Origin of the sequence: Nocardia anocheti (genome assembly GCF_029675105.1) — a bacterium.
Taxonomy (GTDB): Bacteria; Actinomycetota; Actinomycetes; order Mycobacteriales; family Mycobacteriaceae; genus Nocardia.
In genome coordinates this window covers 113,731-169,081 of sequence record NZ_JAQQFV010000003.1, presented here as the reverse complement: position 1 = coordinate 169,081, position 55,351 = coordinate 113,731, and the positions used below count along the sequence as shown (strand labels likewise).

Genomic DNA, 55,351 nt, shown 5'->3' with positions numbered 1-55,351 from the left:
ACTGGTGCGCGCGCTCGGTGACGAGGCGGCCTCGGTGCGGCGGGCCGCCACCGAGAGTCTGCGCGAGCTGGTCGAGGTGCTGCCGGGCGCCGGTGCGCTGGCGGATCATCTCGGCTCGCCCGATCCGCTGGTCCGGGCGACCGTCGTCGACCTGCTGCGGGCACTGCGTGCCGGTTCGGCCACCGACTACCGTGCGGCGCTGGGCGATGCCGACCATCGGGTGCGGATCGAGGCGGTCCGCGCGCTGGTCTCCCTCGACGACGCCGACGCGGTGGCCTCGATCGCCGCGGACGTGAACCGGGAGGTGCGGATCGCCGTCGCCCAGGGTCTCGCGTCCATCGGCACGGGCGGGATCGAGGTGGTCCGGGTTCTCATCGCCGACCCCGATCCGCTGGTGCGCGCCGCCGCGCTGACCGCGTTCGCGGCACTGCGCCCCAGCGCCGAGGACGTCGTGGAACTCGCTGTGGGACTGCGGCATTCCGCCTGGCAGGTGCGAGTCGGCGCGGCGCGCGGACTGGCGGGCGCGGTACCGGAGGCGGCCGTGACGCCGCTGACCGAGGCACTCGCGGACCGCCACCTCGATGTCCGCAAGGCCGCCGTACTCGCCCTGGCGACCTGGCCGGGTGACGGTGCCGCCGTGGACGCGCTGGAGACCGCCGTGGCCGATCCCGACGCCGATGTGCGCGCCTACGCCCGCCGGGCCGTCGTGGCGGCCGGGCGCACCCCGGTCGACCCGGCCAGGGCTGGCGCGCTGACCGAAGTCCCCGCGTGAGCAACGCCGGTCGGGGATCGTGCCGGGGCACCGCGCGATCCCCGTTCCGGCGCGCGGTGCCGACCGGCGCGGGCCAGCTCCCGACCTCCGACGGGCCACGGCCCGAGGCGGTCACCGACCGACTGTTCGCCTCGTTTGCGCAGGTCAGCACGCCGAGGTGTCTTCGTCACAGTGTCGGTGATCCGCGGCGTCGCTAGGGTGGGGCCATGAGCGCACGAACCGGCAGTGTGGTGACCGTCGCCGAGGATCTGGACGCGGTGACGACCATCGGACCCGAGGACGATCCCCGCGCGGCGGGCACGTCGCCCGAGGCGGTGGCGCGGCTGTGGGCGTCGGTGCGCGACTGGTACGCGCTGGGGACCACGCCCGCGATCCAGGTGTGTCTGCGCCGCGACGGCAGGATCGTGCTGAACCGGGCCATCGGCCACGGCTGGGGCAACGCCCCCCACGACGCGCCGGAGGCCGAGAAGATCCTCGTCACCCCGGACACCCCGTTCTGCGGGTTCTCCACCGCCAAGGGTGTCGCGGCGACGGTGATGTCCATGCTCGTCGAGCAGGGCGCGTTCGCGCTGAACGATCCGGTGTGCCACTACATTCCGGAGTTCGCGACACATCGCAAGGACCGGATCACCATCGGTCACGTGCTGTCGCATTCCGCGGGCGTCCCGTTCATCACCCCGCCCTATCGGGGCAGCGAGGTGGTGCCGGACGAGGAACTGGCCCTGGCGGCGCTCACCGATCTGGTGCCGAGCTGGCCGCCCGGCCGGTTCCGGGTCTACCACGCGCTCACCAGCGGGTTGATCCAACGGCTGCTGGTGCAGCGGGCCACCGGCAAGCGGATGCGCGAACATCTCGCCGAGCAGGTGTTGACCCCGCTGGGCTTCCGCTGGACCACCTTCGGCGTCGATCCCGTCGATATCGACAAGGTCGTGCCGAGCGTGAAGACCGGTCCCCCGCCCTCGCGCCTGGCGCTGTTCCTGGCCCGCAAGGCCCTCGGCGGACGGATGGACAAGGCGTCCAAGGGCGACAACGACGCCTTCCTCACCTCCGAACTGCCCTCCGGCAATCTCGTCACCACCGCCTCGGAGCTGTCGCGCTTCTACGAAATCCTCACGCGCGGTGGCGAACTCGATGGCGTACGGATCATCCGACCCACCACCCTCCGCGACGCGATCCGGCCCGCCGACCGGATTCCCGGTGCGGCGGGGCGGGTCAGCCGGGCGGGGTTCGAGCTGGGTGGACGCCGCTCGAAATTCGGCCGCGACACCCGATTCCATTTCGGCCGAAGCGGTTTGACGACCCAGTACGGCTGGGCCGATCCCGAACGGGGGCTCTCCGGGGCGATCCTCACCAGCGGCAAGGCGGCCACCGACACCGACCGGCCCTGGCAGCTGGTCTCCCAGGTATCCGGCCTGCTGCCACGCCTCGATCGCGCTCCGGAGTGGCTCGACGTCAGGTGATCTCCGCGGCGTCGTCACAGGCGGTCGCGACGAAGGCGCGCGCGGCGGCCGAGTGATAGGCGCTGGCGCGGCGCAACAGTTCCATCGTGCGGCGGGGAACGACGGGATCGAGGGGCACCGGGCGCAGGTCGGGGTGGGCGCGGGCGATCGCGTCGGGCAGGACGGTGCCGAGCGCGCCACAGCGGGTGACCTCGATGAGGGCGCTGATGGAATTGGCCTCGAGCGCGACGCGCGGGGCGAGACCGCGGTCGGCCAGGTAGGCGTCGATGTGGGCGCGGGTGGCGAAGTCGGGGCGCAGCAGCGCCAGTGGTTCGTCGGCCAGCTGCCCGACCGGCAGCGGGGCGGACCGCCCGGCCAGGGCGTGGTCCGCGCCGACGACCAGGCTCAGGGACTCGGTGCCCAGCGCGGTGGCGTCGATGCCGGGGGCGTGGGTGCCGCTGAATGCGATGCCCACGTCGACGGTGTCGGCGAGCAGGTCCTCTTCGAGCCGGTCCTGGGTGGTTTCGGTGAGCGCGACGGTGATGCCGGGGTGGGCGCGGTGGAACCGGTCGATCAGCGGGCCGATGAGGTAGGCGGTGATGGTCGGGGTCATCGCGACGCGCAGGTGTCCTCGGCGCAGATCCCGCACATCGTGCATCGCGCGCTCTCCGGCCTCGAGGTCGCGAAGGGCGTTGCGGGCGTGCTCGGTGTAGACCCGACCGGCGTCGGTCAGGCGCACCGTGCGTCCGGTGCGGTCGAGCATTTGCGCGCCGAGCAGTCGCTCGAGCTGTTTGATCTGCTGCGAGAGCGTCGGTTGGGAGATGTGCAGCGCCTCGGCCGCCCGGGTGAAGTTCCCGTGCTCGGCGACGGCGAGCAGGTACCGGACGTGGCGCAGCTCCATGCCTCGATGGTAGATAGTGACTATCGACGAGGCCCGTAGCGCGTGACGCTCGCTATGCCGGGTCGACGATCACCACGGTGCCGGTGGGCGCGTCGAGCAGTTCCAGCGTCCGCGCCGCGGCGGTGTCGACGTGGACGCGCGGCGGCTGCGGCGGTGTCGTCTCGTAATAGGTGCCGGGACCGTAGAACTGGCCGTAGCGCAGCACGACCCCGCCCGCGTCCAGCACGGCGGCCTCGTGGGCGGCGATCACCGCGCCGCGACCGGCGGGTGGTTCCCAGGCGATGCTCTGGGCCAGGAACCGCGACGCACCGGCGGCCGCGGCCGCCGCCAACAGGTTCGCGGTGCCCTCGGTGCGGATGCGGGCATTGGCCTCGCCGGAGCTCGCCAGCTCGGCGACGTCGTCGGGCAGGTCGGTGAGCTGGTGCAGCACCAGTTCGGGGGCGAACGCCGTGACCGCCGCGGCCAGCGCGGCCGCGTCGTAGACATCGAGGACCACCGGCTCGGCTCCGGCGGCGCGGAGCGCGTCGGCCTTGGCCGGGGAGCGGGTCAGCCCGGCCACCTCGTGGCCCGCGCCGATCAGCAAGGGCAACAGGCGGGTTCCGATGACGCCGGTCGCTCCGGCGAGAAAGATGCGCACGCCCCGACCCTAGTCGGGGCGGCACGTCACGGCGTGGCGCTCACGCGCCGATCACCGCGTTCATGATGGTGCCCGCGCTGGTGGCGACCGCGCCGCCCGCCATCGCGCTGGCGATCATCTTCGGGGACTGCAGACCGCCGCCGCTCCACTTCTCCCAGGCGAAGCGGCCGCCACCGTAGGTGATGGCGGTGACGCCGGACAGCAGGATCATCCAGGTGAAATACCGGCCCAACTGCAGGATCTTCTCCGCCATCGGCGGCGCCTCCGGCGTGGGATTGCCGACTTGCGCGAGAACGGCGCTGTCCAACACAGCCAGGATCATGCTCACGATCGTTGCTCCTTCGTCGGGTATTCGTGGTGAAGCCGATGTCGAGAACTCGTGACGCGGTGGAACCCAGATCGATTGAACATTCAACCTCAGAAGCGAGGGGGTGACGCGGGTGACACTCCAGCTGATACATGATCGCGATCACACGCGCCGGGCCGTGCCCTCCTGGCACCCGGCCCCTACGATCGAGTACGCGGGGCTTGTCCACGATCGGCGCGACGAGGCGCTGACCACCACCTTCATCGCACGCCTACCGTACCGCGAGGAGGGCACATGGCTTTCCTGATCCCCTTGATCGCCGCGTTTCTTCTGGTGACCGCAACAGTGGTAGTGACGTCCTACGCCACGGTGTCGCTGACCTATTGGTTTGAATCACGCCGGATCCGTCCGGACCAGTCCGACCCCCAACCAGCACGCTGACCCACCCCGCCCCGCCTGTGCCCCGTGACCACCCCGGTCGCGGGGCACCGTCGGTTACAGCTCCAGTCCGGCCTGGACGGCGATCACCGCGGCCTGGACGCGCGACCGCACGCCCAGTTTGCCCAGCACCCGGGAGACGTGGGTCTTCACGGTGGCCTCGCCGATGTGCAGGCGGCGGCCGATCTGGTGATTCGACAGCCCGGCGCCCAACCCCGCGAGCACCTGCCGTTCCCGGTCGGTGAGGGTGGACAGGTCGGGCGCGGACCCCGCCGCGGTCGCCCTGGGCAGCGCGGCGATCACCGCCCGGGTGACCTTGGGGTCGAGCACCGCGTCGCCCTCGGCCACGGCGAGCACGGCGCGGACCAGTTCGTCACCGCCGACGGATTTGAGCAGGAAACCGCTCGCGCCCGCCGCGAGCGCGCCCAGGACATAGTCGTCGATGGCGAAGGTGGTGAGCACCAGGACCTTGGCGTCGGTGTCGGCGACCACCGCGGCGGTGGCCTCCAGCCCGTCGACGCGCGGCATGCGGACATCCATGAGCACCACATCGGGGCGCAGCGCCCTGGCCTGGGTGACCGCGGCGCGACCGTCGCCCGCCTCTCCGACCACGCGCACCTGCCCGGAGGACTCGAGCAGCATGGTGATACCGGCGCGGATCGTGGCGTGGTCGTCGGCGACCACCACCGTCACCGTCATCGCTGCCCCAGCGGCAGCCGCAGACGCACGCGCCACCGGCCGTCCTCGGCGGCCGCGGTGAGCGTGCCGTCCATCGATTCGGCGCGAAAGGCCATGTTGCGCAATCCGTTCCCCTCCCCGACCGCTCTGCCCGGCTCGATCGGATTCGACGCCGTCACCACCACCCGCGACGCCTCGCGGCGCAACTCGATCTCCAGCGGAGCGCCCGGCGCGTGCCTGGTCGCGTTGGCGATGGTCTCGCCGAGGATACGGGTGATCACCGATTCGACGGCGGTCGGCAGGGCGAGGTCGTCGGCGCCGTGCAGGGTCACCGCGCCACCGGCGGCGTGCGCGGCGTCGATCAGGCCGTCCAGCGACGACAGACGGGCGGTGACGGCGGTGTCGTCGGGGGTGGTCAGCAGGTCGATCGTCGCGCGCATCTCGTCGAGGGCGGCCAGACTGCCCGCCCGGATGCTGCCGAGCACGGCGGTGTTGCCGGGGTCCTTCAGCGCGACCTCGGCCAGGATGGCCACCGCCGAGAGATGACCGGCCACCGTGTCGTGCAGGTCCCTGGCGACGCGCCTGCGTTCCTCGCCGAGGGCGGCACCGCGTTCGGCGTCGCGGGCGGCGAGTTCGGCGCGGGCGGCGTTGCGTTCCACCCCGACCATCCGACGTGAGGAGCGCACGGCCCGCGCGTATCCCAGCGGCGACCAGGTGAGCGCCACCCCGATCAGCGCGGTGTACAGCGCCGCCCTGACCCCGAATACGGTCAGTGCCAGCAGGGCGCCACCGGCGGTGACCAGCACCGCGAACCAGCCGACCACCAGCCCGAGCCGGTCCGACCCGGTGCTGACGGCCAGAAAGATCACGTCGGTGAGCGCGATCCACAGCGGCAGCGAGGGGCCGAGCGCGAAATCACCGGCCAGCAGCGCGACCATCAGGCCGAAGGCGAGCGCGGGTCGGCGCTGAGCGGTGAGCTGGATGGCGAAGGCTGCGCCCAGCAGCGCGAGTTTCGCCGGGGGCGGATACAGGTCGCGGTCGATGACGACCGCCCAACCGCCCGCGGCCCACAGCAGCAGGCCGACCAGGAAGACCCCGACCGCGGCGGCGGTCGCGCTGTCGAAGACGTCCGCGAGCCGGTCGAGGGGTGAGCGGGGCGCGGGCATGCCTCATTCCAGCACATCGCGGGGCGGGTCCGGGTCCCCCGAAAGACGGACCGCACGCGCGCCTTCCGCACGACGACCGCGCACGGGTCGGCGCGGCACAGTGAGGACATGGACGAGCTGAGCAATCCCGTACTGCTGACCATCGCCGCCTGCGAGATCGGCTTCTGGTTGCTGGTGGTGGGTGGGCTGGTGCTGCGCTACGCGCTGCGATGGCGACGCGCGGGGCTGGTGACGTTGGCGCTCGTCCCGGTGCTGGACGTGGTCCTGGTCGTCGCGGTGGCCATCGATCTGCACCGGGGTGGCGAGGTGGGCTTCGCGCATCGCCTGGCCGGGATCTATCTGGGCTGCACGGTGATGTTCGGGCATCGGATGATCGCCTGGCTCGATGCCCGCTTCGCCCACCGTTTCGCCGGGGGTCCCGCACCGGTGAAGGTGCCGAAGCAAGGACCGGAACGCGTCCGCAAGGAGTGGGCGGACTTCGCGCGCTGGCTCGGCGCGGCCGCCATCGCCGGGCTGCTCACGCTGGTACTGAGCTACACGGTGGCCGACGCCGAGCAGCGTGAGCAGCTGGCCGGGGTGTTCGGTTCGCTGGGGGTGATCACGGTGATCTGGCTGGTCACCGGGCCGGTGTGGGTCAGCGGGTCGCGACGCTGAGCGCCCCGGCACCGCTTCCGGTACCGGGGCACTCGCTCAGGCGGTGACGACCTCCGCGATGCCCGGCAGGACGGCCGTCCGCACGTCGACCGTGCGCGGGAGCAGGCCGTTGGCCGCGAGCAGGTCGGCGGCGCGCTGCTGTTCGTCGAGGAACGCCTCGCTGACCGGCTGGATGCCGAAGGGCCTGCCGCGCAGGGCCGCTTCCCAGGCGTCGAGGTCGGCGGGCAGGCCACGCGAGACCGCGTCGTCGACGAAGTACTGGGCCGCCGCGCGCGGGTTCGCGATGATCCAGGCGTCGGATTCCCGCAGGGCCGCCAGGACGGCCTCGACCGAGGCCCGGTCGTTCTCGACCAGGTCGCGGCGGGTGAACCACAGCGACGGGTGGCTGAACACCGAGGCGGTGTCGACCAGGGTGGTGAGCTCGGTGGCGGCCTCGACCTCGCGCAGACCCGGGTAGGTGCCGACCCAGGCGTCCAGTTCACCGGACAGCAGAGCCGCGCCGCCCCCGCGGACGTCCACGTCGACCGGTTCCACATCCGCCCAACCCAGGCCGACCTGGTCGAGCGCGAACAGCAGCAGGGTGGTCTGCCAGGAGCCGTGCGCGATGCCGACCCGCTTGCCCTTCAGATCCGCGGCGGAGGTGATGCCGCTGGCGGCGGTGGCGACCAGACGGCCGTTCTCCACACGCGGACCGGAGATGCCGAGGTAGACGATGTCGCGCTGATTGGCCAGCGCGGTCAGCGGCGGGGTGAAGCCGGTGCCGATGATGTCGTAGCCGCCCTTGGTGAACAGCCAGTCCGAATGCTCGCTGGGCAGCGCGGTCTTCGGGTCGACGCGCTCGGCCTGCGGCAGGGCGCGCAGGTCGACCCATTCGACATCGGGGATGGCGCGTTCCAGGATGCCGCGGTGGCGCAGCACGAACAGCGAGTTGTTGTGCGGGAAGTACCCGACGCGCAGGCTCATCGCGCCTCTCCGATCAGGCCGAGACGACGGGCCTCGTCGACCAGGCCGCTGCGGCTCCACTGCACCGCCAGGTTGGAGGGGTCGAATTCGACCGAGCCGCCGAGGGTTTCGGCGATGGCCTGGTACTGGGCGCCCTCCTCGAGCAGGACCACGAACTTGGCCAGCTCCAGCAGACCGGCGCGGCCGATCACATTGGCGCCGCCGTTGGCCTCGAAGATGGCGACCAGGTGCGGGTCGGCCTCGAGCTTGTCGAGGATGAAATCGCCCGCGCCGATGCTGCGGTCGATGTGCGGCGGGATCTCCCGGGACAGGGTCAGGCGCTGGGAGGCGGCGTAGCGGATGGGCAGGGTGCGGTGGGTCTGCGCCCAGCCGCCCAGCCACGGGGTGTGGATGTGCACGACGGAGGTGATCTCCGGGTGCGCGCGGAACACCTTGGCGTACCCGGTGACGAATCCGGCGGATCCCTTGCCGGAGAGCACCTCTCCGTCGAAGGTGGCGATCACCGGCGCGACGGTGCGGTCCTCGGCCCAGGGGCCCGGTTCGTTGAGGGCGACGGCGATCTCCTCGCCGGGGACGCGCTCGACGAAGTTGACGGTGCCGTTGCCGGTGGCGGTGCCGGTCTCACGGAACACCCGGAAGGCGGTCTCGGCGTCGCGGGTGGCCGCCTCGGCGAAGGCCGCGACGGCCTCCGGCAGGCGGGTTTCGGTGGTGGTCATCGGGAGTTTCTCCTGCGGTTTATCGGGCCGTCGCGAGGACGGTATCGGTGGCGGGGGTGGTGAGCCGGGAGCGGCCGAGCAGGGGCAGTACTTCCTCGCCGACCCGGTAGGCCTCCTCGAGGTGCGGGTTGCCCGCGAGGATGAAGGCGTCGACGCCGAGTTCGATGAGTTCGTCGAGGCGCTCGGCGATCTGTTCGTAGCTGCCGACCAGGCCGAAGGCGGGGCCGCCGCGGATCAGGCTGAAGCCGCACCACACATTGGGCTGGACTTCCAGATCGCGGTAGCCGGTGATGGTTTCGGGCACCCAGCCCGCGATCCGGGCCGCGCCGACCGAGTCGCCCTGGGCGGCGCGGTTGGCGGCGTCGCGGTCGACGAAGGCCCAGCCCTTCTCGATCTCGGCCCAGGCCGCCTCCTCGGTGTGCCGGGCGACGATGTCGATGCGGACCGCGAACTTCGGTGTGCGCCCGAGGTTCTCGGCGTTGCGTCGCACGCCGTCGAACTTGGCGCGCAGGTCGGCGAAGGGCTCGAGCCAGGACAGGTAGTAGTCGGCGTGGCGGCCCGCCGCGGCCACGGCGGCACCCGAGGACCCGGAGAAGTACACCTCCGGGAAGGGCTGCCCGGCCAGGCCGGGTGGCAGCGCGGCGCCTTCGGTGCGGAAGAAGCGGCCGTCGTGGTCGAAGGGTTCGCCGTCCCACACGCCGCGCAGCACGTCGAGGAATTCGCTGGTGCGGGCGTAACGGTCGTCGTGGGCGACCTTGTCGCCCCACCACAGCTGCGCCGGTCCCCCGCCGCCGCTGATGATGTTGTAGACCAGCCTGCCGCCGGTGGCGCGCTGCAGGCTCGCCGACATCCTGGCCGCCTGCACGGGGTGCAGGAAGCCGGGCTGGAAGGCGACCATGAAGCGGTAGGTGGTGGTCTCGGCGGCCAGCGCGGCGGCGAAGGCCCAGGGGTCGTCGGTCACCGGGAACGACGGCAGCAGTCCACCGAGGAAGCCCGCCGATTCGGTTGCCTTGGCGACGGCGGCGACGTGGTCGAGATAGCTGTATTCGTCCAGCGCGCCACCGCGGATGGCCGGTGCCAGGTTGCCCGGGCCGTAGCCACCGGCATTGCCGCGGTTGTTGCGGCGCGGGGTGCGCAGGGAGGCGTGGTCGCCCTCCATGCCGATGCGCCAGTAGACGTCGATGGTCATGCGGTGAGCTCCTGCGCGGTGGTGAGGGTGCGGCCTGCCGGGTCGGCGAGGAACAGCAGGTGTTCGCCCGCGCGGTGGATCTCCTCGATGTGCGGGTGGCCCGACAGCACGAACGTCCCCACTCCGGCGATCTCGTAGACCGACAGCTGGCGGGCGACCTGTTCGTAGCTGCCGACCAGGCCGATGGGCCGGTCGTAGCCGAGCGCGGCGAAGCCCGCCCAGCGGCCGTCACCGAGCGCGTGTTCGGCCGCGGACTCGGGGCGGCCGAGTTCGGCCCACTGCCGGTGGACGCGGGCCCACGCCTCGTCCTCGGTCTCCCTGGCGATGATCGGCAGCTCGAGCGCGACCCGGACCCGGCGGCCCGCCGCGTCGGCCCGCTCGCGCAATTCGGCGGTGGCCCGCGAGATTCCGTCGGGTTCCTCGCCGAACACGTGCACGTCACCGTGCTCGGCCGACAGTCGCAAAGCCGCGGCCGAGGTGCCGCTGAGGTGGACCGTCGGGAACGGCAGTCCGGACAGGATGCCGCGGAATCCGCCGTCGACCACGTCGTAGTACTGCCCCGCGTACTCGAATCCGGTCCCGGCGAATCCGGCCGCGCCGACCTCGTTCTCGTTCCAGACGCCGCGGGCCACGGTGAGGAATTCCGCGGCACGCCGGTAGCGGTCCTCGCCCTCGACGCGGTCGCCACGCGTGGTCGCCTCGCCCGGGTCGGTGTCCACGGCCAGTCGCCAGTCGAGCCTGCCCCGGGAGTGCCGCTGCAGGGTCGCCGAGAGCTTGGCCGCGTATACCGGAGTGCCGAAGGCGGGCTGGAATTCGACGGTGACCCGCGCGTAGCGGGTGGCGCGCAGGGCGGCACCGGCCACGATCCAGGATTCCTCGCCGAGCGGGTCGTAGGGCGCGAGCACCCCGTCGAAACCGTTCAGTTCGGCGGCGTCGACGATCTGGGCGAGCTCGTCGAAGGGGCCGAAGCGGCCGGGCCGCAGATCGGTGGCGGGTGTGGGCGGCGTGGCCGGGCCGAAGCCGCCGCGACCGCGCAGGTCGGGCCGGGCGCGGCGGCCGTCGCCGCGGCTGGGCAGCTTCCAGACGAACTCGCTCATGCGGGCACCCTTTCGGCGGCGACGAGCTCGCGGGCGCGGGCCAGCGGTTCGGGGGCGACCCAGGACTCGAGGTCGAAATCGGCCGCGAGGAAACCGTGGGTGTAGAGGAACTGCTTCTGCACGCCGAGCAGTTCGACGCGTTCGTCGGTGAGCGAGGGGTGCAGGCCGCGGTGGAATTCGTCGCCGTAGGCGGCGACGACACCGTCGGGGCCGGACAGGGTTTCGCGCTGCAATACCGCGCGGACACCGTCGAGGTCACCGGCGGCCCAGTCGGCGGCGCGCAGGCTCTGGGCGAGGAACCCGACCACCACCTCCGGCCGCGATTCGAGCAGGTCGGCGTGCACGGTGATCGGACGCGGGGTGCCGTTGTTGACACGCAGGTGCTTGGTCCCCGAGGCATCGAGATCGACCGCGACGCGCAGGCCGTTCTCGACCGCGACCTCCTGCGCGCGGGCGCCCTTGACGTAGATCGCGTCGACCGTGCCCGCCAGCAGTTCCGCCACACCCCAGGTGGTGGAGCGGCGCGCGGACTGGATCTCGGTGCGCACCTGCGGATTCCGCTCGACGGCGAGTTCGGTGACGCGCACGTCGGCCAGGGTCAGCCCGGCCGGGCGCAGCGCGTTGGCGAAGCCGTGCAGCGCCATCGCGCGCGGGAAGCTGCGGGCCTGGTCCTGGGCCCAGGCGGGCACGCCGACGCGCAGTCCGGCCAGGTCGGCGGCGCCGGTGACCGGCGAGTCGGGGCCGACGAGGATCGCCTGGGACTCATCGATCCAGGTCAGCCCGATCAGGCGGGTCGGCGAGCCCTGGGCACGGGCGGCCAGCGCGGGCACATTGCCGCCCTCGCGGATCAGCCCGGACAGGTCGTGCAGGAAGTGGTGTCCGGCGAGTTCGGGGCCCGCGTCCTGCAGGACGCCGAACTCGAGTCCGGCGTTCGCGGCGGTCTCGCCGAGCCAGCCGAGACTGTGCGCGAGGCCGCTGGCGGTCGGCACGGGGCAGCGGGTGTACCAGAGGGTTTCGGTCATGACAGGCTCCTGGTGGGTGATCCGACGCCGAGGTGGGCGAGGAATTGCGTTCGGTAACCGAGGGTTTCGGGGGCCGCGTGGTCGCGCGGGCGGGGAAGGTCGATGACCTCGTCGACGGCGAAGCGGCCGTGGTCGAGGATGATCACCCGGTCGGCCAGGCGGATGGCCTCGTCGACGTCGTGGGTGACCATGAGCACCGCGGGCCGGTGCCGGGCGACGAGATCGCCGACGAGGTCCTGCATCCGCAGACGGGTCAGCGCGTCCAGTGCCGCGAACGGTTCGTCGAGCAGCAGCAGTTGCGGTTCCCGCACCAGCGCTCTGGCCAGCGCGGCGCGCTGGGCCTCGCCGCCGGAGAGGGTGGCGGGCCACTGTCCCGCCTTGCCGTCGAGTTGCACCTCTCCCAGCGCGCGCAGTCCGGCTTCGCGCTGGGTCCTGGTGCGGCGCAGGCCGACGAGCACATTGGCCAGCACCCGCTTGGACGGGATCAGCCGCGGTTCCTGATAGACGGTGGTGCGCCGAGCGGGGACCAGGACTTCGCCCGCGTCGGGCACCTCGAGCCCGGTGAGCAGGCGCAGCAGGGTGGTCTTACCGGTGCCGCTGGGACCGAGCAGGACGACGAACTCGCCCTGGCGGATGGTCAGGTCGATGCCGTCGAGCACCACCTTCTCGCCGAAAGCCTTGCGCAGTCCCGTGATCGAGACCGCCACCGGTGGTAGCGGCTGGTCGGTGCGGGACACGGGTGCGGCCGTGGTCGTGGTCATCGGATCGCCACCTGCTTGCGCCAGGGCATCGCGTAGCGTTCCGCGAGCCGTACGAGTGCGTCGAACACCAGACCGAGCAGCGCGTAGAGCACCACGCACAGCACCATGTAGTCGGTGCGGTTGTATTCCTGCGCCAGCGTCACCAGGTAGCCGACGCCCTCCTGGGTGCCGACCTGTTCGGCGGCGATCAGGCCGGTGATGCTGATGGACAGGCAGATCCGCAGGGCCATCAGGATGCCCGGCAGCGCGGCGGGCACGATCACCTCGGCGACCAGGCGGGTGCCGGTGAGCCCGAAACTGCGGGCGGCCTCGACCATCTTGCGATCGACATTGCGCACGCCCAGATAGGTGTAGGCGTACATGGGCGCGGTGGTCGCCACCGCGATGAGCAGCACCTTGTACAGCTCGTCGATGCCGAACCAGGAGATGAACAGCGGCACCAGCGCCAGGAACGGCACGGCCCGCACGATCTGCATCGTGGAGTCGACCAGTTCCTCACCCAGGCTCGACAGGCCCGAGACCAGGCCGAGCAGCAACCCGACCGCCACGCCCAGGGCGACTCCGGCGGCGGCGCGGCCGAAGGACGCCAGGGCGAAGTCGACCAGCTGGCCGCTGTCCAGCAGTTCCAGGAACGCCGTCCACACCGCGCCGGGGCTCGCGATCACCCGGGGCGAGATCGCGCCGCTGGCCGATCCCGCCCACCAGGCCGCCACGATGGCCGCGGGCAGCGCGGCACGCAGCGCGAGCGAGAGCCATCGGGGCCGCTGCCCGGCCGTTCTGGCGCGTGGGGGCGCCAGGTCGAGGCTGGTCATGTCAGTTTTCCTTCAGCGCGGCGAGTTGCTCCGGGGTGAGCTTGGAGCGCAGGTCGTAGAAGATGTCGGCGGCGGTGATCCGTCGGCTGATCACGCCGTTGTCGGCGAAGGTGTTCACCACATCGGCCAGGTCGGCGGCGTCGGACTCGGCGGGCAGGCGCGGCACGGTGGCCTCCCCGCCCACGCGGACGGCGTCGGCGAGGCGATCGCCGGTGAGGGCGCGCGGACCGGTCTTGTCGAAGACGTTCTCGAAGTCGGCGGGCGAGGCCTTCTGCTTCGCCGTCAGCTGCTGGAGCACCTCCAGGTACTTGGCGGCGACATCGGGACGCTGTTCGAGCACCTCGGTGCGGAACACGACGACGGTGTTGTCGTTGGAGCCGATCGACTTCTCCGTGGCGATCTCGCGGGCGCCCGCGGCCTTGGCCTCCTGGTACGGGATCAGGAACGAAGCCCACGCGTCGACCTTGCCGGTGGCGAAGGCCGAGGCGGCGTCCTTCTGCTGCAGCGGAACCCTGGTCACCTTGTCGGCCGGAATCCCGGCCTGCGCCAGGGCTTTCAGGGTGATGTACTCGCCCTTGCCCGCCGGGTTGACCGCGATCCGCTTGCCGACGAGTCCGGCGACGGAGTCCACGCCCGATTCCGGGCTGACGATGATGCCGCTCTGGTCCTGGCCCGCCGGGTCGGCCACGGCGACGATCTTGACGCCGACGTCCTTGGACAGCGCGCCGACGACGGGGCTGAAGGCGGCGCCGGAGACGTCGAGTTCCTTGGTGTTGAACAGTTTCAGGTTGGAGCTGAAACCGGGTGTGGTGCTGACCCATTCGATCTTGGCGCCGAGCGGCGCGAGGGCCTCGTCGAAGGTGCCGTCGCGCTTGCCGACCGCGAGCGGTCCGGTGTTGCCGGGGTCGGTGACCTTGAGAACGAACGAGGCCTGCGCGCCCTGTTCGGGCGTCGAGCCGGAGCCACACGCCGCGACGAGGGCGACGACGGGGGCGATCGCGAGGGCGATCCGCGAGAAGGGCGGCAGCCTGCGGGACATCGGGGCTCCTGTGTGAGGGGTAGGGCGGGTGATGTCACGCAGCGTAGGAGCGGTCATGGCGGCGAACGAGGTATGCCTTTCCAGGGATCGGAAAGCTTGACAGAGCCGGATTCCGCAATCTATGGCCGATTTTCGGCCGATATGGCTCATAGCTTTCCGATATACGGAAAGCGCGGACGCTCTGGACGCGCCCGCTGTGTTACCGTCGGCGGCGTGGAGACCTCCAGCGTGCAGACCGTCACCCGGGCCCTGTCCGTCCTCGACTGCTTTCGTGGCGGTGAGGAGCGCGGGGTCTCGGAGGTCGCTCGCGCGCAGGGGTTGGCGGTGAGTACCACCCATCGGCTGCTCGGCGCGCTCGTGCAGGCCGGGTTCCTGGAGAAGGACGCCGAGTCCAGCCGCTACCGGATGGGTGGGGCGCTGGCCGAGTACGGCCAGATCGCCTACCGCCAGCACAAGATCTATCTCGCCGAGCCCGCGCTCGAGCAGCTCGCGGCCACCACCGGCGCCACCGCCTCGGTGGCGATCCGCCACGGCATCCACGCCGTGCTGCTCGGTACCAGCCGGTGGCGCGAGAGCGACGGCCACGAACTGCAGGGTGTGCGGCTGCCGCTGCACGCGAGCGCGTTGGGCAAGGCACTGCTGGCCTGGTCGGACGTCGACGACGACGAACTGCGCGCGCTGCCCTACGAGGAGGGCACCGAGCGTTCGGTGTCCAGCGCCGAGGAACTGCGCGCCGAACTCGTGGCCACCCGCGCCCGCGGCTACGCCTTCAACGACCGCGAACTCGACCCCGGCTTCCGCACCATCGGCATCCCGGTCATCGACCCCCACGGCCGCTGCCGCTTCGCCCTCGGCCTGCGCGGCCCGGTCACCCTGATGATCGACGAACGCGTCCCGTTCTTCGTCGAACTCGCCAAGGTCACCGCCACCGACATCGCCACCACCTTCGCCACCACCACCGACTGATCCATGCCCCTTGCCCGACAAGGGTGAAAAACCCCGTGCGGGAACAGAAGGGGCCTGGATACGTTGGAAATTCGGGTACGGCGATGAGAGGACAGTGGTGGCGACCGAGACTGTGGAGTCGGCCATCGGGCTGCGGTCCGAGCGGGGAGCGATTCTCGCTTCGCTGATGCTCTCGACCGGGTTGGTCGCGCTCGACTCGACCATCATCGCGACCGCTGTGCTCACCATCACCGACACCCTCGGCGGGTTCGCGCTGTTCCCGTGGCTGTTCTCGATCTACCTGCTCGCGCAGGCGGTGACGGTGCCGATCTACGGCAAGCTCGCCGACATGGTGGGGCGCAAGCCGGTGATCCTGGTCGGGATCGCGGTGTTCGCGCTCGGGTCGCTGCTGTGCGGGCTGGCCACCAGCATGCCCGCGCTCATCGTGTTCCGGGCCGTGCAAGGTATCGGCGCCGGAGCGATCCAGCCGATGACCATGGTGATCGCCAGCGACCTCTACACCCTGGCCCAACGCGCCAAGGTGCAGGGTTACATGGCCGGGGTGTGGGCCGGTTCGGCGGTACTGGGGCCGCTGCTCGGTGGCCTGCTCTCGGATCATCTGAGCTGGCGGTGGATCTTCCTGATCAATCTGCCGTTGGCGGCAGTGGCGGGCTGGATGTTGCTGCGGCACTTCACCGAATCGGCCCCGCGCCGCGCGCATCGCGTCGACTGGCTCGGTGCGCTGCTGCTCACGGTGGGCGCGGGTGCGGCGATCCTGGCGCTGCTCGAGGGTGGGCAGGCGTGGGCGTGGAGTTCGCCGATGTCGCTGACCCTGTTCGCGGGCAGTGCGGTGGTGCTGGCGTTGTTCGCCTACGTGCAGACCCGGGTGCCCGATCCGGTGCTGCCGCTGCGGATCTTCACCAGCCGGGTGGTGGTGGCCAGCAGCACCGTCGCCCTGCTGATCGGTGCCGTGGTGCTCGGGTCCACCTCGTATGTGCCCACTTTCGCGCAGGGGGTGCTCGGCACCACCGCGCTGGTGGCCGGGCTCACCGTCGGCGGGATGACACTGGGCTGGCCGCTGTCGGCCACCCTGTCCGGGCGGTTGTACCTGCGCTGGGGTTTCCGGGTCACGGCACTGGTCGGCAGCGTGCTGGCCGTGCTCGGTTGCGCGAGCACCCTGCTCATCGACGCGCGGACCAGCCCCGTGCAGATCGCGCTGTCGTGCTTCCTCATCGGCGCGGGTATGGGGCTGGTCTCGACACCGTCGCTCATCGCGGCGCAGACCGAGGCGCCCTGGCAGGAGCGCGGCGTGGTGACCTCGGCCAACATGTTCGCCCGCTCGCTGGGTAGTGCGGTGGGGGTCGCGGTGTTCGGCGCGGTCGTCAACGCCGGGATCGCCGATCCCGACCGACCCGCACCGGCCGAGCTCGCCGAGGGCATCCACCGGGTGTTCGTCGTCATGTTCGTGATGGCGATCGTCATGGTGGTCGGCGCGGCCGCCATGCCGGGGCGCGCCGCCGATTGCCTGTAGCGCGGAAGCCGCAGTGGCCCAACGGTTCCCGCACCGGAATTCCCCCGGTACCGGGAGCCTGAGGACGGGCGGCTAGCGGTTATCCGAAGGACTCGCCGGGTCTGCGCACCACCTCCACGACCTCCCCGGGCGCGAACTCCACCACCCGGCGCACCCGCGAATTCGCCACCGGCGCCAGGTCGACGACGATGGGCGCTCCCGCGCCCGGCTGGGTGATCGCGGTGATGCGGTCCTGCAGGAACCCGCCGTCGGGGACGGCCACGCGGATCACGTCCCCCACGGTGAGCGCCTCGGCCCTGATCCGGCCACCGGTGACGGCGGCGGGATCGAAACTGCCGCAGCGGGTGGTGCCCGCGGTGCCGTCGAGGCCGCGCTCGGCGATGGTCCACCAGACCGGCGCGTCGTCGTCGGCGGCGACGACCCGCGCATGCCAGGCCAGCACTCGATCGCGTTCGGCTTCGGCGGCGGCCAGGTTCTCGTGCAGCGAGATCTGGCGGCGGACCGGGGCATTGCGGGAGCGGGTGGTGCCCGCGGCGCCGTCGATCACCAGGATCCAGCGCGCGCCCGCCGCGTTGTCGCGGTGGGCGGAGACCCGTTTGGCCAGGGCCTGGCCGGGTGTCGCGCCGAGCCGCTCGGCGGCGTCCTCGATGCTCTCGGCCAGGCCGAGCGCGCGCAACAGTTCGGCGGTGGTCAGCTCCGAGGTGCCCAGTTCCTGGGCCAACGCGGGCATCGGGGTGCGTCGTCGCCAGCCGATGCGCGCGCAGTGTTCGTGCCGGGTGAACCACAGGCCGCTGCGCGAGCGGCGGTGATGGTCGATCACCACCGCCCACCAGTCCCATTCCGGTTCGGCGACCAGCCGGGCGCGAATCCACTGTTCGCGCCCGGCGGCGGGCACCCGTTCCTCGGGTGGCACGAAGTTGCGCAGGGCGGCGCGCACCGCCGATTCGGTGCGCCCCACCGTGCGTGCCGTCGCGGCCAGATCCGCGCCCGCGCGCAGATCGTCGGCCAGGACCCGGTATTCCGATTCGCGCCAGGTGCTTCCGTGCTGGCGCGGCGGCAGCAGATCGCCGCGGTTCTCGTCACTCATCTCGTGCCCCCGTTCTCGCACCGTCCGGCCCCACGCGCCGGACTCTCGTGACAGCTGTCCACGATACCGAGGGGGTACGACAGAAAACGCTTGTCTGCCAGCGGCTTTCCAGCAAACGGGAGCGGTGCGCGCTATGGCGCCGAGACCGCCCGACGACGACCGAAGGCGTAGTAGCCCACGCCCACCAGCGCCGCCCACACCGCGCCGACGACCAGCGCGCTGCGGCCGCCGTCGGTCCACAGCAGCAGCACCACGACCAGACCGAGGAAGGCCAGCGCCGCCCAGTTCGTCACCGGGGCGCCGGGCAGCCGGTAGTCGCTGGCGGGCAGCTCACCCGCGCGCACCTTCGCGCGGTACTTCAGGTGGCACACCAGGATCACGCTCCACACCACGATGATGCCGACGGTGCTCACCGAGGTGATGTAGGCGAAGGCCTTGTCCGGCGAGACCAGGTTGACGATCACGCCGATGACCATCGCGCCCGCCGAGGCGCAGATGCCGGTGAACGGCACCGACTGCTTGCTCAGCTTCGTGAATCCGCTGGGTGCCTCGTCGCGCAGGGCGAGGCTGCGCAGCATCCGGCCGGTGGAGTAGATGCCCGAATTGCACGACGACAGCGCGGCGGTGAGCAGCACGAAGTTGATGATGCCCGCCGCGGCCGGGATACCGATCTGCTCGAACACCTCCACGAAGGGGCTGCGGCCCGCGTGGAAGCTGCGCCAGCTCGCCACCGACATGATGATCACCAGCGCGCCGACATAGAACAGCCCGATCCGGAACGGCAGGGTGTTGATCGCCTTGCGCAGGGTGGTCTTCGGGTCGCGGGCCTCGCCCGCGGTGACCCCGACGAGTTCGACGCCGACGTAGGCGAACACGACGATCTGCAACACCAGCAGCGTCTGCCCGAAGCCGTTCGGGAACACCCCGCCCTCGGCCCACAGGTTGGTCACCGTGGGATCGGTGGCGTGGCCGAAGCCGAAGACCAGCACGCCGATACCGATCAGGATCATCGCCAGGATGGCGGTCACCTTGATGGCCGAGAACCAGAACTCGCCCTCGCCGAAGAGCCGCACCGAGATGAGGTTCGCGGTGAACAGCACCGCCAGCACCACCAGCGCGGTCACCCACTGCGGGATGTCGAACCAGTACTGGACGTAGTGCCCGGCCACGGTGATCTCGGCCATGCAGGTCGACACCCAGACCGCCCAGTAGGACCAGCCGGTGGCGAAGCCCGCGAAACGGCCCAGGAATTCGTGGGCGTATTCGGCGAAGCTGCCCGAGACGGGACGGTAGGTGAGCAGTTCGCCGAGCGCGCGCATGATCACGAAGATCGCCAGGCCCGCGGCGAGATAGGCCAGGATCAGCGAGGGGCCCGCCTGCTCGATGGCGGCCCCGGCGCCGTAGAACAGGCCGGTACCGATCGCACCGCCGATGGCGATCATCTGGATGGTGCGCGGCTCGAGCCCGCGCGCGTAGCCCTCCGATCCCGCGCTCGGCGCGACGGCGGCCGCGGTGTCGGTGGACAGGCCGGAGCCGTCTGCTGACATGAAAACAAGTCCTTCCCTCACGGCGATCAGTCCTGCACGCTACCGCCCGACGCCAGTGGCTCCGGTCACCCCCACCACCGCGCGGAAATATCCGGGGTGGGGTCATCGGTTGGAGCGGCAGGGACCATTTCGGGGCGAAGGAGACGTATGAGCGCGGTCGAGCTGTCGGTTCTGGATCTGGCGCCGGTACAGGACGGTGCCACCGCGGGCGAGGCATTGCGTGCCACGACGCAGTTCGCGCAATACGCCGAGGAGCTGGGCGCGCGCCGGTTCTGGGTGGCCGAACACCACAACATGCCGGGCATCGCCAGTGCGGCCCCGGCGGTGGTGCTGGCCCATCTGGCGGCGTCGACCTCGCGCATCCGGGTCGGCTCCGGCGGGGTGATGCTGCCCAATCACGCGCCGCTGGTCGTCGCCGAGCAGTTCGGCACGCTCGAGTCGCTACATCCCGGCCGGATCGATCTCGGCATCGGGCGCGCGCCCGGCACCGACCCGGCCACCGCGCGGGCCCTGCGCCGCCACGCCGAGGGACTGGGCGCGGATTCCTTCCCGCGCGAACTCAGCGCGCTGATCGGCTTCTTCCGCGGCACCGATCCCGACGGCATCGTGGCCAGCCCCGGCCGCGGCGCGGAGCCGGAGGTCTGGCTGTTGGGTTCCAGCGGGTACAGCGCGCAGGTCGCGGCGATCCTCGGGCTGCCGTTCGCCTTCGCCCACCACATCGCGCCGGACAACACCGCCGCCGCGCTGGCGCTCTACCGCGAGAACTTCCGGCCCTCGCCCACGCTGGCCGAGCCGTACGCGATCGTGGCCGCCTCGGCGATCTGCGCCGACACCGACGCCGAGGCCGACCGGCTCGCCGCACCCCGCGACCTGGCCTTCGCCCAGCTGCGCGCGGGTCGCCCGCAGGCGCTGGCCACACCCGAGCAGGCCGCCGCGTTCCCCGGCAGCGAGGCCGAGCGGCGCTTCGCGGCCCAGCGCAAGACCGGTCAGCTCCAGGGCTCGCCGGAGACCGTGCGCGCCCAGGCCGCCGAGCTGCTCGCCGCCACCAGCCCCGACGAACTCATGCTCAACACCCTGGTCTACGACCTCGACGCGCGCCGTCGGTCGCTGGAGCTCACCCGCGCCGCGCTCGACGGCTGAGCCTTCAGCGGCCCTCAGCGCAACCCGAAGCCGCGGGCGATCAGGTGGTCGCGCAGACGGTCGCGGCCGTTGAGCGCCTGCGCCGAGGCGAGCCGGGCCAATACCCGCTCGATCCAGGAGAACGGCAGACCCTGGTCGCTGTAGACCTCGCCGATGCGCTGCTCGTAGGCGGTGACGGCGTCGCGCTGTGCCGCCAGGTCGTAGCTCTCCCGATGCAGGACCGCGGCCCGCGGCAGGCGCGGCTTGACCCGGGTGCCCTCGGTCGGATCGGGATGCCCGACGACCAGGCCGAAGACGGCGAAGACCCCGTCGGGCAGGTTCAACTCGGCGGCCACCTGTGCGGGATTGTTGCGCAGCGCGCCGATGTACACCGTGCCCAGGCCGAGGGATTCGGCCGCGACCACCGCGTTCTGGGCGGCCAGGGCCGCGTCGATGAAGCCGACGTAGCTGGATTCGAGATAGTCGGCACCGTCGAGGGGCACGCCCTGATCGGCGGCGAGCTGACGCAGCCGCGCGAAATCGGCCGTCCACACCAGCAGCACCGGCGCCTGCTCGATATGGGCCTGTCCACCCGCGATCGCCGCCAGCCGCGACCGGCGATCGGCGTCGCGCACCTCGATCACGCTCCACACCTGCAGGTTCGACGAGGTCGCCGCCGACTGCGCGGCCGAGACCAGCAGCTCGATCGTCTCCGGCGACACCGCGTCGGGCAGGTAGCGACGCACCGACTTGTGTTCGTGCAACACCTGGAGCACGGGATTCCACTGGGCGGGAACCTCGGTGGCCGGGTCCGCGTAGCGCTGCTGGACGGGATGGGTGGTGTCGGGAACGGTCTGCGTCATGCAGTGATCGTCGGATATCGCGTCCTCGGCGTCAGTGGTAACCCTCACCGTGAATCGAAGGTGAGCCCCGCGCGGGTGGGCCGATAGACTCGGGACGGGGAGCTCGCCGCCCGGCGGGACCGAGGAGGGCGAGATGGGCAAGGTCTTCGAGCGGATCGACGACAAACTGCGGACTTTCATCGAGGACCAGCCGATGTTCTTCATCGGCACCGCGCCGTCGTCGGGCGGGCACGTCAATGTCTCGCCCAAGGGATATCGCGACACCTTCGCCGTGCTCGACGAGCACACCGTGGCCTACCTCGACCTGTTCGGCAGCGGCTCGGAGACCATCGCGCATCTGCGCGACAACGGCCGGATCACCGTCATGTTCTGCTCGTTCGGCCGGGTCGCCCGCATCCTGCGCCTGTTCGGCACCGGCCGCGTCGTGCGCCCCGACAGCGCCGAATTCGAAACGCTGCGTAGCCATTTCGGCACCGGGCACACCGGCATCCGTGCGGTCGTGACCGTCACGGTGGACCGGATCGCGGACTCCTGCGGCTGGTCGGTGCCCCGGCTCGACCTGGTCGAGGAACGGCCGGTCCTCGACGAGGCGCATCTGCGGCGCACCGACGCCGACTTCGCGCGCCGGATCGCGGGCGACAACTCCGTCAGCATCGACGGCCTGCCCGCCCTCGAACCCGATCACCCCCTGCCATCGTCGGTGACCGCGCGCGGCTGAACCGGCCGTCACGGCACGGTGCTCACCGCCACCGCCGATTCGGACAGGCTGCCGAGGTAGAGGGCGCCGTCGTGTTCGGCGACCGAGGTGACCATGGCGAAGTCGGTGCCGCCGCGCTGCAGGTCGTGGACGACGGTGCCGTCGAGGTCGAGCGCGAGCACCCAGGTGGTGCGCGCCGGTGCGGGACGCAGGCTGTCGGGCAGCGCCCAGGTCAGCCGACGGAAGATACCCGGCAGGGTGAACAGCGTGTCCAGCAACGGGTTCCGTGGCGCGACCATGCCGACCCAGACCAGGCCGTCGGTGCCGAGGTACATGTTGTCCGGGGAGCCGGGCAGGTTCTCCACGAGATGGTCGTGGGTGCCCGCGCGCGGACCGGTCAGCCAGTAGCGTGAGATCCGGTAGGCGCCGGTCTCGGCGACCAGGACGCAGGACCGGTCCGGGGCGAGGACGACGCCGTTGCCGAACTGCAGGCCGTCGATCAGCACGGTGAGGGTGCCGTCCGGGTCGCGGCGCACGAGCTGTCCGCTGCCGGAGTGCTCGAGGATGTCGCCCATCCACTGTTCGAAAGGCCAGCGGCGCGAGGCGATCGAGAAGTAGACGGTGCCGTCGGTGTCGCGCACGACATTGCTGGGGAAGGCCAGGGGTTCGCCGTCGACGGCGTCGACGAGGACTTCCGGCTCGGCACCGGGCGCGGCCAGGCGCAGGATGCCGCGACCGGTGACGCAGATCAGCAGCGAGCCGTCGGCGTCGGCGTGCAGGCCGAGCGGGCGGCCGTCGACCTGGGCGATCTGCTCGGTCGCGCCGTCGGTGGGGTCGATGCTCCACAGGGCGCCGTCATCGGTACCGGTCACGATGCGGCCGTCCGGTGTCACCACGACGTCCTCGGGGGCGGTGCCGGGCAGCGGGAGCAGCCGCACGGGTGGCAGGGGCGGGACGCTCGTGGTCTGCCGCGCCCGCGCGGTCGGGCGGGGCGGGGTCCAGCGGTGGGGTCGCATCGGCATGCCCATTGCTATCACGCGGGCGGGTCGGCCGGGTAGCGGAAGATCCACGCGCACAACGGGTGCGCTGTTCCCGGGCGTCGCGGCGTGTCGGCTCCGGCGGCGCCGGGCCCGACCACCGCCCTCTGTCCGGGCCAGGGCGACCGGGGGGTGGGGCCGGTGATTCACGGCTAAGGTGCGGCGGTGGATACCGAGTCCGTCAGCACTACGTTCGACAATCTCCTCGCCCCGCAGCCCGCCCCGCCGTGGTGGCTGGTGCTGGTCACCGCCGTGGCCGCGCTGGTGCTCGTGGGTTACCGGCCGCTGTGGCGGCTGGCCAGGGCCGCGGTCACCGTGGCGCACGAGGGTGGGCACGCGCTGGCGGCCCTGCTGACCGGTCGACGGCTGCACGCGATCACCCTGCACACCGACACCTCGGGACTGACCGTGTCCAGCGGCAAACCCACCGGACCGGGCATGATCCTCACCGCCGCGGCCGGGTACACCGCGCCCGCGATCCTGGGCCTCGGATACGCCGCGCTGCTGGGTTCGGGACGGGTGACGGTGATGCTCTGGGCGACGCTGATCATGCTGTTCGCCGTGCTGATCAAGGTGCGCAATGTCTACGGCCTGCTCACCGTGGTGGTACTCGGCGCACTGGTGTTCGGGGTGTCGTGGTTCGGCGACGATCTGTTGCAGGCCGGATTCGCGTATCTGGCGGCGTGGTTCCTGCTGGCCGCGGCGGTGCGGCCGGTCGTGGAGATGCAGCGCAGTCGACGCAGGCAGCCCGGTCGCGGCGATTCCGATGCCGATCAACTGGCCCGACTGACCCACCTGCCCGCGGTGCTGTGGGTGGTGTTCTTCGCGGTGGTCTGCCTGGCGGCGCTGGTGGTCGGGGCCGGGCTCATGCTGGCGCCGGTGGCCGAGCTGCATCCGCTGCTTCAGCGGTGATCGGCGCGCCAGGCCGCGATCGCCTCGGTGACCAGCAGCTCGGGCGGCACCGTCGCGTCGAGGGTCACGCCCGCCTCGTCGGGTTCGAGCGGTTCCAAGGTCGCCAGCTGAGAGTCGAGCAGGGTCGTCGGCATGAAATGGCCGTGGCGTCCCGAGAGCCGACGCACCAGCTCCGCGCGGTCGACGGCCAGGTGCACGAAATAGGCGTCGGGCGCACCGGCGCGCAGCTGGTCGCGGTAGGCGCGACGCAGGGCCGAGCAGGCCACCACGCCCCCTGACTCCCGGTGCTCGCGCAGCCATTCGGCGACGATGGCGAGCCAGGGCGCGCGGTCCTCGTCGGTCAGCGGGATGCCCGCGGCCATCTTCTGGATATTGGCGGTCGGGTGGTAGTCGTCGCCCTCGGCGTAGGGCAGTTCGAGCCGCCCGGCCAGCAGCACGCCGATCGTCGACTTCCCACACCCGGACACACCCATGACGACGATGACAGGCTCGGCCACCACACCCACTCCTCGCGCTCGCTCGATCACCTCGGGCCCACATCGTCGCGCACCGGGTGCCCGCGCGGCGCGGGAACCGGCCCGGTTCGGGCACGATGGTGATCATGGACCTTCGCATCTTCACCGAGCCGCAGCAGGGCGCCGACTACGACACGCTGCTCACGGTGGCACGGGCCGCCGAAGACCTCGGCTACGACGCCTTCTTCCGCTCCGACCACTACCTCGCCATGGGCGACGCCTCCGGCCTGCCCGGCCCCACCGACGCCTGGATCACGCTGGCCGGACTCGCCAGGGAGACCTCCCGGATCCGGCTGGGCACCCTCGTCACCGCCGCCACCTTCCGACTGCCCGGCCCGCTCGCCATCCAGGTCGCCCAGGTCGATCAGATGTCAGGTGGCCGGGTGGAGCTCGGTCTGGGCAGCGGCTGGTTCGCCGCCGAGCACGCGGCCTACGGTATTCCCTTCCCGGACAACCGGTTCGGCCTGCTCGAGGAGCAGCTGGCGATCGTCACCGGCCTGTGGGAGACCAAGCCGGGCGAGACCTTCGACTTCGAGGGCGCCCACTACCGGCTCACCGACTCCCCCGCGCTGCCCAAGCCGGTGCAGAGCCCGGTGCCGGTGGTGATCGGCGGGCACGGCCCGGTCCGCACGCCCCGCCTGGCGGCCCGCTACGCCACCGAGTTCAATATGCCGTTCTCCTCGGTCGCCGACAGCGCGGCCCAGTTCGATCGGGTGCGGGCCGCGGTGCGCGCGGCCGGGCGTACCGACGAGCTGGTGTACTCCAACGCGCTGGTGGCCTGCGTCGGGCGCACCGATGCCGAGGTGACCCGCCGGGCGGCGGCGATCGGCCGCGAGGTCGACGAGCTGAAGGAGAACGGGCTGGCCGGTTCGCCCGCCGAGGTGGTCGACAAGATCGCCCGCTACCGCGAGATCGGCGCGAGCCGGATCTACCTGCAGATCCTGGATCTCGCCGATCTCGACCACCTGGAGCTCATCGCCGCCGAGGTGGCGTCGCAGCTGTGAGAGGCGCGGCGGTCACGGGATCGGCTTGTCGGTGGGCAGGTTGACGAAACTCGGGGCCGCCGGGTCCAGCAGCAGGTGCTGGGGCTTGAGTTCGGTGTTGTTGAGCATGGGGCGGAACGCCAGGCCCTTGGGCGAGTTGCCCGCGAAGACGTCGATACGCAGGCGGTGTCCCGGCGCGAGCACCGCCTGGGTCGGGATGACGGCGATATCGAGCCCGACCGGTTCGCCCGGCACCACCGGCAGCAGCTGGTCGATGCTGAGCGGATTGAACGGGGCGGTCAGGTCACCGTTGATCGAGCGGGCGCTGCGACGTTCGTCGATGGCGCGCATCGAGGCGGTGAGCTGGCCGGTGGTGAGCACCGTGGAGGTGCCGTCGGGGTCGACATCGTTGACGGTGACGTTCCAGTAGCCGTCGGCGGCGTCGTGGATCGTGGTGAGCCGCACATTGATCGGGCCCGAGATCACCGTCTGCTCGGCCACCGGCGCGCTGGTGAAGGTGAGCCCGTTGCGTTCGGCGATGCGGGCGTCCTTGGCGCACATGTCGAGGACGGCGGGCATCCCGGCCGCGCCCTGGGCGGCATCGCGCGAACACGCGGTGCTGAGTCCCGGTGCGACGGTGAGCTTTTCGGCGGCGCCCGGCGCGTTCGCCGCGAGCGAGCCGTCGTGCACGCTGTCCTCGGTGGTGCCGCTGGCCGCCGGGCTCAGATACACCCGCCGGTGGGTGACGCCGGGCTGCGGGAATTCGGTCAGCGTGATCCAGTCCCCGCCCTGCTGTTTCACGGTGACCGGCCCGAAATCGTCGACGCCGCTGTCGATGTCCTTGAGCCACTTGTCGAACCAGGCGCGTTGCAGCACGTCCAGGCGCGGCGGGGCACCCGGAACACCGGTGCCCGCACCGGGATTGGCGTGGTAGGTGTCGCCGACGACGAGCTGCTTGCGGCCCGGGTCCAGGGGGATCTGCTCGTAGAGTTTGGTGGCGCTGTTGGCGAAGATGTCGTGCCAGCCGCCGTAGACGAAGGTGGGCACGGTGATCCGGTCCGGGTGGCCCTGGATGGCCTGGCGGAAGGCGGACTTGTCGTCCAGGGCCGCGGCCAGCTCGGGCGGCATGTCGTCGAGGGTCGGGGTGAGCAGGGCCTGGGCGAGCAGGTCGAAATTGGTGGTGGGGTCGGCGATCCGGTCCTGGAGCCAGGTCCAGTCGAACTTGCCCTGGACCATCGAGGCGACGTCGGGCACGAGTTTGAACTGGTTGACCGAGTTCAGCCACATCGGCAGGAAGGTGGTGCCGACACCGCCGCCGGGGGCGACCACGTCACGCATGAGGTCGCTGCCCGGTTCCACCGGGAAGATCGCCTGGAGCGGCGCGGGGGCGTCCTCGGCGGCGCGCAGCTGGTTGATGCCGGAGTAGGAGCCGCCGCTCATCCCGATGCGCCCGTTGGACCACGGTTGCGTGGCGGCCCACTCGATCACCTCGCGGGTGTCGAGCTGCTCGCGGGCGCCGAGGGTGTCCCACTTGCCCTGTGACAGACCGGTTCCGCGCACGTCGGCGACGACCACCGTGTAGCCCGAGCTGATCAGTTGTCGGTCGACACCGAGCATGGTCTGGATCATGCCGCCGTCGAGGGCCTGCATGAGATCACCGAAGCCACTGATGGGCGTGGTGGACAGATTCAGCCTGCGCACCAGGTCCACCGCCATCGGTTGCAGTCCTGGTGTGGCGGCGGCCTGTTCGATCAGCCCGGTCATGAGTTTGGAATACGGGGTGAGGCTGACGATGGTCGGCAGTGGCCGCTGCTCGATCACACCCGCCGCGTCGGCGGGCCGGTAGACGTCGGCCTTCAGGACCACGCCGTCGCTCATCACGATGTCGACGCCGCGCTCGACCCGGACCTCCGGGTAGGGGGTGGGACCGTCGTGCTGGGCGGTCCAGCGCGCGGCGGGGGTCACGGCGGGCTGCCCGGCCGCCGGACCACCACCACATCCGAAGACGACCACCAGCGCCAGCATCGTCGCCAGTAGTCGCACGAGCCCACGCTCCGAACCGCTTCGCACCATATGAGTCGCTCCCCGACCGGTTTCGTGTCCGTCGTTGACCTAGCCACCGCAGGATCGGCGCGAAGAACATAACAGCGGTAACGACCTGCCACGGTGAGCGCCGGACCGCTCGGGCTGTCGCAGTGAAGACGCGTTGTTCCAGTTCAGCGGGGTCACGGGTCGCGAAATCTGTCGGTGGGTGGTGGTTGACTGGCGCGTGCCGGTGCTGATCCGGCCGGGGCTCCATCCACCATCGAGGAAGGACGTTCGACATGCCGACACGTGAGGAAGCCTGGCCGCAGGGCACGCCCTGCTGGATCGACTGTCAGGTCGACGACACCACCGCCGCCCGCGCGTTCTACAGCGCGTTGTTCGGCTGGGAGATCCAGGACGCCCCCGCTGGTTCGGGCGGTTATCTGATGGCCGATCTCGACGGCCGACCAGCGGCGGCCATCGGTCCCAAACCCGAGGGCATGGCGGAGATGCCGTCCACCTGGACGACGTATCTGGCCGCCGACCACGCCGACGAGATCGCGGAGCGGGTCGTGGCGGCGGGCGGCAAGGTGTTCATGCCGCCGTTCGACGTGTTCGACGCGGGACGGATGTTCGTCGCGGCGGACCCGACCGGTGGCGTGTTCGGGGTGTGGCAGTCCCGGGCCCATCACGGCGCGGGCATCTACAACCAGCCCGGCGCCTATTGCTGGAACGAGCTGCACACCACCGGATACGCGCAGGCGCAGGAGTTCTACCGCGGCGTCTTCGGCTGGCAGTACACCGAGATCGGGGACGGCGAGAACTTCACCTACTCCACCTTCGCGCGACCCGGTGAGACCACCGAGGTCGGCGGGATGATGGATGCCTCGGGCATGGGTACCCCGCCCTACTGGCTGGCCTGGATCCAGGTGGACGGCACCGACGCGATCCTCGACAAGGCGACGACCCTGGGCGCCACGGTGATCATGGGCCCCGACGACAGTCCCTTCGGGCGGACGGGCATCATCCAGGCGCCCCAAGGTGAGGTATTAGGGGTGATCGATCCGGCGCTGGCGGTGGGTGAGGTGTCGACCGGGGCGTGATACCTCGCACCGGTCGACACGTCGATGCCCCTCGCCACCCGACGACGGCGTGAGCCGGTCCGCGAGGCAGCGGCCTACGGCGACGGATCGGGTGCTGCCGCCAGTTGCAGTTCCAGCAGTAGGCGGTCGGCCGGGTCGCTCAGGCTGATGCCCAGGACGGACTCGATCCGGCGCAGCCGGTAGCGCAGCGTGTTCGGGTGGATGCGCAGCGCGGCCGCGGCGGCACTCACCTCACCGTGGGCGCGGAGATAGGCGCGGGCCGTGGCGCGCAGGTCGGCGGCGTGGGTGCGGTCGTAGGCGTCGAGGGCGGCCAGACGGGGGTCGTGCAGGTAGGGCCGGTCGCGGATGAGTTCGACGATCTCGGTCAGCAGCACGGCGGTCCGCGCCTCGGCCAGGGTGGTGACGCGCGCGGCGGGGTCGGCCGGGCTGTCGAGTACCCGGTCGACCTCCTCCCGGGCGGCCGCGACGGCGGTGAGTCCGGCGACCGGGGCGGCGATCGCGGCCCGCACCAGCAGGCCACGCGCCTGTTCGAGCTGAGCGACGAGTTCGCGGACCCACGAGCCGACACCGGCCGTGGAGTGATAGGAGGGCACCAGGACATAGACCCGATCACCGATCGCCTCGGTCACCGAGTCGCCGCGAAAAGCGCTGGCGTGCAGCCGGATAAGGCCGCTCGACGCCGCGAGTTCGGCCGCCGGAGCGAGCGCGGCGCCGATCTCGGCGGCCGAACCGAGACCGGCTCTCGGATCGTGCGCCGCGACCGAATCGGCTGCGGATGCCCGACCGCGCCCAGTTGTCGGTCCGTCGGCCGTGCCGAGGGCGGCGAAGCCGATCACCGCGGCGGGGCCCTCGACCGGTAGACCCAGGGCCGCGACTACCGAGGGCACGTCGACACCGTCGCCGTGCGCGCCGAAGAGTCGCCGGATCAGCAGCGCCTCGGTCGAGGGCGCGTCGAGCCTGCGCGCGATGATCCGAGCCGCCACCGCCGCCGCGCCGCGCAGGACCTGGGCGGCGTCGGGACGCAGCGGTCGCGCGCCCTGCTGGAGCCAGAGGGTGCCGAGCATCCGGGCTCGCGGGCCGGTGCCGCGTCGGATGCCGACGACGAGGCGGCGGCGCATGTCGAGTTCGGGGTGTTCGGGGACGTCGACGACCTCGTCGGTGCGGCGGACGCGGTCGTAGACGCCCCAGGCGCGCAGGATGCGCAGGTAGTCGGCGGGGCCCTCGCGGCCGAGGATGGACTCGATGCGCAGCCGGTCGGCGGAGGAATCCGAGGCGGAGTAGGCCAGGACGTGCGAGGAGGGGTCCTCGATGGAGACCATGCCGCCGGTTTCGGCGGCGACGACCTGGGCCAGGCCGAACAGGTCGGTGTCGGGGGCGAGCAGGTCGTGGTCGCCGGTGGGGGTGCGGCGCCCGGGCGCGCGGGTCACCAGGCGCCGGACCAGGGGGAACACCTGGTCCCATCGGGCTTCCTGGTGCAGGCGCACCAGGGCGATGCCGGTGTCGCGGGCGGCGGCGCGCACGCCGGGAGCGTCGTCGGTGTTCTTGGTGATCAGGACCCGGGGGCGGTGCGCTTGCTCGCGTTGTCCGGCCTGGCGCAGCCATGCCGCGGTGGCCACCGGGTCGGCGCCGACCAGCAGATACACCTCGGGCAGGGCGCCGGAGACACCGGCGAGGTCGGCGGGTTCGCCCAGGGCGACCGAGCGCAGGGGCACCCGCTCCCCCTCGGGCGCCTCGACCAGGGTGGCCACCGTGCGGTCGAGCGCGGCCACCAGTTCACCGAGGGTGATGGCGTCCTCCGGCATCGCCGACCTCCTGCCTTGGCGGATCGGACGAAGACACACCGCGCGATTCATCCGATCAGACGATTATGCGCGCGCAGTATCGGAGTTGACTACGTCACATCCCGCCCCGACGACGCAGGAGCCGCACCCATGGATGCCATCGCGACCACGCCGACGCCGGTCAACGAGCCCGTCGGCAGTTTCGCTCCCGGAAGTCCCGAACGCCGCAGGTTGCGGGCCGCGCTGACCGAACTGGCGGCCACCCCCACCGAGATCAGCCATGTCATCCACGGCCGCGAGGTGCGCGGTGACGGACCGGAGTTCGATGTCGTCCAGCCGCATCGGCACGCCGCCGTGCTCGGCACCCTGCACGACGCGAGCACCGCCGAGGCGACCGCCGCGGTGGCTGCCGCCTGCGCCGCCGCGCCCGCCTGGCAGGCGATGCCGTTCGAGGACCGCGCCGCCGTCTTCCTGCGCGCCGCTGATCTGCTGGCCGGTCCGTGGCGTGAGCGGATCGCGGCCGCGACCATGCTCGGCCAGTCCAAGTCGGCCTATCAGGCCGAGATCGACGCGCCCTGCGAGCTGGTCGACTTCTGGCGGTTCAATGTGTCCTTCGCGCGCGGCATCCTGGCCGAACAGCCGCTCTCCACGCGCGGGGTCTGGAACCGCATGCAGTACCGCTCGCTCGAGGGGTTCGTCTACGCGGTGACGCCGTTCAATTTCACCGCCATCGCGGGCAATCTGCCCACCGCGCCCGCCCTCATGGGCAACACCGTGGTCTGGAAGCCCGCCCGGAGCCAGGCCGTCGCGGCGTTCCTGACCATGCGCCTGCTCACCGCCGCCGGGCTGCCCCCGGGCGTGATCAACCTGGTCAACGGGCCGGGCCCGGAGATCTCCGAGGTCGTCCTGTCCGATCCGCGGCTGGCTGGCGTGCATTTCACCGGTTCGACGGCCACCTTCCAGCACCTCTGGCGCGAGGTGGCCCAGCACCTGGACCGGTACCGCACCTATCCGCGACTCGTCGGCGAGACCGGCGGCAAGGATTTCGTCCTCGCGCATCCCTCGGCCGACCCGGCGGTGCTCACCACCGCGCTGCTGCGCGGCGCCTTCGACTACCAGGGGCAGAAGTGCTCGGCGGCCTCGCGCGCGTTCGTGCCGCGCTCGGTGTGGAAGGTGATGTCCGAGGACCTGATCGAGAAGACCTCGGCGCTGCGCTACGGCGACGTCACCGATCTCTCGAATTTCGGTGGCGCCCTGATCGATCGGCGCGCCTACGACCGCAATGTCGCGGCGCTGGAGCGGGCCAAGGCCACGCCCGGACTGACCGTGGTGGCGGGTGGACACAGCGACGACAGCGTGGGTTGGTTCGTCGAACCGACCGTCGTCGTCGGTGACGACCCCGCCGACGAGGTCTTCCACACCGAATACTTCGGCCCGATCCTGGCCGTGCACGTCTACGACGACAGCACCCCGACCGGTTTCGCCGACGCCATGGACCTCGTCGACCGGGGCAGCGCCTACGGCCTGACCGGCTCGATCATCGCCGAGGACCGGGCCGCCATCGCCGCGGCCACCGACCGGCTCACCTTCGCCGCGGGCAATTTCTACATCAACGACAAGCCCTCGGGCGCGGTCGTGGGCCAGCAGCCCTTCGGCGGCGGGCGGGCCTCGGGCACCAACGACAAGGCCGGATCGGTGCTGAATCTGCTGCGCTGGACTTCGGCGCGCACCATCAAGGAGACCTTCACCCCGCCCACCGATCACCGCTACCCGCACCAGGAACCGGAGGTCGGCTGATGTCGGCACTGCTGCGCACGGCCATGCTGGCCGCCGCCCGCTCTCCTCGCCTCGAGCACACGATCACCCGGCTGCCGGTCTCGCGCGAGGTGGTGTCCCGCTTCGTCGCGGGCACCACCGTCGAGCAGGTGGTGCGCACGGCCGAGACCCTGGTGCGGTCCGGGCGGTTCGTCAGCATCGACTATCTCGGCGAGGACACCACCGACCTGACCCGCGCCGAGGCGACCGTCGAGCAGTACCGGATGCTCATCGCCGCGCTCGGGCGGCTGCAGCAGGGCGAGGTGGCGCCGGGAGCCGTGCGGCCGCTGGAGGTCTCGGTGAAACTGTCCGCGCTGGGTCAGGCCCTGCCGCGCGACGGGCACGCGGTGGCCCGCGACCACGTCCGCGAGATCTGCGCGGCCGCCGAGGCGGCCGGTCTCTGGGTGACCGTCGACGCCGAGAACCACACCACCACCGACTCCACCCTGGCGATCGTGCGGGAACTGCGGGACGACTTTCCCTGGCTCGGTACGGTGCTGCAGGCGTATCTGCGACGCACCGAGGAGGACTGCCGGGCGCTGGCGGGTCCGGGGTCACGCATCCGGTTGTGCAAGGGCGCCTACGACGAACCGGTGGGGGTGGCCTTCCGCGAGCGCGCCGAGGTCGACGCGTCGTATCTGCGGTGCCTGGCGATCCTCACCGCGGGCGCGGGGTATCCGATGATCGCCTCGCACGATCCGGCCATGATCGACGCGGCGGGGGTCGGAGTGCGGTCGGCACGGCGCAAAGCCGAGGAATACGAGTTCCAGATGCTCTACGGCATCCGCGCCGACGAGCAGCAACGCCTCACCGCGGCGGGACATCACGTGCGCGTCTACGTCCCCTACGGCGAGCAGTGGTACGGCTACTTCATGCGCAGGCTGGCCGAGCGACCCGCCAATCTCGGGTTCTTCCTGCGCGCGCTGGCGAGCCCCGGCCGCGAGCGGCCCTGACCTATTCGCTCAGCGCCGATTCCGGGCGCACCAGCACCCGCTTGAGGATCTTGCCGGTCTCCCCGCGCGGCAGCGCGTTGAGGAACGTGACGTCGCGCGGGACCGAGAAGCGGCTGAGCCGATTGCGGATATAGGTGCGCACCATGTCCGAATCCAGGCCCGCTCCTTCGCGTTTCACCACGAACGCCGCCAGTCGCTGCCCGAACTCGCGGTCCGGTACGCCCACCACCGCGACCTCGGTGATCTGCGGCAGGTGCGCGAGCGCCTCCTCCACCGGCCGGGGGAAGACGTTCTCGCCGCCGGAGATGATCATCTCGTCGTCGCGGCCCGCCACGAACAGGCGGCCCGCGGCGTCGAGATAGCCCAGATCGCCGGTGTCGAGCATGCCGTCGGCCTCCTCCGGTGGCGCGGAGTTCACGTAGCCATCGAAGAGCATGTGGTTGGCGACGAAGATGTGCCCGGTGGCGCCCACCGGCACGGGCCGCAGATCCGGGCCGAGCACCGCGACGCGGGTGCCCAGCGGCGGCCTGCCCGCGGTGGTCGGCGAGACCCGCAGGTCCGCCGGGGTGGCCACGCTCGCCCAGGACACCTCGGTGGAACCGTAGACGTTGTAGAGCAGGTCGCCGTAGGTGTCGAGGAAGCGCAGCACGGTCGCCCCGGCCAGCGGCGCGCCACAGCTGACCACGTGCCGCAGGCTGGACAGGTCCAGGCCCGCGCGCACCGACTCGGGCACATCGAGCAGCCGTTCGACCATCGTCGGGACGACGATCAGGGTGGTGATCTGGTGCTCGGCGACCGCGCGCAGACACTCGACCGCGTCGAACCCGTCGCTGAGCACCACGGTGGCCCGCAGCGCGGTGCTCAGCTGCAATCCCGCCAGCCCCCAGGTGTGGAACAGCGGCGCGGGAATGAGCATCACCTCTTCCACGCGCAGCGGGATCCGTGACAGCAGCGCGGCGATGGTGCCGAAGCCCTTGGCGTGCGGGCGGCGCGCGCCCTTGGGCGAACCGCTGGTGCCCGAGGTGAGCACGATCAGCCGACCGGGGTGCGCGGGGACCGGGAAGTCGCCGTGTCCGAGCGTGATCAGGCTTTCGATGGTGGTGCGCTCGCGGTTCGGTGGCCGGTCGTCGGTGGTGAAACGCGGCACGTCGTTGTGCAGGTAGCGGATCAGTTTCTCGAGCTCGCCGTCGACATAGACCGCGTTGAGACGGTGCCGTTGGACGATCTCCTCGATCCGCCTGCCCGAGAGCCCGGCATTGAGCAGGGCCACATCGACGCCGAGTTTGCCCGCGGCGACCATGGTCTCGACCATGCCCGCGTGATTGCGGGCCAGCAGGCCGATCGCGTCACCGGCGCGCAGGCCCAGCGCGTGCATCGCCCCGGCCAGCGCGGTGGATCGGGCGTCGACCTCGCCGAAGGTGCGCTGCCCGTGCGGATCGATGAGGGCGAGCCGGTCGGGGGCGTGCGCGGCGCCCGCCGCGTAGCCGCCCGCCAGGTTGAAGCCCCACTTCGACAGCGAGCGCAGCTGCCGCACGATCGACATCGGTTCGGGCCGCATCAGCCCGGTGGCGGCGATGCTGCGCGCCACGCCCGCGTTGCGGCGCAACACCGAACGCTCGGCATTGACCACGACGGAGGATCTGGTCCCCGCGATCACGTCGGCGGTGCGACGCAGACCGGCCCGCACCCAGTCGGTGACCGCCGAATTGTTGCGCTGGTCCAACGCCGGATGCACCCGGGCGGCGGCGAACAGCGTGATGTCGAGGCGGGTGCGCTGCTGATCGCCGCGCAACCGGATCGAGGCGAAGCTGCCCAGTTGCCGACTGCGCAACTCGAAACTCTCGTACCAGCGGCCGATCTCGAGAACGAACTCGTGGGTCTGGATGCCCGCGTCCGCCGAACCCACGCGGACCTGCCAGACCACCGCCCCGTCGGGGCGCTCCACTCGTTCGCAGCTGCCGATTCCGGTGAACATCCGCGGATAGCTCTGCGGATCCAGCAGTACATCCCACAATGCCTGTCGCGCGATGGTGAAATCCGCGGTGACATCGATGACGTCGGTGACCAAACTCCGTGCTCTTCTTCCCGTCGGCCTGTTCGACCAGCGCGGTCGGCGGGCAAAAATGGGCGCGGCGGTCGATACCGTCCGCGCGGGTCGTCACGCTACCCGTCCGTGCCGCTCCGCGATCAAGAATCAGACAAAACCGGTGGTTTCGGACCGATTTCGCCGGAGTTTGGTTTGCGCGCCACACCTCACGACGTTGCAGATGTGAAACTGTCCAACCGCTTGCACCGCGTGCACGGATGCCGAAAGATTGCTGGGAGCACCGACCCGATCTGCAGAAGCGGCCGCCGCGCGCGGCCCGACGAGCGAAGAGGTAGGGAATGACTGCGAGCTGGCCGAGTTCGATGGACTCCTTCGATGACATCTTCCAGCGGTTCTTCGGATCCGGCATGTCCTCGAAACCGCCTGTACAGCGCATCGATCTCGGCAGATTGATGACCGACAACGCCAAGTTGCTCGTCGCCTCGGCGCGCGAGGCCGCCCAGGAGTGGGGCAATGCCGAGATCACCCCCGAGCACCTGCTCTACGCGGCCACCGAGTCCGAACCGGGCCGCAGCATCGTCGCCGAACTCAGTCTCGATCCCGATCAGGTCGCCGGGCAGATGCAGGACTACCTCGACACCGGCTCGCCCAGCGACAGCGATCTGGCCGACATCACCCTGTCCCCCGCCACCAAGCTCGCCCTGCGCGCGGCCCAGCGCCAGGCGGCCCAGTCCGGCAGCAGCTACATCGGCCCCGAGCACATTCTGCTCGGCATCGCCTCCCTGCCCGACAGCGTCGCCGCCCAGGCGCTGGTGGCGGGTCTGGCCGCCAGCCAGAGCGGGTCCTCGGGCGCGTCCCCGGCCCCGGGTGCGGGCACCACCGCCCGCAAGAAGGACAAGTCCGAGACGCCCACGCTGGACGAATACGGCCGCGATCTCACCGCCGAGGCGCGCGAGGGCATGGTCGACCCGGTGGTCGGGCGGGCCGAGGAGATCGAGCAGACCATCGAGATCCTCTCGCGTAGGCGCAAGAACAATCCGGTGCTGATCGGTGATCCCGGTGTCGGCAAGACCGCCATCGTGGAGGGGCTGGCGCAGCGGATCGTCAACAACGACGTGCCCTCCACGCTCACCGACCGCCGGGTGATCGCGCTCGATGTGGGCACGCTGGTGGCGGGCAGCAAGTATCGCGGCGAGTTCGAGGAGCGGCTGACCAAGATCCTCGACGAGGTGCGCGCGCACAAGGACGAGCTGATCGTGTTCATCGATGAGCTGCACACGATCGTCGGTGCCGGGGGCGGCGGCGAGGGGTCGATGGACGCGGGCAATCTGCTCAAGCCCGCCTTGGCGCGCGGCGAGTTGCATGTCGTCGGCGCGACGACCATCGACGAGTACCGCAAATACATCGAGAAGGACGCGGCACTCGAGCGGCGGTTCCAGCCGGTGATGGTGTCGGAGCCCTCGGTGGACGACACCGTGGAGATCCTGCGCGGGCTCTCGGATGTCTACGAGGAGCACCACCAGGTGCGCTACTCCGACGAGTCGCTGGTCGCGGCGGCGCAGCTCTCGGATCGCTACATCACCGACCGGTTCATGCCGGACAAGGCGATCGATCTGATCGATCAGGCGGGCGCGCGGGTCCGGTTGCGTTCGGGCACCCCCGATCCGGAAGTGAAGGCCCGCGACGAGCACATCGCCCGGCTCTACCGGGAGAAGGACGCCGCGGTCGACAACGAGGACTACGAGCGCGCCACCGCCATCAAGGCCGAGATCGCCACGGCGGAGGACGAACTCGAGGAATCGGGGCTCACCTCGACCGATCCGGTGGTCGACGTGGTCGATATCGCCGAGGTGATCTCGCGTCAGACCGGCATCCCGGTCGCCGATCTCACCGCCGAGGAGAAGCAGCGGCTGCTCGAGCTCGAGGACGTGCTGCACAAGCGGGTGATCGGTCAGGACGAGGCGATCGTGGCGGTGGCCGAGGCGGTGCGCCGGGCCAGGGCCGGGCTCAAGGACCCGAACCGGCCGATCGGCTCGTTCCTGTTCCTCGGGCCCACCGGTGTCGGCAAGACCGAGCTGGCCAAGGCACTGGCCGAGGCGGTGTTCGGTGACGAGGACCGACTGATCCGGTTCGACATGAGCGAGTTCCAGGAGAAGCACACGGTCTCGCGCCTGGTCGGCGCGCCACCCGGATATGTCGGCTACGACGATGCCGCGCAACTCACCGACAAGGTGCGCAGGCAACCGTATTCGGTGATCCTGTTCGACGAGGTCGAGAAGGCGCATCCGGATGTGTTCAATGTGCTGCTGCAACTGCTCGACGACGGCCGGGTCACCGATTCCAAGGGCCGCACCGTCGATTTCAAGAACACCATCGTGATCATGACCTCCAATATCGGCTCGGATCTCATTCTCAAGGCACCCGAAGGGGATCTGGACGCGATCACGCCGCAGCTGATGGAACGGCTGCAGCAGCATTTCCGGCCGGAATTCCTCAATCGCATCGACGAGACGGTGGTGTTCCATCGGCTCGACAAGTCGCAGCTGGAACGGATCGTCAACCTGATCCTGGACAAGACCCGGCGCATGCTCGCCGCCCAGGACATCGAGCTCGAGATCAGCGAGCCCGCGGTGGACTGGTTGGGCGAGCGCGGGTTCCAGCCCGAGTTCGGCGCGCGGCCGCTGCGTCGCACGGTCCAGAAGGAACTCGACAACCGGATCTCGCGATTGCTGCTCGACGGTGGGCTGGAACCGGGGGCGACCGTGCGGGTGGCGGTGGAGGGTGACGATCTGGTCGTCACGGCCGCGGAATCCGCTGGTAAGGCCGACAGCAACGGGTCGGACCCGAAGAAGCCGACCAAGAAGGCGAGCAAGAAGAAGGCCGACGCCAAGAAGTAGCGGTCGGGGAACGGCAGCACCGGCCCGGTCCTGATGGACCGGGCCGGTGGCGTGTGCGCGGGTCAGCCGCCGGTGACCACGCAGTTCTCGCCGAAGTGGTAGCCGCGACCCACCGACACCGTGGCGCTGCTGCCGATACCGTCCTGATAGGCGGTCAGCGTGTGGATTCCCTGATCGGCGGGCACCCAGTTGTACATGGCGACACCATCGGTGGGGGCGACCACGGCCAGCAGCGCGCCGTTGTCGTAGAAGGACACGGGGACGATCCCGATACTGAGCCGGGCCAGCAATTGATAGGTGCACCCGGTGCCGTAATTGGTCGACGACCCGACACTGATATTCGGTTTGACGGTCAATTGCGAAACACCGGCCGAGGCGCCGGGCGCACCGATCGTCATCGCCAGCACCGCCGCGCCGGTGGCCGCGATGCCGAAAGCGAACTTCCTGTCACTCATCTCTCACGTCCCTTCGAGTCGGCCCCAATCCTCACCCCATCGGCGCGTCCATGGTGGGAGAACACACGCGATTCATGCCCGCGACCACAGGGCCGGGGTATTCGGGGGCGTCCAGTTGGGGTCGTGCACCGTGTGTGCCTGCCTGCAGGTGTAGGTGACGCCCTGATAGGTGACCTTGTCGCCGACGGCGTAGGTGGCGCCTTGGCGCCACGAGGAGTTGGCGGGCGTGGTGGTCGTCGGGTGGTGGTGGCCGCCACCGGGTGTGGTGGTGACCGGCGGCGTGGTGGTCGTGGGCGGTTTCGTGGTGGTGGCGGGGGGCTTCGTGGTGGTCGGCGGGGCGGTGGTCGTCGGTTTGGGGGTGGTGGTCGGGGTGCTGGCGCCGCCACCGATCTCGAGGTCGACGCAGCTGTAGAACGCGGCGGCGGTGTCGCCGATGTTCCAGACCGCACGCAATTTCTGACGCCCGGAATACCGCGAGAGGTCGATGGTGTGGGTGACTTCCATCGGCGGCTGCTCGTTGCGTCCGTCGAATACCGCGATCCGCGTGTTCCCGAGGAAGTATTCCCAATTCAGGGTGCGGTGATTGGCCGTGTTCTTCCACGTGAAAGTCGTGGTGCCGGAGACTTTCTGTGGTATCCAGCCGAGGGTGTCGTCATCGAGTTCGGGATACTTGTTCGCGCTACACGTGGTGAGCCCCTTCGGACCCTCCACACTCTGGGGCTCGTATTTCACCGCACCGCAGGACACGAGCCCGCGGGCGCACTGTTCCTGCCTGCTGGCCGGGCCGGTGACCCAGCCGTGGGCCTGGGCACTTCCGACGGGGACGAGCAGCGTCGCGAGGGGCGCCACCACCATCGCACCGGCGAGGAACAGAAATCGACTTCTCACGTGAATACTCCTTGGAAACGCATACGGGGGACGGCAGGGGCCCCGGGTGCCGTCCGGAAACATTTCGAGCGAGTGGGACAGTAGGACGGTGAAGATCAACCGTCAAGGGTCGCTTTCGCCTCGAAATACCGTTACCAGCCGGTATTTCTGCGCCACACCCACATCGTGCGAATCCGGCGAATCACCACGCGCCGAACCAACCGGTATCCACCCGCCGCAATCCTCCGGTTAATTCCGCTGTTCCGGGCGTTTCCGATATTTGCCGGAGGTTGCGGATAGGACGAACAGTTCGCAACAAGAGCACTTTTCGCGATGCCGGATGACGCCGACGAACCAGCTCGGCGAACTTGCGCGACCCCCACCGAATTCGGGGCGCTCGCCGTCACGGGTCAGCGTGGTGTGACCAGCAGTGGCAGGCTCGCGTGGCGCCGGACGAACAGGCTCGGGACCCAGCGCGGCGGGGCGTCGGCGCGCAGGGTGATGTGCGCGGTGCGCTCGAGTAGCAGGGTGATCGCGGCGGTGGCCTCCAGGCGGGCCAGCGTCGAGCCGACGCAGAAGTGCGCGCCGGACCCGAAGGCGGTGTGGGATCGTCCGCGCGGGCGCGCGAGGTCCACGGCGTCGGGTTCGGGATAGCGGGCGGGATCGCGGTTGGCCGCGCCCCACAGCAGGAGCAGGTGACTGCCCTCGGGCAGGTCGACACCGCCGAGGCGGGTGTCGGCCACGACATGCCGGTGATGTCCACGGAACGGCGATTCCAGGCGCAGCGCCTCGTCGAGGAAGGCCGGGATCAGCTCCGGTCGCTCACGCAGTGTGGCCTGGAGCGCGGGGGCGGTGGCCAGCAGGCGCGCGGCGGTGGCGATCAGCCCCGCGGTAGATTCGCCGCCCGCGCCGACCAGCTGGACCAGGATGAGCACCGCCTGCTGCTCGTCGATGCGCCCGTCCGCCACCGCCGCTACGAGAACCGCGAGCAATGTCTCCGGTTCCGCCGCACGCTCTTTCGCCCCCCGCAGGGCAAGGTAGGCGTAGTGGGCGAGTTCGGCGGCGGAGGTGACCAGCGCGGCCATCCGCCCCTCGGCGATCACGCCGCCCAGCATTTCGGTGGAGTCGTAGGCCCAGGTGAGCAGTCGGGGCACGTCCGTGGCGGGGAACCCCACGAGTTCGGCGATCACGGCGAGGGGAAGCCGATCGGCCATGCCGGTGGCCCAGTCGATCCGATCGCCGTCGAGTTCCTCGCTCCAGATCCGCTCGGTGAGCGCGGTGACGACCGGACCCAGCGCGCGCACGCGTTTGGCCAGGGCCGGGCCGACGAGGCCGCGATGGGCGGCGTGGGTGGCGCCGTCGGCGGTAGCGAGGACGTGGACGGCCCCGCCCGCGGCGTCGAGATCGAACGTCGCCGGGGCGGCACCGGGATTCGCGACGAGCACCCCGGTCAGGTGCGAGGAGAACTCCGCGGTGCGGGCGGCGGCCTCGGTGACCGCGTCCCAGGAGGCGACGAGGAAGAAGTCCGTGCCCGGTACCCGATGGACCGGTGCGTGCGCGCGCAGGGCGCGGTACAGCGGGACGGGGTCGTCGAGGACAGCGGATCGAACAGGTCGAACGCGCTGGCGCTGTTCCTCGAACAGCATCGACAGCGTCACCGCCGAGGACATCGCCGCGGCCGCGGGCTGCTCGCGGGCCACGCTCTACCGCCACGTCGGCGGCAAACCGCAACTCGTCCGTGCGGTCATGCTGCGGGCGTCGGGTGCGGTCGTCGCCCGCATCGACAAGGCCGTCGACGGGGTGCCCGCGCCGCGCAGGCCGGTCGAGGCCATCCTGGCCGCCGTCGCCGCCCTGCGGACCGACCCGGTGCTGCACCAGTGGCTGACCCGGCACCGCTCCCCCGGCACCGACGGAATGCTCGCCTCCGCACCCGAACTCGGGCAGCTCGCGACCACGCTGACCCGAATTGCTCCCGACGACGCGGCCGCGGGCTGGATCGTGCGCGTGGTGCTCTCGCTACTCATCTGGCCGCTGCCCGACCCCGCCGCCGAACGCGCGCTGGTCGGACGGTTCGTCGGACCGGCGCTGCGTCCGCGTTGACGGGTCAGGGCATCGGCAGCGGTGGCGTCTTCGGGAACTCCACCGGCAGCGCGGCCAGGGAGCGGTGGAATGGGCCGGGGCGCCACACCAGTTCCTCGGCGGACACTGCCAGGCGCAGTTCGGGGAGCGCGTCGAGTAGCTGGTCGATCGCGTCCTGCACGATCAGGTAGGCCACCGATTTGGCGGGGCAGCCGTGTGGGCCCGCGCTCCAGGCCAGGTGGGCCCGGTTGTCGACCACGTCGCGGCCCGCGATGGCCGGATCGTTGTTGCAGGCCGACATGGAGATCACGACGGGTTCGTTGGCGGGCAGCCACATCTCGTCGATCAGGATGGGCTGGCGCGGGTAGGTCATGCAGAAATTGGCCAGCGGCGGGTCGGTGAAGAGCACCTCGTCGAGGGCGTCGCGGGTGGAGAGGCTGCCGCCGAGGACGTCACCGGCGAAGCGGTCGTCGGTGAGCATCAACCGCAGCGTGTTGACCACCAGGTTGAGCATGGGCTCGATGCCCGCGCCGTAGAGCACCAGCAGCTGGTGCACCATCTCCTCGTCGGTGAGCGCGGCGGGGTGATGCAGCAGGCGGGTGGCGACATCGTCACCGGGCTCGCGCTGACGCAGCGAGACCAGGTCCGACAGGGCACTGGCCAGCAGGTTGTTGCCCGCCTCCGCGTCGTCGCCCTCGAAGATCTGGGCCATGCCGGTAGCCACCTGCTGGCCGATCTCCGGCGTGCACCCGAGCATCGAGTTCAGCGCCTGGAACACCAGCGGGAACGCGTACTGGCTCAGCAGATCCGCCGAACCGGTGGCGCAGAAGCTGTTGATCAGCGGGATGGCGAACTGCTCGATGGTGGTGTGCATCGCGTACAGGTCGACCCCGGCGATCCCGGCGACATTGGCCTGCCGGTAGCGGGCGTGCTCGGCGCCGGTGGTGCGCAGCGCGGCGGGCCGGAACTGCAACATGGGCAGCACCGGGCAGTCCTGCGGGATGTCGCGTTGCCACATCCGCGGGTCGGCCGGGAAGTGCTCGGGATCGTTGAGGATGCGCACGGCGGTGTGATAGCCGATGACCAGCGTCGCCCGGATACCGGGCGAGAGCTCCACCGGCACCACCGAACCGAACCGGCGGCGCATCTCCCGATAGGCGGCCTGCGGATCGGCGGCGAACTCGGGCGCGTACATGGGCACGCGCTCGTCGAGCGAGAGATCCAGGGTCACGACGCCGCCACTTCCTGCCTGCGGAACAGGAACTCCGCCAGCGTGATCAGCGCGCGCAGGCCGTGATCGCGACGACGCGCGTCGACGGCGACCACCGGGGTCTCCGGTGCCAGGTCCAGCGCCTCGCGGATCTCCTCGAGCGGATAGCGACGGAAACCCTCGAACTCGTTGACGGCCACCGCGTAGGGCACCCCGCGCTGCTCGAGCGCGGAGAGCACGTCGTCGGCCTTCTCGATCCGTCGGGTGTCGACCAGGACCAGCGCACCCAGCGCGCCCCGGGCCAGTTCCTCCCACAGCGGGGCGAAGCGTTCCTGGCCCGGCGTGCCGAACAGGTACAGGGCCAGTTGCGGATTCAGAGTGAGCCTGCCGAAGTCGAGCGCGACCGTGGTCTGCACCTTGGTGCCGAGCCCGGCCATGTCGTCGACACCGATGCTGGCCTCGGTGATGGTCTCCTCGGTACGCAGCGGCTTGATCTCGGACACGGTCCCGACGAAGGTGGTCTTGCCGACCCCGAAATTGCCTGCCACCAGGATCTTCACCGAGCGCGTCACGGTATCCGCGACGTAATCGACCTCAGCCCGCGAGGGCACGGAGCCCATGCAGCACCTCCTTGATCAACGCTAGTTCCGGCTTCACCTCGGCCGGAGTGGGGCACTGCAGGTGTCCGCTGTCGAGCAGATCGGACACGAGGATCTTCACCACCGAGGCGGGCAGATCGAGATAGGCCGACAGTTCGGCGATGGAGAGCGCGCCACGGCGGCTCAACAGTGTCAGCACCCGGCGCTGGTCGGGCCGGTGGTCCGGCCGCGGGTCGGCGACCGCGCGGATCAGGGTCACCAGGTCCAGTTCGCGCGCCGCCTTCACCCGTCCACCGGCCCGCACATAGGACCGGACCAGGTCGGGATCACGCCTGCCGCGGGTCATTACCTGCCACCGTGTCGGGGTGCGCTGCCGATCTCGTGGCCGACCCGCGAGGCCAGCTCGTTCATCCGGTGGGCGACCAGCGCGACGTCGACGTCGAGGGTGGTCGCCACGCCTAGGAGCGCGCCCGTCCCGGCGGCGGTGATCATGATCATGCCCTCGTCGTACTCGGTCATGTTCTGTCGCACCGCGTTCTGCGAGCCACCGCAGAACTCCCCGAGCGCCTTGCCGAGCGAACGCAGGCCCGAGGCGGCCGCGGCGAAGCGCTCGGCGTCGTCCTTGGCCACACCACGGGAGTGGGCGATGCGCAGTCCGTCCTCGGACAGCAGCACCGCGAAGCGGACGCCGGGGATCTCCAGATCCCCGAGCAGCCACGCCAATCGGTTCGTGCTATCGGCCACCGGTGTGCTCATCGGCTGTTCCTTCCGTGGTTCGCTCGGCCGCAGCGGCGCGACCGCTGCGGGAACCGCTGTGCCAGGCAGCGGCGAGTTCGGGGCGAGCCTGCCCCGCTTCTTCGGTGGCGGCCCCCGCCGAATCCGGGGCCACCGGCCTGCGACGGCGCTTGGGCAGCCCGCCGCTGGTGATCTCGTGGACCTCGGCGCCGCGTTCGGGCTCGACGAGGTCGGGCACCGGCACCGGGACGTGCGCGGGCGCGGTGAGTTCCGGTTCGGGCAGGCGCGGGGCCGCGCCCGAGACCAGCAGCGCGGCGGGCACATACACCATGGCCCGCATGCCGCCGAAGATATTGGGTCCGTCGACGTGCACGGAGAAGCCGTAGCGACGCGCCAGCGCGGCGATACCGGGGAAACCGACCTTGGGCGCGGGGCCCAGATCGTGGATGTCGACGGGACGTTCGCCGCTGAGCACCTGGCGGGCGTCCTCGAGCTGCTCGGGACTCATCCGCATGCCCGCGTCGTCGATGATCACGGTGACGCCGTGGTGGCCCTCCTGGAACCCGACCTCGACGAACGACGACGGCGGCGAGTACCGCAGCGCGTTGTCGAGCAGGGTGGCCAGGGTGTGCACCAGCGGTTCCACCGCACGCGAGATCACCACGCGGTCGGACTGACCTGAACGCACCCGCAGGAATTCGCGGACGCGGCCGGTCGCGCCGCCGACGACGTCGGTGAGCGACTGCTGCGGCCACCGGCGCCCGGGCAGACCACCGGAGACGATCACATAGGACTGCGCCTGGCGGATCATCTGCTGCACGGTGTGGTCGATGCGGGTCAGCGTCTCGTAGATCGCGTCGTCGCGGTGCTCACGCAGCGCGGTGCTCACCACCTGGCCGAGGTCGGTGCCCAGGCTCACCACCGAGGTGCCGAAGGAGCGCACCGCGGCGCTGGTCGCCGCGCGCGAGGCCGCCGACAGTTCGTTGCCCGCCTGCTCGTGGGCGGCCTGCACCTCGGCGGTGCGGCGCTGTTCGCTGTAGCGCTCGACCATCGCCCTGGTGTCCTCGGCGACGGCGCGCAGGTCCTCGGCGTGCCCGGTGGCGATCCACTGCAGCGCCTGCCCGGCCTGCGTCTCCGCCAGTTCGGCGGGCATCTCGACGCCGACCTGCGGAATCTCGTGTCTGCGCACGGAGTCCGTGATGGCGGGCAACGTGGTCTGCGCCAGCCGCAGCAGCGCCTCCTCGATGGCGAGCCGCTCCCGGACAGCGGCATCGGTGCGCAGCCGTTGCTGGCGCTCGTTGCGCATCGCCAGCACGGCGACACCCATCGCGAGCAGTAACAGCGGAGCCCCGATGATCAGTAACAGCACCGCGATTCCTGAGTTCATCAGATCTTTCGTCGTCGTCGACCACTGGGCACCCTGGTCGGTGGGCCCTCACCGGCCGGCCCGGGAGGCATTCGCCGACCCGCGCGGCGTTTCGGGTTACCCGATACACACGCTCCGGTTCCAGCGACCCGCACACCCTAGCAGCACCATGATCGTTCCCGAGGCCGGATCGTCCTGTCCACCATCAGATTTCCGACCGAAAGCCGCCCGTGGTATTGGGCAGTTGATCTATTCTGGTTTGCTATGCCTCGAGCCGCCGGAAACGGAACCTCGGGTACCGGATACCATCCGGGCGTGGCGAAACTCCAACTCTCCGTCGATGTCCCCGTCCCGCCGGACGAGGCGTGGGCCCATGCCGCCGATCTGCCCCACCTGGGCGACTGGCTGACCATTCACGAAGCGTGGCGCGGCACGCTGCCCGACGAGCTCACCGAGGGCACCGTGCTCGTGGGCATCGCGCGCGTCAAGGGCTTCCGCAACAAGGTCACCTGGACCGTGCGCACCGCCGAACCGCCGCGGCGTCTGCAGTTGCGTGGCGCGGGGATCGGCGGCACCAAGTTCGGTCTCGGCATGGTCGTGGAACCGCACGGCACCGGCTCCAAGGTCAAGGTCGACATCGACCTGGGCGGCGCGCCGCTGTTCGGCCCGATCGGCTCGGCGGTCGCCAAGGCGCTGCGCGGCGATATCGAGCGGTCGCTGGAAGCCTTCGTCGAGCTCTACGGCTGAGCCCCGCAACGACGAAGCCCGGGCCGAACGTGGTGTTCGGCCCGGGCTTTCACTGTGTCCGGGGTCAGACCATCATCGCGGCCTCGGGGTCGACCGGGGCCTTCGGTTTGGTGCGGGGCAGGAAGAACGCCGGGATCAGGGTCAGGGCCGCGAGGATCACCGTCACCCAGTAGGTGTTGCTGAACGCCTCCGCGGCCAGCTGCCTGCCCTGTTCGATCACCGCCGCCGGGAACTGCGACGCGAGTTCGGGATTCGCGGTGGCCGCGATCCCGATCCCGGCCTCGGCGTGATTGTTGAGCTGGGAGGCCAGCACCACCGACATGGTCGCGGTGCCGATCGAGGCGGCGGTCTGGTTGATGATGTTCATCAGCGTCGAGCCGCGGGCCACCTGCGCGTGGGTCAGCGTCTGGATCGCGGCGGTCATCACCGGCATCATGGTGCAGCCCATGCCCAGACCCATCACGAACAGCGCGCCGCCGATCATCAGGTACGAGGTGTCCGCGCCCAGCTGGGTGAACCCGGCCAGGCCGATGGTGATGAAGGTGATGCCGAACATGACGATCTTGCCCGGGCCGATCTTGTCGACCAGGAAGCCCGCGACCGGCATGGTGAGCATGGCGCCGATGCCCTGCGGTGCCATCAGCAGACCCGAGTCGAAGGCGGTCTCGCCGCGCACCTGCTGCAGGTAGTTGGGCAGCAGGAAGCCCGCGCCGAAGAACGCGGTGGCGAACAGCGACATGGTCAGCACCGAGAAGCGCAGCGACGGATTGCGGAACAGCCGCAGGTCGATGAGCGGATGTTCGGTGCGCAGCGCGTGGAACACGAACGCCACCAGCAGGATCGCGCCGACGATCGCCGGGATCAGCACCCGGCCCGCGAGCACGGTGCCCTTCTCCGGGATGGAGGACACACCGAACAGGAACAGCGCCAGGCCCGGCGAGGCCAGCAGCATGCCGATGAAGTCGAACGATTCCGAGGGCTTGGGCTTGTCGGCGGGGAACACCACGAACGCCAGCACCAGCGCGAGCAGGCCCAGCGGCAGGTTGATCAGGAAGATCCAGTGCCAGCTGAACGAGTCGATCAGCCAGCCGCCCAGGATGGGGCCGCAGATCGGACCGAGCAGCATGGGCACGCCGAGCACGGCCATCACCCGACCGATCCGCTGCGGGCCCGCGGCGTGGGTCATGATCGTCATGCCCAGCGGCATCAGCATGCCGCCGCCGATGCCCTGGATGACGCGGAAGGCCACCAGCGACTCGATGCTCCACGCCATCGAACACAGCACCGAGCCGAGGATGAAGAAGGTCAGCGCGGCCATGTACAGGCGTTTGGTGCCGAAGCGGTCGGCGGCCCAGCCGGTCATCGGGATCACCGAGGCCAGGGCCAGGGTGTAGCCGGTCATCGTCCAGGCGACGACCTCGACGGAGGCGTCGAAATCCGCCATGAAGGTCGGGATCGCCACGGTGACCACGGTGATGTCGAGGATCGACATCACCGCGCCGAGGACGACCACGCCCGCCACCTTGAGGACGGCGGCGTCCAGTTTGTCGGTTGTGGGATCGGCGGCGCCGATATCCGGAGGTTTCGTCACCGCTTGAGCCTGGCACCTTTCGGCGCGGATGACCAGTGAAAGTTAATGTTCGTGATCGGACAGTGGGCCGACCAGCGTGGATCGCGCGGCCGTGTCGTCGCTCGACAGCGTGTCCGCCGCGGCGAGGGCCGCGGCGGTGGCCGGTTCGGAGGCGGGCAGCAGCGGCAACCGCACCGCCGGGCTGGGAATGTGCCCCTGCGCGGCGAGCACGCCTTTGATCACCGTCGGGTTGGGTTCGGCGAACAGCGCGGCCCCGAGCGCGTCGAGGCCGTGGCCCAGCGCGCGGGCCCGGTGGAGATCACCGGCGTGCCAGGCGGCGACGAGGTCGGCGTAGGCCGCGGGGGCGACATTGGCGGCGGCCAGGATTCCGCCGTGGGCGCCGAGGCCGAGCAGGGCCGAGGCGAAGCGGTCGTCTCCGGCCAGCACCGTCGTCGCAGAACCCGCGCGGGCCATCAGTTCCACGGTGGCCGCGTCGATGCCGCCGACACTGTGCTTGAACCCGGCGATGTTCGGGATCGCCGCCAGGCGCACCAGGGTGTCGCCGGTGAGCGGGCGCGCGGTGCGATAGGGGACGTCGTAGACGAGCACGGGAACGGGGCTGTGCGCGGCGAGCGCGGCGAAGTGCGCGATCACCCCCTCTTCACTTGGGCGCACGTAATAGGGCACCACCGAGAGCACCGCGGCCGGGTCGACGGGCAGCGCGGTGATCGCGTCGATCGCCGCGGCGGTCGCGGTGCCGCCCACGCAGACGATCAGTGGGGTGCCGCGTTCGGCGCTCACAGTGGCGCAGATGTCGAGGACCCGGGCGCGCTCGTCCGGGGTGAGGGCGCCCGGCTCGGCGGTGGTGCCGAGGGCGACCAGGCCGGTGGCGCCCGCGTCCAGGACGCGGTGGGCGTGGCGGGTCAGCGCGTCGACGGCCAGGGCGCCGTCGGCGGTGAAGGGGGTGATCAGCGGGACGAACAGCCCGTGCGGTGAAGTCATGCCTCCATGCTCGGCGCCGCAATACATCAGGTCCAGTTCATGTTCTTGACGGAACACCTAAGCTGAACTGATGCTCGATGTCCGCAAGCTGCGTCTGCTGCGCGAACTCGCCCATCGCGGCACCATCGCCGCGGTCGCCGACGCGCTCAGCTACACCCCGTCCGCGGTCTCGCAACAGCTCACCGCGCTGGAACGCGAGGCCGGGGTCCCGCTGCTCGAGCGCTCCGGCCGCCGGGTGGTGCTCACCCCCGCGGCGCACCTGCTGGTCGGCCACACCGAGACGATCCTGGCCGCGCTCGAACACGCCGACGCCGAATTGGCCGGTGCCCGTGCCGATCTCGTCGGCACGCTGCGTATCGGCGCCTTCCCCACCGCGGCCCGCGGCCTGCTCTCCCCCGCGCTGGTCGCCCTGAGCACCGAGCATCCGCACCTCGAGCTCACCGTCACCGAGATCGATCCCGCCGACGCGCCCGACGCCCTGCGCGCGGGCACCCTCGACATCGCCCTGACCCACGACTACGACGTCGTCCCCGCCGATCCCGGCCCCGCCCTGCAGACCGAACCGCTGCACACCGACACCGTCCACCTGGCCACTCCGCACCCGGTGTCGACCGCCGATCCCCTGCGCGCCCAGCGCACCGCACCCTGGATCGCGGGCACCGCGGGCACCCTGTGCCACACCATGACCCTGCGCGTCTGCCAGGCCGCCGGTTTCACCCCGCGCGTCCGTCATCACGCCGACAACTTCGACACCGTCCTGGCCTTGGTCGCCGCGGGCGCTGGCACCGCCATCGTCCCCGGCATGGCCCTCCCCGCCCACCCCGTCGACGTCGCCCTCACCCCCCTCCCGACCCGCCGCCGCACCCACCTCGCCTACCGCAACGGCACCGCCACCCACCCCGCCATCCACGCCGCCCGCCGCGCCCTACACACCGCGGCCCGCGCGCTCGCCTCGCCGCCGTGACGGTCCACGCGGCGCACCGGCCCGCGCCGCGCGTGGTCGTAGACTCGGCGCCGACCACACTCACCAAGTCCGCGGGCACCCCGTGCCGACGGCATCGGAACGGAAGTGGATTCAGGCGATGACCGCACTCACCGAGATCGACCACACGCATCTGCGTCGAGCCATCGAGCTCGCCGAGCGGGCCCTGGCGCTCGGGGACCGGCCGTTCGGGGCGGTGGCCGTGGGCTCCGACGGGAATGTGGTCTCGGAGGGGGTCAACGCGGTCAACACCACCGGCGATGTGACCACCCATGCCGAGTTGGTCGCGATCACGGTGGCGACGGCGGCGGGGAAGGCTCCGGCGCTGCGGGGTGCGACCGTCTACGCCAGCGGGGAGCCGTGTCCGATGTGCGCGGCGGCGATGGTGTGGGCGGGCGTGGGCCGGATCGTCTTCGGCGCGGCGGCGGCCGAATTCGGGCAGATCCTGCCCGGCGGGCCCGCCTTCACCCTCACCTGCGCCGAAGTGGTGGCCAGCGCGACGGTGCCGGTGGAGGTCAGCGGCCCGCACCTGGGTGAGGACGCGCTGACCGTCTTCCGGGCCGCCGCGCGGCGCTGAGCGGCTACTTCACCGGAGTCAGCGCGGGTTCGGGCAGCTCGCCCAGTTCCTTCTGCTCCTCGATGGCCTCCGGGGTGCCGGGCACCTGGGTGCCGCGCAGCGAGACACCCTTGGTCTCGATCAGGAAGAACGCCGCGATCAGGCCGATCAGGCACGCGCCGAACATGTAGTAGGCCGGGATCAGGTGGTCGCCGGTCGCGCTGATCAGGGCCTCGTTGATCACCGGCGCGGTGCCACCGAACATCGAGGTCGCCACGTTGTAGCCGATCGCGACACCGGCGAAGCGCACGATGGTCGGGAACATCGCCGGGAAGGTCGCCGAGATCGTCGCCAGCTGCGGGGCGTAGAGCAGGCCCAGGATCGCGAACCCGATGATGGCGCCGGTCAGCGAGGTACCGATCAGCTTGTAGACGGGGATCACCGCGATCATCATCGCCGCGCAGGAGAACATCCACATCGGCCTGCGCCCGATCCGGTCCGACAGCGCGCCCAGGAACGGCAGCGTGAACAGCATGGCGGCCTGCCCGATCAGCGGCACCAGCAGCGCGTCGGACTGGTCCATCCCCAGCGCGGAGCCGAGGTAGGTCGGGGTGTAGCTCAGCAGCGAGTAGTTGACCACGTTGAGGGCGATCACCAGGCCGAACAGGGTCAGCACCGGGCGCAGGTACCGGGTGAGCAGGTCGCGGTAGACGCCGACGGTCTCCTCGGTCTCGTCCTTGCTGTCGACCTCGCGGAAGACAGGGGTGTCCTCGACCCGGCTGCGCAGGTACATGCCGATCAGGCCCAGCGGCGCGGCGATGAGGAACGGGATGCGCCAGCCCCACGAATGCATCGAGGCGTCGTCGAGCAGATTCACCAGCAGCAGTGCCACCAGGTTGCCGAGGGTGAATCCGGCGAGCGTGCCGACCTCGAGGAAACTGCCGTAGAAACCGCGTTTGCGGTCGGGCGCGTATTCGGCCATGAATGTCGCCGCGCCACCGTATTCGCCACCGGCGGACAATCCCTGGATCATCCGCAGCGCGTAGAGCAGAATCGGCGCCGCGATGCCGATCATGTCGAAACTCGGGATCAGGCCGACGCACAGTGTCGACCCGGCCATCAGGATGATCGTGGTCGCCAGCACCCGCTTGCGGCCGATCCGGTCACCGAGTGGGCCCCAGATCATGCCGCCGATCGGCCTGATCAGGAACGAGAGGGCGAAGCCCAGGAGCGTGAACACCATGCCCGACTCGCCGTCACCGGGAAACAGTGAGGTGGCGATGTATGTGGCCAAATAGGCGTAGACACCGTAGTCGAACCATTCGACCGCATTTCCGATCGCCGATGCACCGATCGCGCGGTGCAGCACCGATTTCGATTCCTGTGACATGCACAAACCTCTCGTCGTCGCCTATTCGGACTACCCGGACGACACAGCGACAAACGTGACGACTGCGCGAAGAACGCCGCGAAATAGCTCTACACTGCGGAAATGGTGCTGCGACACGGGGTCTATCTGCCACCGTTCGGGGAACTCGCCGACCCGCGGGTGTTGGCCGAGATCGCCGCGGAAGCCGAGGCCGCCGGTTTCGACGGCGCCTTCGTCTGGGACCACGTGGCCCGGCCCAACGACCCCGGTCTGCCCGTCGGCGACGCGTGGATCGGCATGGCCGCGATCGCCGCGGCGACGACCCGGCTGGTGTTCGGCCCCCGGGTGACCCCGCTGTCGCGGCGACGTCCCCAGGATGTGGCCAGGGAGACCGTCGCGTTGGATCTGCTCGGCGAGGGCAGGTTGGTACTCGGAGTCGGCCTCGGGTCCGACGAGACCGGCGAGTTCACCCGCCTCGGTGAGATCATCGCCCCCGGTGAGCGGGCCCATCGGCTCGACGAGGCGCTCGAGGTGCTCACCGCGCTGTGGTCGGGCGAGGTCGTGCACCACGACGGGCCCGCCTACCGGATCGACGGCGTGCAGTTCCTGCCCCGGCCCGTGCAGCGTCCCCGGATCCCGATCTGGGTCGGCACCCAGTCGGTCCGCCAGGCCCCGCTGCGCCGGGCGGCCCGCTACGACGGCCTGTGCCCGGAGGCCACGCCGGGCGAACTCGTGGACATGCTCGCGATCGTGGCCGAACACCGCGGTGACCTGACCGGCTTCGAGGTGGCGATCGCGGCATCCGCCGACGACCAGCGCGACGCCTACGAACGCGCGGGCGCCACCTGGTGGCTCACCGCGCTGCCCAAGATCTGCTCCCGTGCCGACGCGCTCGACCGGGTACGTCGCGGTCCGGCCTGATCAGTCCAGCGCCGCGAGTTTGCCGGTCAACACGGACCGTTCCCGGTCGTTGCCGCACAGCCGCACGGCCGCGGCCAGCTCGACCCTGGCCTCCTCGACCCGCCCGAGCCGCGTGAGCAGTTCCCCGCGCACGCTCGGCAGCAGATGCGAGCTCGCCAGCGCGCCCCCGGCCACCAGCTCGTCGACCAGGGGCAACGCGGCGGCCGGGCCACGGGCCATCGACACCGCCACCGCGCGATTCAGCGCGACCACCGGCGAGGGCGCGAGTCTGCCCAGCGCTTCGTAGAGCAGCACCACCCGCTCCCAGTCGGTCGCCGCGACCGAGGGCGCGACGGCGTGACACTCCGCGATCGCGGCCTGCAGGCCGTAGGCGCCGAGCCCGCGCCCGACCTCCCCGGCCTTGACCAGCGCGGCCCGCCCGCGCCGGATGGCCGAGCGGTCCCAGCGCCGCCGGTTCTGCTGTTCGAGCAGTACCGGTCGGCCGTCGGGTCCGGTGCGGGCGGGAAACCGCGCCGCGGTCAGTTCCAGCAGCGCCAGCAATCCGTAGACCTCCGGTTCGGCGGGCATCAGCCGCGAGAGCACCCGCGCCAGCCGCACCGCCTCCCCCGCCAGGTCCACCCGGATGAGGTCGTCGCCGCTGCTGGCCGAGGATCCCTCGGTGAAGATCAGATAGATCACCCCGAGCACCGAACCCAGCCGCGCGCCCCGTTCGGCGGCGGGCGGCACCTCGAAAGGCACCCGCGCCGCGCCGAGCGTCTTCTTGGCCCTGGTGATCCTGGCCTGCACGGTGGCGGTGGGCACCAGGCAGGCGCGGGCGATCTCGTCGCTGGTCAGACCGCCCACCACGCGCAGGGTCAGGGCCAATCGCGCCTCCCTGGACAGCACCGGATGGCAGGAGACGAAGATCAGCGCGAGCATGTCGTCGTCGATCTGGTCCGGGTCCCACAGCACCTGCGCCGGATCGGCGGGCTCGGCGCCGGTGAGCGCGCCGCCCTCGCCGAGCGCACCGGCGAGGGTGGCGTAGCGGTCGTCGAGTGCGGCGCGACGGCGGAACGCGTCGATCGCGCGCCGCCGCCCGACGGTGAGCAACCATCCGGCCGGATGCCGGGGCACCCCGTCGCGCGGCCAGGTCACCAGGGCTTCGGCCAGCGCCTCCTGGGCGAGATCCTCGGCCAGGGCGAAGTCACCGGTGTAGCGGACCAGCGCGCCGACGATGCGGGCCGAGTCGATCCGCCAGACGGCGGCGACGGCTTCGCGGCCGGTGTGCTCACTCATCGCTCAGAGCTGGCCGGTGGCCTCGCGCCAGGCGCGTTCCTTCTGGATCCACACATTGTCCTGCGGGAACTCGTCGATGCTGCTCACCCGGCGGATCTCGGTCTTGGTGCCGGGACCGGCGTAGGGCATCCGCTTGGCCCACTCGATCGCCTCCTCCTGGGAGGCGACATTGAGGATGTAGTACCCGCCGAACAGTTCCTTGGTCTCGCCGTACGGTCCGTCGGTGACCACCGGTGTCTCCGAGGAGTAGTCGACGACCACGCCCTCGGCCGCGTCGGCGAGCCCTTCGGCGGCGACGAGCACCCCCGCGTTGATCAGCTCGTCGTTGAACTTGCCCATGGTCTCCAGGATCTCGTCGAACGCGACGTTCTCCATGGCGGCCCAGGCTTCGTCGGTCGCACGCATGATCAGCATGTACTTCATGATGGTCTCCCTCGGATCGGTGCGGACCCGACTGCCGGGCCCGGTGTTCATCCCTAGGTCGAACGGGCACCCGCACGGATCGACACCCGGCCGAATCTTTTTTCGCGACGTCTCGGCAGCCTACGACGCCACCGCGCCGCGAGCCCGCTGACCGGGACGAACGTCTTGTCGGTGGCGAGCGCGTGGTAGATGTCGAAGACGCCCGCCCGTCGGCGGGCCGCCCGTACAGACAAAGGAGTCGATTCGTGAGCGCAGTTCTGGTCGAGCAGCGCGGGCATGTGCTCGTCATCGTCATCAACCGGCCGCAGGCCATGAACTCCGTCGATGCCGAGGTCAGCGCCGGGGTGGGCGCCGCGCTCGAACAGGCCGAGGCCGATCCGACGGTGCGCGCGGTGATCATCACCGGCGCCGGTGACCGATCCTTCTGCGCCGGTGCCGATCTCAAGGCGATCGGACGCGGCGAATCGATCCTGGCGCCGGGCCACGAGGAGTGGAATCTTGCGGGTTACGTCCGGCACCCGATCAGCAAGCCGACCATCGCGGCGGTCAACGGCTTCGCCCTCGGTGGCGGTACCGAACTCGTCCTCGCCAGCGACCTCGCCGTCGCCGCCGACACGGCGACCTTCGGCCTGCCCGAGGTGGCGCGCGGCCTGTTCGCCGCCGCGGGTGGCGCGTTCCGGCTGCCTGAGCAGCTGCCGCGCAAGGTCGCCATGGAGATGATCCTGACCGGCGAGCCGATCACCGCGG

54 protein-coding genes and 1 pseudogene (2 of these 55 running past the window's edge) are annotated in these 55,351 nt (G+C 70.7%); 21 read left to right on the top strand and 34 right to left on the bottom strand.

All coding sequences use genetic code 11. The features are described from left to right. A protein-coding gene (locus QC180_RS08370) for a fumarate reductase/succinate dehydrogenase flavoprotein subunit (protein ID WP_278262059.1) crosses the window boundary here: on the top strand, positions 1-772 show its final stretch. The gene continues 1,964 nt to the left of window position 1, outside the view; only the last 772 of its 2,736 coding nucleotides appear in the window; its start codon lies off the left edge, out of view; its stop codon occupies positions 770-772. A gap of 206 nt (positions 773-978) precedes the next feature. Next, positions 979-2,232, top strand: a complete 1,254-nt coding sequence (locus QC180_RS08365; protein ID WP_278262058.1) for a serine hydrolase — start codon at positions 979-981, stop codon at positions 2,230-2,232. Here the strand turns inward: QC180_RS08365 and cynR are convergent. The 3 genes from cynR to QC180_RS08350 are packed head-to-tail and all read right to left on the bottom strand — an operon-like array spanning position 2,225 to position 4,071. After that, positions 2,225-3,112 carry a transcriptional regulator CynR gene (cynR, locus tag QC180_RS08360; RefSeq protein ID WP_278262057.1) on the bottom strand — a complete coding sequence of 296 codons (888 nt, stop codon included), beginning with the start codon at positions 3,110-3,112 and terminating at the stop codon, positions 2,225-2,227. The genes QC180_RS08365 and cynR overlap by 8 nt on opposite strands. 52 nt (positions 3,113-3,164) lie before the next feature. Beyond that, entirely contained in the window at positions 3,165-3,749 is a 585-nt protein-coding gene (locus QC180_RS08355) for an NAD-dependent epimerase/dehydratase family protein (protein WP_278262056.1), read from the bottom strand. A 40-nt stretch (positions 3,750-3,789) separates the two neighbouring features. Beyond that, a complete protein-coding gene (locus QC180_RS08350) occupies positions 3,790-4,071 on the bottom strand; it encodes a hypothetical protein (protein ID WP_278262560.1) in 282 nt (93 codons plus the stop codon). A gap of 279 nt (positions 4,072-4,350) precedes the next feature. Here QC180_RS08350 and QC180_RS08345 point away from each other — a divergent pair, with 279 nt between their 5' ends. Next, entirely contained in the window at positions 4,351-4,497 is a 147-nt protein-coding gene (locus QC180_RS08345) for a hypothetical protein (protein WP_278262055.1), read from the top strand. A 54-nt stretch (positions 4,498-4,551) separates the two neighbouring features. Here QC180_RS08345 and QC180_RS08340 read toward each other — a convergent pair whose 3' ends face one another. After that, positions 4,552-5,193, bottom strand: a complete 642-nt coding sequence (locus QC180_RS08340; protein WP_278262054.1) for a response regulator — start codon at positions 5,191-5,193, stop codon at positions 4,552-4,554. Then, a complete protein-coding gene (locus QC180_RS08335; protein WP_278262053.1) occupies positions 5,190-6,338 on the bottom strand; it encodes a sensor histidine kinase in 1,149 nt (382 codons plus the stop codon). The genes QC180_RS08340 and QC180_RS08335 overlap by 4 nt, the downstream gene beginning before the upstream one ends. Positions 6,339-6,446: 108 nt before the next feature. Between QC180_RS08335 and QC180_RS08330 the strand changes: the two genes are divergently transcribed. Continuing rightward, entirely contained in the window at positions 6,447-6,992 is a 546-nt protein-coding gene (locus tag QC180_RS08330; protein WP_278262052.1) for a hypothetical protein, read from the top strand. A gap of 36 nt (positions 6,993-7,028) precedes the next feature. Here QC180_RS08330 and QC180_RS08325 read toward each other — a convergent pair whose 3' ends face one another. From QC180_RS08325 to QC180_RS08290, 8 genes are read right to left on the bottom strand one after another with little or no spacing between them, the layout of a single operon-like run. Further along, positions 7,029-7,955 carry an ABC transporter substrate-binding protein gene (locus QC180_RS08325; protein ID WP_278262051.1) on the bottom strand — a complete coding sequence of 309 codons (927 nt, stop codon included), beginning with the start codon at positions 7,953-7,955 and terminating at the stop codon, positions 7,029-7,031. Next, positions 7,952-8,671 carry a class II aldolase/adducin family protein gene (locus QC180_RS08320; protein WP_278262050.1) on the bottom strand — a complete coding sequence of 240 codons (720 nt, stop codon included), beginning with the start codon at positions 8,669-8,671 and terminating at the stop codon, positions 7,952-7,954. Before QC180_RS08320 ends, QC180_RS08325 begins: the two co-directional genes overlap by 4 nt. 19 nt (positions 8,672-8,690) lie before the next feature. Continuing rightward, a complete protein-coding gene (locus tag QC180_RS08315; protein WP_278262049.1) occupies positions 8,691-9,860 on the bottom strand; it encodes an LLM class flavin-dependent oxidoreductase in 1,170 nt (389 codons plus the stop codon). Continuing rightward, positions 9,857-10,957, bottom strand: a complete 1,101-nt coding sequence (locus tag QC180_RS08310) for an LLM class flavin-dependent oxidoreductase (protein WP_278262048.1) — start codon at positions 10,955-10,957, stop codon at positions 9,857-9,859. The genes QC180_RS08315 and QC180_RS08310 overlap by 4 nt, the downstream gene beginning before the upstream one ends. Continuing rightward, positions 10,954-11,979, bottom strand: coding sequence for an ABC transporter substrate-binding protein (locus QC180_RS08305; RefSeq protein ID WP_278262047.1), 1,026 nt, complete (start codon positions 11,977-11,979; stop codon positions 10,954-10,956). Before QC180_RS08305 ends, QC180_RS08310 begins: the two co-directional genes overlap by 4 nt. Then, positions 11,976-12,740 carry an ABC transporter ATP-binding protein gene (locus QC180_RS08300; RefSeq protein ID WP_278262046.1) on the bottom strand — a complete coding sequence of 255 codons (765 nt, stop codon included), beginning with the start codon at positions 12,738-12,740 and terminating at the stop codon, positions 11,976-11,978. The genes QC180_RS08305 and QC180_RS08300 overlap by 4 nt, the downstream gene beginning before the upstream one ends. Further along, the gene (locus QC180_RS08295) at positions 12,737-13,552 is read right to left on the bottom strand and encodes an ABC transporter permease (RefSeq protein WP_278262045.1); all 816 of its coding nucleotides are present in this window, start codon (positions 13,550-13,552) and stop codon (positions 12,737-12,739) included. The genes QC180_RS08300 and QC180_RS08295 overlap by 4 nt, the downstream gene beginning before the upstream one ends. Before the next feature lies 1 nt (position 13,553). Beyond that, positions 13,554-14,591, bottom strand: coding sequence for an NrtA/SsuA/CpmA family ABC transporter substrate-binding protein (locus QC180_RS08290; RefSeq protein ID WP_278262044.1), 1,038 nt, complete (start codon positions 14,589-14,591; stop codon positions 13,554-13,556). Positions 14,592-14,804: 213 nt separating this feature from the next. Between QC180_RS08290 and QC180_RS08285 the strand changes: the two genes are divergently transcribed. Further along, positions 14,805-15,557 (top strand): IclR family transcriptional regulator, encoded by a 753-nt coding sequence (locus QC180_RS08285; protein WP_278262043.1) that lies wholly within the window; start codon positions 14,805-14,807, stop codon positions 15,555-15,557. Between the two features lie 97 nt (positions 15,558-15,654). Beyond that, positions 15,655-17,067, top strand: a complete 1,413-nt coding sequence (locus QC180_RS08280; RefSeq protein WP_278262042.1) for an MFS transporter — start codon at positions 15,655-15,657, stop codon at positions 17,065-17,067. A 79-nt stretch (positions 17,068-17,146) separates the two neighbouring features. On the opposite strand, the gene QC180_RS08275 is transcribed toward QC180_RS08280, so the two are convergent. Then, positions 17,147-18,154 carry a hypothetical protein gene (locus tag QC180_RS08275; protein WP_278262041.1) on the bottom strand — a complete coding sequence of 336 codons (1,008 nt, stop codon included), beginning with the start codon at positions 18,152-18,154 and terminating at the stop codon, positions 17,147-17,149. 131 nt (positions 18,155-18,285) lie between these two features. After that, positions 18,286-19,701, bottom strand: coding sequence for an amino acid permease (locus QC180_RS08270; RefSeq protein ID WP_278262040.1), 1,416 nt, complete (start codon positions 19,699-19,701; stop codon positions 18,286-18,288). Positions 19,702-19,848: 147 nt separating this feature from the next. Between QC180_RS08270 and QC180_RS08265 the strand changes: the two genes are divergently transcribed. Next, positions 19,849-20,841: an LLM class flavin-dependent oxidoreductase gene (locus tag QC180_RS08265; protein WP_278262039.1), complete on the top strand. Its 993-nt coding sequence runs from the start codon at positions 19,849-19,851 to the stop codon at positions 20,839-20,841. A 14-nt stretch (positions 20,842-20,855) separates the two neighbouring features. Here QC180_RS08265 and QC180_RS08260 read toward each other — a convergent pair whose 3' ends face one another. Then, positions 20,856-21,683, bottom strand: coding sequence for an NADPH-dependent oxidoreductase (locus QC180_RS08260; protein WP_278262038.1), 828 nt, complete (start codon positions 21,681-21,683; stop codon positions 20,856-20,858). A gap of 133 nt (positions 21,684-21,816) precedes the next feature. Between QC180_RS08260 and QC180_RS08255 the strand changes: the two genes are divergently transcribed. Further along, positions 21,817-22,401: a pyridoxamine 5'-phosphate oxidase family protein gene (locus tag QC180_RS08255; RefSeq protein WP_278262037.1), complete on the top strand. Its 585-nt coding sequence runs from the start codon at positions 21,817-21,819 to the stop codon at positions 22,399-22,401. Positions 22,402-22,409: 8 nt separating this feature from the next. Here the strand turns inward: QC180_RS08255 and QC180_RS08250 are convergent, their stop codons facing one another. Continuing rightward, positions 22,410-23,402, bottom strand: a complete 993-nt coding sequence (locus tag QC180_RS08250) for an SMP-30/gluconolactonase/LRE family protein (protein WP_278262036.1) — start codon at positions 23,400-23,402, stop codon at positions 22,410-22,412. A 180-nt stretch (positions 23,403-23,582) separates the two neighbouring features. Between QC180_RS08250 and QC180_RS08245 the strand changes: the two genes are divergently transcribed. Then, positions 23,583-24,329 carry a M50 family metallopeptidase gene (locus QC180_RS08245; RefSeq protein ID WP_278262035.1) on the top strand — a complete coding sequence of 249 codons (747 nt, stop codon included), beginning with the start codon at positions 23,583-23,585 and terminating at the stop codon, positions 24,327-24,329. On the opposite strand, the gene QC180_RS08240 is transcribed toward QC180_RS08245, so the two are convergent. After that, the gene (locus tag QC180_RS08240; protein WP_474646415.1) at positions 24,320-24,802 is read right to left on the bottom strand and encodes a gluconokinase; all 483 of its coding nucleotides are present in this window, start codon (positions 24,800-24,802) and stop codon (positions 24,320-24,322) included. The two genes, QC180_RS08245 and QC180_RS08240, sit on opposite strands and share 10 nt — an antisense overlap. A gap of 128 nt (positions 24,803-24,930) precedes the next feature. On the opposite strand from QC180_RS08240, the gene QC180_RS08235 reads away from it, so the two are divergent. Further along, positions 24,931-25,848, top strand: a complete 918-nt coding sequence (locus QC180_RS08235; RefSeq protein WP_278262034.1) for an LLM class F420-dependent oxidoreductase — start codon at positions 24,931-24,933, stop codon at positions 25,846-25,848. A 12-nt stretch (positions 25,849-25,860) separates the two neighbouring features. Here QC180_RS08235 and QC180_RS08230 read toward each other — a convergent pair whose 3' ends face one another. Next, positions 25,861-27,852: a CocE/NonD family hydrolase gene (locus tag QC180_RS08230; protein ID WP_278262558.1), complete on the bottom strand. Its 1,992-nt coding sequence runs from the start codon at positions 27,850-27,852 to the stop codon at positions 25,861-25,863. A 299-nt stretch (positions 27,853-28,151) separates the two neighbouring features. On the opposite strand from QC180_RS08230, the gene QC180_RS08225 reads away from it, so the two are divergent. Continuing rightward, on the top strand, positions 28,152-28,955 hold the full coding sequence (locus tag QC180_RS08225) for a VOC family protein (RefSeq protein WP_278262033.1): 804 nt from the start codon (positions 28,152-28,154) through the stop codon (positions 28,953-28,955). Between the two features lie 74 nt (positions 28,956-29,029). On the opposite strand, the gene QC180_RS08220 is transcribed toward QC180_RS08225, so the two are convergent. Continuing rightward, positions 29,030-30,757 (bottom strand): PucR family transcriptional regulator, encoded by a 1,728-nt coding sequence (locus tag QC180_RS08220; protein ID WP_278262032.1) that lies wholly within the window; start codon positions 30,755-30,757, stop codon positions 29,030-29,032. A gap of 129 nt (positions 30,758-30,886) precedes the next feature. Here QC180_RS08220 and pruA point away from each other — a divergent pair, with 129 nt between their 5' ends. Next, the gene (gene pruA, locus QC180_RS08215) at positions 30,887-32,533 is read left to right on the top strand and encodes an L-glutamate gamma-semialdehyde dehydrogenase (RefSeq protein ID WP_278262031.1); all 1,647 of its coding nucleotides are present in this window, start codon (positions 30,887-30,889) and stop codon (positions 32,531-32,533) included. Beyond that, entirely contained in the window at positions 32,533-33,504 is a 972-nt protein-coding gene (locus tag QC180_RS08210; protein WP_278262030.1) for a proline dehydrogenase family protein, read from the top strand. The genes pruA and QC180_RS08210 overlap by 1 nt, the downstream gene beginning before the upstream one ends. Position 33,505: 1 nt before the next feature. Here the strand turns inward: QC180_RS08210 and QC180_RS08205 are convergent, their stop codons facing one another. After that, positions 33,506-35,572 (bottom strand): AMP-binding protein, encoded by a 2,067-nt coding sequence (locus QC180_RS08205; RefSeq protein ID WP_278262029.1) that lies wholly within the window; start codon positions 35,570-35,572, stop codon positions 33,506-33,508. A gap of 317 nt (positions 35,573-35,889) precedes the next feature. Between QC180_RS08205 and QC180_RS08200 the strand changes: the two genes are divergently transcribed. Beyond that, positions 35,890-38,448, top strand: a complete 2,559-nt coding sequence (locus QC180_RS08200) for an ATP-dependent Clp protease ATP-binding subunit (RefSeq protein ID WP_278262028.1) — start codon at positions 35,890-35,892, stop codon at positions 38,446-38,448. A gap of 62 nt (positions 38,449-38,510) precedes the next feature. Here QC180_RS08200 and QC180_RS08195 read toward each other — a convergent pair whose 3' ends face one another. The 3 genes from QC180_RS08195 to QC180_RS08185 form a co-directional block, all read right to left on the bottom strand. After that, positions 38,511-38,903, bottom strand: coding sequence for a hypothetical protein (locus QC180_RS08195; RefSeq protein WP_278262027.1), 393 nt, complete (start codon positions 38,901-38,903; stop codon positions 38,511-38,513). Positions 38,904-38,975: 72 nt separating this feature from the next. Then, complete coding sequence (locus QC180_RS08190; protein WP_278262026.1) at positions 38,976-39,791, bottom strand: carbohydrate-binding protein; 816 nt, start codon at positions 39,789-39,791, stop codon at positions 38,976-38,978. 389 nt (positions 39,792-40,180) lie between these two features. Beyond that, positions 40,181-41,416, bottom strand: a complete 1,236-nt coding sequence (locus tag QC180_RS08185) for a cytochrome P450 (protein ID WP_278262025.1) — start codon at positions 41,414-41,416, stop codon at positions 40,181-40,183. Between QC180_RS08185 and QC180_RS08180 the strand changes: the two are divergent. Both QC180_RS08180 and QC180_RS08175 read left to right on the top strand, forming a co-directional pair. Continuing rightward, a pseudogene (locus tag QC180_RS08180) lies at positions 41,415-41,468 on the top strand (hypothetical protein); the annotation flags it as partial. The gene QC180_RS08185 and the pseudogene QC180_RS08180 overlap by 2 nt on opposite strands. A 48-nt stretch (positions 41,469-41,516) precedes the next feature. Beyond that, the gene (locus QC180_RS08175; RefSeq protein WP_278262584.1) at positions 41,517-41,870 is read left to right on the top strand and encodes a hypothetical protein; all 354 of its coding nucleotides are present in this window, start codon (positions 41,517-41,519) and stop codon (positions 41,868-41,870) included. A gap of 4 nt (positions 41,871-41,874) precedes the next feature. Here QC180_RS08175 and QC180_RS08170 read toward each other — a convergent pair whose 3' ends face one another. Genes QC180_RS08170 through QC180_RS08150 form a run of 5 tightly spaced genes read right to left on the bottom strand, consistent with a single transcriptional unit; the run spans position 41,875 to position 45,780 of the window. After that, positions 41,875-43,080, bottom strand: coding sequence for a cytochrome P450 family protein (locus tag QC180_RS08170; protein WP_474646407.1), 1,206 nt, complete (start codon positions 43,078-43,080; stop codon positions 41,875-41,877). Then, on the bottom strand, positions 43,077-43,679 hold the full coding sequence (locus tag QC180_RS08165) for a GTP-binding protein (RefSeq protein ID WP_278262024.1): 603 nt from the start codon (positions 43,677-43,679) through the stop codon (positions 43,077-43,079). Before QC180_RS08165 ends, QC180_RS08170 begins: the two co-directional genes overlap by 4 nt. Next, positions 43,654-44,004 carry a DUF742 domain-containing protein gene (locus QC180_RS08160; RefSeq protein ID WP_278262023.1) on the bottom strand — a complete coding sequence of 117 codons (351 nt, stop codon included), beginning with the start codon at positions 44,002-44,004 and terminating at the stop codon, positions 43,654-43,656. Before QC180_RS08160 ends, QC180_RS08165 begins: the two co-directional genes overlap by 26 nt. After that, positions 44,004-44,414: a roadblock/LC7 domain-containing protein gene (locus QC180_RS08155; protein ID WP_278262022.1), complete on the bottom strand. Its 411-nt coding sequence runs from the start codon at positions 44,412-44,414 to the stop codon at positions 44,004-44,006. The genes QC180_RS08160 and QC180_RS08155 overlap by 1 nt, the downstream gene beginning before the upstream one ends. After that, positions 44,392-45,780, bottom strand: a complete 1,389-nt coding sequence (locus tag QC180_RS08150; protein ID WP_278262021.1) for a sensor histidine kinase — start codon at positions 45,778-45,780, stop codon at positions 44,392-44,394. The genes QC180_RS08155 and QC180_RS08150 overlap by 23 nt, the downstream gene beginning before the upstream one ends. A 294-nt stretch (positions 45,781-46,074) precedes the next feature. Between QC180_RS08150 and QC180_RS08145 the strand changes: the two genes are divergently transcribed. Further along, positions 46,075-46,506: a type II toxin-antitoxin system Rv0910 family toxin gene (locus tag QC180_RS08145; RefSeq protein ID WP_278262020.1), complete on the top strand. Its 432-nt coding sequence runs from the start codon at positions 46,075-46,077 to the stop codon at positions 46,504-46,506. A 64-nt stretch (positions 46,507-46,570) separates the two neighbouring features. On the opposite strand, the gene QC180_RS08140 is transcribed toward QC180_RS08145, so the two are convergent. Both QC180_RS08140 and QC180_RS08135 read right to left on the bottom strand, forming a co-directional pair. Then, positions 46,571-48,097 carry a DHA2 family efflux MFS transporter permease subunit gene (locus QC180_RS08140; protein ID WP_278262019.1) on the bottom strand — a complete coding sequence of 509 codons (1,527 nt, stop codon included), beginning with the start codon at positions 48,095-48,097 and terminating at the stop codon, positions 46,571-46,573. A 42-nt stretch (positions 48,098-48,139) separates the two neighbouring features. Further along, entirely contained in the window at positions 48,140-49,078 is a 939-nt protein-coding gene (locus QC180_RS08135) for a dihydrodipicolinate synthase family protein (protein WP_278262018.1), read from the bottom strand. A gap of 70 nt (positions 49,079-49,148) precedes the next feature. Between QC180_RS08135 and QC180_RS08130 the strand changes: the two genes are divergently transcribed. Together QC180_RS08130 and QC180_RS08125 are read left to right on the top strand one after the other, a co-directional pair. Next, a complete protein-coding gene (locus QC180_RS08130) occupies positions 49,149-50,042 on the top strand; it encodes a LysR family transcriptional regulator (RefSeq protein WP_278262017.1) in 894 nt (297 codons plus the stop codon). Positions 50,043-50,160: 118 nt separating this feature from the next. Next, positions 50,161-50,637, top strand: coding sequence for a nucleoside deaminase (locus QC180_RS08125; RefSeq protein ID WP_278262016.1), 477 nt, complete (start codon positions 50,161-50,163; stop codon positions 50,635-50,637). Positions 50,638-50,641: 4 nt separating this feature from the next. Here the strand turns inward: QC180_RS08125 and QC180_RS08120 are convergent, their stop codons facing one another. Beyond that, on the bottom strand, positions 50,642-52,006 hold the full coding sequence (locus QC180_RS08120; RefSeq protein WP_278262015.1) for an MFS transporter: 1,365 nt from the start codon (positions 52,004-52,006) through the stop codon (positions 50,642-50,644). 102 nt (positions 52,007-52,108) lie between these two features. On the opposite strand from QC180_RS08120, the gene QC180_RS08115 reads away from it, so the two are divergent. Beyond that, a complete protein-coding gene (locus QC180_RS08115) occupies positions 52,109-52,906 on the top strand; it encodes an LLM class flavin-dependent oxidoreductase (RefSeq protein WP_278262014.1) in 798 nt (265 codons plus the stop codon). On the opposite strand, the gene QC180_RS08110 is transcribed toward QC180_RS08115, so the two are convergent. Continuing rightward, the gene (locus QC180_RS08110; protein ID WP_278262013.1) at positions 52,907-54,181 is read right to left on the bottom strand and encodes an RNA polymerase sigma factor; all 1,275 of its coding nucleotides are present in this window, start codon (positions 54,179-54,181) and stop codon (positions 52,907-52,909) included. A gap of 3 nt (positions 54,182-54,184) precedes the next feature. Continuing rightward, complete coding sequence (locus tag QC180_RS08105; protein ID WP_278262012.1) at positions 54,185-54,604, bottom strand: YciI family protein; 420 nt, start codon at positions 54,602-54,604, stop codon at positions 54,185-54,187. Positions 54,605-54,849: 245 nt separating this feature from the next. On the opposite strand from QC180_RS08105, the gene QC180_RS08100 reads away from it, so the two are divergent. Continuing rightward, positions 54,850-55,351, top strand: partial view of a crotonase/enoyl-CoA hydratase family protein gene (locus QC180_RS08100; protein WP_278262011.1) — the 5' portion only. 278 nt of this gene lie beyond the right edge of the window; 502 of the gene's 780 nt are visible here — the first part of the coding sequence; the start codon lies at positions 54,850-54,852; its stop codon lies beyond the right edge, outside the window.

What these genes read in the sequence shown, in the direction of transcription:
- QC180_RS08365 (WP_278262058.1), top strand. Translation starts at nt 979, where the DNA reads ATGAGCGCACGAACCGGCAGTGTGGTGACCGTCGCCGAGGATCTGGAC.
- cynR (WP_278262057.1), bottom strand. Translation starts at nt 3,112, where the DNA reads ATGGAGCTGCGCCACGTCCGGTACCTGCTCGCCGTCGCCGAGCACGGG.
- QC180_RS08350 (WP_278262560.1), bottom strand. Translation starts at nt 4,071, where the DNA reads ATGATCCTGGCTGTGTTGGACAGCGCCGTTCTCGCGCAAGTCGGCAAT.
- QC180_RS08345 (WP_278262055.1), top strand. Translation starts at nt 4,351, where the DNA reads ATGGCTTTCCTGATCCCCTTGATCGCCGCGTTTCTTCTGGTGACCGCA.
- QC180_RS08340 (WP_278262054.1), bottom strand. Translation starts at nt 5,193, where the DNA reads ATGACGGTGACGGTGGTGGTCGCCGACGACCACGCCACGATCCGCGCC.
- QC180_RS08335 (WP_278262053.1), bottom strand. Translation starts at nt 6,338, where the DNA reads ATGCCCGCGCCCCGCTCACCCCTCGACCGGCTCGCGGACGTCTTCGAC.
- QC180_RS08330 (WP_278262052.1), top strand. Translation starts at nt 6,447, where the DNA reads ATGGACGAGCTGAGCAATCCCGTACTGCTGACCATCGCCGCCTGCGAG.
- QC180_RS08325 (WP_278262051.1), bottom strand. Translation starts at nt 7,955, where the DNA reads ATGAGCCTGCGCGTCGGGTACTTCCCGCACAACAACTCGCTGTTCGTG.
- QC180_RS08320 (WP_278262050.1), bottom strand. Translation starts at nt 8,671, where the DNA reads ATGACCACCACCGAAACCCGCCTGCCGGAGGCCGTCGCGGCCTTCGCC.
- QC180_RS08315 (WP_278262049.1), bottom strand. Translation starts at nt 9,860, where the DNA reads ATGACCATCGACGTCTACTGGCGCATCGGCATGGAGGGCGACCACGCC.
- QC180_RS08310 (WP_278262048.1), bottom strand. Translation starts at nt 10,957, where the DNA reads ATGAGCGAGTTCGTCTGGAAGCTGCCCAGCCGCGGCGACGGCCGCCGC.
- QC180_RS08305 (WP_278262047.1), bottom strand. Translation starts at nt 11,979, where the DNA reads ATGACCGAAACCCTCTGGTACACCCGCTGCCCCGTGCCGACCGCCAGC.
- QC180_RS08300 (WP_278262046.1), bottom strand. Translation starts at nt 12,740, where the DNA reads ATGACCACGACCACGGCCGCACCCGTGTCCCGCACCGACCAGCCGCTA.
- QC180_RS08295 (WP_278262045.1), bottom strand. Translation starts at nt 13,552, where the DNA reads ATGACCAGCCTCGACCTGGCGCCCCCACGCGCCAGAACGGCCGGGCAG.
- QC180_RS08290 (WP_278262044.1), bottom strand. Translation starts at nt 14,591, where the DNA reads ATGTCCCGCAGGCTGCCGCCCTTCTCGCGGATCGCCCTCGCGATCGCC.
- QC180_RS08275 (WP_278262041.1), bottom strand. Translation starts at nt 18,154, where the DNA reads ATGAGTGACGAGAACCGCGGCGATCTGCTGCCGCCGCGCCAGCACGGA.
- QC180_RS08270 (WP_278262040.1), bottom strand. Translation starts at nt 19,701, where the DNA reads ATGTCAGCAGACGGCTCCGGCCTGTCCACCGACACCGCGGCCGCCGTC.
- QC180_RS08265 (WP_278262039.1), top strand. Translation starts at nt 19,849, where the DNA reads ATGAGCGCGGTCGAGCTGTCGGTTCTGGATCTGGCGCCGGTACAGGAC.
- QC180_RS08260 (WP_278262038.1), bottom strand. Translation starts at nt 21,683, where the DNA reads ATGACGCAGACCGTTCCCGACACCACCCATCCCGTCCAGCAGCGCTAC.
- QC180_RS08255 (WP_278262037.1), top strand. Translation starts at nt 21,817, where the DNA reads ATGGGCAAGGTCTTCGAGCGGATCGACGACAAACTGCGGACTTTCATC.
- QC180_RS08250 (WP_278262036.1), bottom strand. Translation starts at nt 23,402, where the DNA reads ATGCCGATGCGACCCCACCGCTGGACCCCGCCCCGCCCGACCGCGCGG.
- QC180_RS08240 (WP_474646415.1), bottom strand. Translation starts at nt 24,802, where the DNA reads ATGGGTGTGTCCGGGTGTGGGAAGTCGACGATCGGCGTGCTGCTGGCC.
- QC180_RS08235 (WP_278262034.1), top strand. Translation starts at nt 24,931, where the DNA reads ATGGACCTTCGCATCTTCACCGAGCCGCAGCAGGGCGCCGACTACGAC.
- QC180_RS08230 (WP_278262558.1), bottom strand. Translation starts at nt 27,852, where the DNA reads ATGCTGGCGCTGGTGGTCGTCTTCGGATGTGGTGGTGGTCCGGCGGCC.
- QC180_RS08225 (WP_278262033.1), top strand. Translation starts at nt 28,152, where the DNA reads ATGCCGACACGTGAGGAAGCCTGGCCGCAGGGCACGCCCTGCTGGATC.
- QC180_RS08220 (WP_278262032.1), bottom strand. Translation starts at nt 30,757, where the DNA reads ATGCCGGAGGACGCCATCACCCTCGGTGAACTGGTGGCCGCGCTCGAC.
- pruA (WP_278262031.1), top strand. Translation starts at nt 30,887, where the DNA reads ATGGATGCCATCGCGACCACGCCGACGCCGGTCAACGAGCCCGTCGGC.
- QC180_RS08210 (WP_278262030.1), top strand. Translation starts at nt 32,533, where the DNA reads ATGTCGGCACTGCTGCGCACGGCCATGCTGGCCGCCGCCCGCTCTCCT.
- QC180_RS08200 (WP_278262028.1), top strand. Translation starts at nt 35,890, where the DNA reads ATGACTGCGAGCTGGCCGAGTTCGATGGACTCCTTCGATGACATCTTC.
- QC180_RS08195 (WP_278262027.1), bottom strand. Translation starts at nt 38,903, where the DNA reads ATGAGTGACAGGAAGTTCGCTTTCGGCATCGCGGCCACCGGCGCGGCG.
- QC180_RS08185 (WP_278262025.1), bottom strand. Translation starts at nt 41,416, where the DNA reads ATGCTGTTCGAGGAACAGCGCCAGCGCGTTCGACCTGTTCGATCCGCT.
- QC180_RS08175 (WP_278262584.1), top strand. Translation starts at nt 41,517, where the DNA reads ATGCTGCGGGCGTCGGGTGCGGTCGTCGCCCGCATCGACAAGGCCGTC.
- QC180_RS08165 (WP_278262024.1), bottom strand. Translation starts at nt 43,679, where the DNA reads ATGGGCTCCGTGCCCTCGCGGGCTGAGGTCGATTACGTCGCGGATACC.
- QC180_RS08160 (WP_278262023.1), bottom strand. Translation starts at nt 44,004, where the DNA reads ATGACCCGCGGCAGGCGTGATCCCGACCTGGTCCGGTCCTATGTGCGG.
- QC180_RS08155 (WP_278262022.1), bottom strand. Translation starts at nt 44,414, where the DNA reads ATGAGCACACCGGTGGCCGATAGCACGAACCGATTGGCGTGGCTGCTC.
- QC180_RS08150 (WP_278262021.1), bottom strand. Translation starts at nt 45,780, where the DNA reads ATGAACTCAGGAATCGCGGTGCTGTTACTGATCATCGGGGCTCCGCTG.
- QC180_RS08135 (WP_278262018.1), bottom strand. Translation starts at nt 49,078, where the DNA reads ATGACTTCACCGCACGGGCTGTTCGTCCCGCTGATCACCCCCTTCACC.
- QC180_RS08130 (WP_278262017.1), top strand. Translation starts at nt 49,149, where the DNA reads ATGCTCGATGTCCGCAAGCTGCGTCTGCTGCGCGAACTCGCCCATCGC.
- QC180_RS08125 (WP_278262016.1), top strand. Translation starts at nt 50,161, where the DNA reads ATGACCGCACTCACCGAGATCGACCACACGCATCTGCGTCGAGCCATC.
- QC180_RS08120 (WP_278262015.1), bottom strand. Translation starts at nt 52,006, where the DNA reads ATGTCACAGGAATCGAAATCGGTGCTGCACCGCGCGATCGGTGCATCG.
- QC180_RS08115 (WP_278262014.1), top strand. Translation starts at nt 52,109, where the DNA reads ATGGTGCTGCGACACGGGGTCTATCTGCCACCGTTCGGGGAACTCGCC.
- QC180_RS08110 (WP_278262013.1), bottom strand. Translation starts at nt 54,181, where the DNA reads ATGAGTGAGCACACCGGCCGCGAAGCCGTCGCCGCCGTCTGGCGGATC.
- QC180_RS08105 (WP_278262012.1), bottom strand. Translation starts at nt 54,604, where the DNA reads ATGAAGTACATGCTGATCATGCGTGCGACCGACGAAGCCTGGGCCGCC.